Origin of the sequence: Mycobacterium riyadhense (genome assembly GCF_963853645.1) — a bacterium.
GTDB classification, from domain to species: domain Bacteria; phylum Actinomycetota; class Actinomycetes; order Mycobacteriales; family Mycobacteriaceae; genus Mycobacterium; species Mycobacterium riyadhense.
Genome location: NZ_OY970456.1, coordinates 5917843 through 5974263 on the forward strand (window position 1 = coordinate 5917843; position 56421 = coordinate 5974263).

At 64.4% G+C, this 56421-nt stretch carries 58 protein-coding genes, 3 tRNA genes and 1 pseudogene (1 of these 62 only partly in view); 28 read left to right on the forward strand and 34 right to left on the reverse strand.

Features of this window, described 5'->3' with window-relative positions; genetic code table 11:
• The 6 genes and pseudogenes from eccE to AADZ78_RS26085 form a co-directional block, all read right to left on the reverse strand.
• Positions 1–240: pseudogene (gene eccE / locus AADZ78_RS26060) on the reverse strand (type VII secretion protein EccE); its annotated part reaches 762 nt to the left of the window's first position; the annotation flags it as partial.
• A gap of 74 nt (positions 241–314) precedes the next feature.
• Positions 315–1589, reverse strand: a complete 1275-nt coding sequence (locus AADZ78_RS26065; RefSeq protein WP_139829008.1) for a PPE family protein — start codon at positions 1587–1589, stop codon at positions 315–317.
• Positions 1586–1900: a PE family protein gene (locus AADZ78_RS26070; protein ID WP_085252811.1), complete on the reverse strand. Its 315-nt coding sequence runs from the start codon at positions 1898–1900 to the stop codon at positions 1586–1588. Before AADZ78_RS26070 ends, AADZ78_RS26065 begins: the two co-directional genes overlap by 4 nt.
• A 265-nt stretch (positions 1901–2165) precedes the next feature.
• Positions 2166–3095 (reverse strand): HpcH/HpaI aldolase/citrate lyase family protein, encoded by a 930-nt coding sequence (locus tag AADZ78_RS26075; RefSeq protein WP_085252781.1) that lies wholly within the window; start codon positions 3093–3095, stop codon positions 2166–2168.
• Positions 3092–4276, reverse strand: coding sequence for a CaiB/BaiF CoA transferase family protein (locus AADZ78_RS26080; RefSeq protein ID WP_085252780.1), 1185 nt, complete (start codon positions 4274–4276; stop codon positions 3092–3094). The genes AADZ78_RS26075 and AADZ78_RS26080 overlap by 4 nt, the downstream gene beginning before the upstream one ends.
• Positions 4269–5642, reverse strand: coding sequence for an LLM class flavin-dependent oxidoreductase (locus AADZ78_RS26085; RefSeq protein WP_085252779.1), 1374 nt, complete (start codon positions 5640–5642; stop codon positions 4269–4271). The genes AADZ78_RS26080 and AADZ78_RS26085 overlap by 8 nt, the downstream gene beginning before the upstream one ends.
• A gap of 67 nt (positions 5643–5709) precedes the next feature.
• Between AADZ78_RS26085 and AADZ78_RS26090 the strand changes: the two genes are divergently transcribed.
• From AADZ78_RS26090 to AADZ78_RS26105, 4 genes are all read left to right on the forward strand, one after another.
• A complete protein-coding gene (locus tag AADZ78_RS26090; protein WP_085252778.1) occupies positions 5710–6363 on the forward strand; it encodes a GntR family transcriptional regulator in 654 nt (217 codons plus the stop codon).
• 219 nt (positions 6364–6582) lie between these two features.
• Positions 6583–10485 (forward strand): Pls/PosA family non-ribosomal peptide synthetase, encoded by a 3903-nt coding sequence (locus AADZ78_RS26095; protein WP_085252777.1) that lies wholly within the window; start codon positions 6583–6585, stop codon positions 10483–10485.
• Complete coding sequence (locus AADZ78_RS26100; protein ID WP_085252776.1) at positions 10482–11798, forward strand: M1 family metallopeptidase; 1317 nt, start codon at positions 10482–10484, stop codon at positions 11796–11798. Before AADZ78_RS26095 ends, AADZ78_RS26100 begins: the two co-directional genes overlap by 4 nt.
• A gap of 125 nt (positions 11799–11923) precedes the next feature.
• Complete coding sequence (locus AADZ78_RS26105; protein ID WP_239656174.1) at positions 11924–13720, forward strand: IS1634 family transposase; 1797 nt, start codon at positions 11924–11926, stop codon at positions 13718–13720.
• Between the two features lie 80 nt (positions 13721–13800).
• On the opposite strand, the gene AADZ78_RS26110 is transcribed toward AADZ78_RS26105, so the two are convergent.
• Together AADZ78_RS26110 and AADZ78_RS26115 are read right to left on the reverse strand one after the other, a co-directional pair.
• On the reverse strand, positions 13801–14196 hold the full coding sequence (locus AADZ78_RS26110) for a DUF2237 family protein (protein ID WP_085252823.1): 396 nt from the start codon (positions 14194–14196) through the stop codon (positions 13801–13803).
• Between the two features lie 37 nt (positions 14197–14233).
• Complete coding sequence (locus AADZ78_RS26115; RefSeq protein WP_085252822.1) at positions 14234–14545, reverse strand: PE family protein; 312 nt, start codon at positions 14543–14545, stop codon at positions 14234–14236.
• Between the two features lie 204 nt (positions 14546–14749).
• Here AADZ78_RS26115 and AADZ78_RS26120 point away from each other — a divergent pair, with 204 nt between their 5' ends.
• Positions 14750–15139: a hypothetical protein gene (locus AADZ78_RS26120; RefSeq protein WP_085252824.1), complete on the forward strand. Its 390-nt coding sequence runs from the start codon at positions 14750–14752 to the stop codon at positions 15137–15139.
• Between the two features lie 34 nt (positions 15140–15173).
• Here the strand turns inward: AADZ78_RS26120 and AADZ78_RS26125 are convergent, their stop codons facing one another.
• The 3 genes from AADZ78_RS26125 to AADZ78_RS26135 are packed head-to-tail and all read right to left on the reverse strand — an operon-like array spanning position 15174 to position 18465.
• The gene (locus AADZ78_RS26125; protein ID WP_085252821.1) at positions 15174–15923 is read right to left on the reverse strand and encodes an SDR family NAD(P)-dependent oxidoreductase; all 750 of its coding nucleotides are present in this window, start codon (positions 15921–15923) and stop codon (positions 15174–15176) included.
• The gene (locus AADZ78_RS26130) at positions 15920–17128 is read right to left on the reverse strand and encodes an MBL fold metallo-hydrolase (protein ID WP_085252820.1); all 1209 of its coding nucleotides are present in this window, start codon (positions 17126–17128) and stop codon (positions 15920–15922) included. The genes AADZ78_RS26125 and AADZ78_RS26130 overlap by 4 nt, the downstream gene beginning before the upstream one ends.
• Positions 17129–17148: 20 nt before the next feature.
• A complete protein-coding gene (locus AADZ78_RS26135) occupies positions 17149–18465 on the reverse strand; it encodes a sulfotransferase family protein (protein WP_085252819.1) in 1317 nt (438 codons plus the stop codon).
• A gap of 160 nt (positions 18466–18625) precedes the next feature.
• Between AADZ78_RS26135 and AADZ78_RS26140 the strand changes: the two genes are divergently transcribed.
• The 5 genes from AADZ78_RS26140 to AADZ78_RS26160 all read left to right on the forward strand — a co-directional run bounded on the left by AADZ78_RS26140 (position 18626) and on the right by AADZ78_RS26160 (position 23477).
• Positions 18626–19012: a YbjQ family protein gene (locus AADZ78_RS26140; protein WP_085252818.1), complete on the forward strand. Its 387-nt coding sequence runs from the start codon at positions 18626–18628 to the stop codon at positions 19010–19012.
• A gap of 61 nt (positions 19013–19073) precedes the next feature.
• Complete coding sequence (locus tag AADZ78_RS26145) at positions 19074–19433, forward strand: hypothetical protein (protein WP_085252817.1); 360 nt, start codon at positions 19074–19076, stop codon at positions 19431–19433.
• 321 nt (positions 19434–19754) lie between these two features.
• Positions 19755–21020: a bifunctional 3,4-dihydroxy-2-butanone-4-phosphate synthase/GTP cyclohydrolase II gene (locus AADZ78_RS26150; protein WP_204903292.1), complete on the forward strand. Its 1266-nt coding sequence runs from the start codon at positions 19755–19757 to the stop codon at positions 21018–21020.
• Positions 21021–21033: 13 nt separating this feature from the next.
• The gene (gene ribH, locus AADZ78_RS26155) at positions 21034–21516 is read left to right on the forward strand and encodes a 6,7-dimethyl-8-ribityllumazine synthase (RefSeq protein WP_085252512.1); all 483 of its coding nucleotides are present in this window, start codon (positions 21034–21036) and stop codon (positions 21514–21516) included.
• A gap of 524 nt (positions 21517–22040) precedes the next feature.
• On the forward strand, positions 22041–23477 hold the full coding sequence (locus AADZ78_RS26160; RefSeq protein ID WP_239656669.1) for an ATP-binding protein: 1437 nt from the start codon (positions 22041–22043) through the stop codon (positions 23475–23477).
• 685 nt (positions 23478–24162) lie between these two features.
• Here the strand turns inward: AADZ78_RS26160 and AADZ78_RS26165 are convergent.
• The 3 genes from AADZ78_RS26165 to AADZ78_RS26175 form a co-directional block, all read right to left on the reverse strand.
• Positions 24163–24252, reverse strand: a tRNA-Ser gene (locus AADZ78_RS26165).
• A gap of 29 nt (positions 24253–24281) precedes the next feature.
• Entirely contained in the window at positions 24282–24740 is a 459-nt protein-coding gene (locus tag AADZ78_RS26170; RefSeq protein WP_085252382.1) for a nucleoside deaminase, read from the reverse strand.
• Between the two features lie 15 nt (positions 24741–24755).
• A complete protein-coding gene (locus AADZ78_RS26175) occupies positions 24756–25277 on the reverse strand; it encodes a tRNA adenosine deaminase-associated protein (RefSeq protein WP_085252383.1) in 522 nt (173 codons plus the stop codon).
• A gap of 119 nt (positions 25278–25396) precedes the next feature.
• On the opposite strand from AADZ78_RS26175, the gene AADZ78_RS26180 reads away from it, so the two are divergent.
• Positions 25397–26341 (forward strand): prephenate dehydrogenase, encoded by a 945-nt coding sequence (locus AADZ78_RS26180; protein WP_239655305.1) that lies wholly within the window; start codon positions 25397–25399, stop codon positions 26339–26341.
• Here the strand turns inward: AADZ78_RS26180 and AADZ78_RS26185 are convergent.
• From AADZ78_RS26185 to AADZ78_RS26205, 5 genes are read right to left on the reverse strand one after another with little or no spacing between them, the layout of a single operon-like run.
• A complete protein-coding gene (locus AADZ78_RS26185) occupies positions 26304–26903 on the reverse strand; it encodes a putative glycolipid-binding domain-containing protein (RefSeq protein ID WP_085252385.1) in 600 nt (199 codons plus the stop codon). The two genes, AADZ78_RS26180 and AADZ78_RS26185, sit on opposite strands and share 38 nt — an antisense overlap.
• A gap of 57 nt (positions 26904–26960) precedes the next feature.
• Positions 26961–27719, reverse strand: coding sequence for an ABC transporter permease (locus AADZ78_RS26190; protein ID WP_085252386.1), 759 nt, complete (start codon positions 27717–27719; stop codon positions 26961–26963).
• Positions 27716–28405 (reverse strand): ABC transporter permease, encoded by a 690-nt coding sequence (locus tag AADZ78_RS26195; protein ID WP_085252387.1) that lies wholly within the window; start codon positions 28403–28405, stop codon positions 27716–27718. The genes AADZ78_RS26190 and AADZ78_RS26195 overlap by 4 nt, the downstream gene beginning before the upstream one ends.
• A gap of 3 nt (positions 28406–28408) precedes the next feature.
• On the reverse strand, positions 28409–29503 hold the full coding sequence (locus AADZ78_RS26200) for an ABC transporter ATP-binding protein (RefSeq protein WP_085252388.1): 1095 nt from the start codon (positions 29501–29503) through the stop codon (positions 28409–28411).
• Positions 29504–29511: 8 nt separating this feature from the next.
• The gene (locus tag AADZ78_RS26205) at positions 29512–30450 is read right to left on the reverse strand and encodes an ABC transporter substrate-binding protein (protein ID WP_085252389.1); all 939 of its coding nucleotides are present in this window, start codon (positions 30448–30450) and stop codon (positions 29512–29514) included.
• A 95-nt stretch (positions 30451–30545) separates the two neighbouring features.
• On the opposite strand from AADZ78_RS26205, the gene AADZ78_RS26210 reads away from it, so the two are divergent.
• Complete coding sequence (locus tag AADZ78_RS26210) at positions 30546–30893, forward strand: LapA family protein (protein WP_085252390.1); 348 nt, start codon at positions 30546–30548, stop codon at positions 30891–30893.
• Here AADZ78_RS26210 and AADZ78_RS26215 read toward each other — a convergent pair.
• Entirely contained in the window at positions 30877–31929 is a 1053-nt protein-coding gene (locus tag AADZ78_RS26215) for a phosphotransferase family protein (RefSeq protein ID WP_085252391.1), read from the reverse strand. The genes AADZ78_RS26210 and AADZ78_RS26215 overlap by 17 nt on opposite strands.
• A 9-nt stretch (positions 31930–31938) precedes the next feature.
• Positions 31939–32547, reverse strand: a complete 609-nt coding sequence (locus AADZ78_RS26220) for a histidine phosphatase family protein (protein WP_085252392.1) — start codon at positions 32545–32547, stop codon at positions 31939–31941.
• A gap of 88 nt (positions 32548–32635) precedes the next feature.
• Between AADZ78_RS26220 and AADZ78_RS26225 the strand changes: the two genes are divergently transcribed.
• The 6 genes from AADZ78_RS26225 (at position 32636) to AADZ78_RS26250 (ending at position 38599) form a co-directional block, all read left to right on the forward strand.
• Entirely contained in the window at positions 32636–33658 is a 1023-nt protein-coding gene (locus tag AADZ78_RS26225; protein WP_085252393.1) for a phosphotransferase family protein, read from the forward strand.
• An 11-nt stretch (positions 33659–33669) separates the two neighbouring features.
• Positions 33670–34434: an SDR family NAD(P)-dependent oxidoreductase gene (locus tag AADZ78_RS26230; protein WP_085252394.1), complete on the forward strand. Its 765-nt coding sequence runs from the start codon at positions 33670–33672 to the stop codon at positions 34432–34434.
• 120 nt (positions 34435–34554) lie between these two features.
• The gene (locus tag AADZ78_RS26235) at positions 34555–35838 is read left to right on the forward strand and encodes an acyl-CoA dehydrogenase family protein (protein ID WP_085252395.1); all 1284 of its coding nucleotides are present in this window, start codon (positions 34555–34557) and stop codon (positions 35836–35838) included.
• On the forward strand, positions 35819–36451 hold the full coding sequence (locus tag AADZ78_RS26240; protein ID WP_085252396.1) for a TetR/AcrR family transcriptional regulator: 633 nt from the start codon (positions 35819–35821) through the stop codon (positions 36449–36451). Before AADZ78_RS26235 ends, AADZ78_RS26240 begins: the two co-directional genes overlap by 20 nt.
• On the forward strand, positions 36451–37428 hold the full coding sequence (locus tag AADZ78_RS26245) for an NADPH:quinone oxidoreductase family protein (protein ID WP_085252397.1): 978 nt from the start codon (positions 36451–36453) through the stop codon (positions 37426–37428). Before AADZ78_RS26240 ends, AADZ78_RS26245 begins: the two co-directional genes overlap by 1 nt.
• Positions 37429–37468: 40 nt before the next feature.
• The gene (locus AADZ78_RS26250; protein ID WP_085252398.1) at positions 37469–38599 is read left to right on the forward strand and encodes a sodium-dependent bicarbonate transport family permease; all 1131 of its coding nucleotides are present in this window, start codon (positions 37469–37471) and stop codon (positions 38597–38599) included.
• Positions 38600–38671: 72 nt separating this feature from the next.
• Here AADZ78_RS26250 and AADZ78_RS26255 read toward each other — a convergent pair whose 3' ends face one another.
• Positions 38672–40546 (reverse strand): alkyl/aryl-sulfatase, encoded by a 1875-nt coding sequence (locus AADZ78_RS26255; RefSeq protein ID WP_085252513.1) that lies wholly within the window; start codon positions 40544–40546, stop codon positions 38672–38674.
• A gap of 194 nt (positions 40547–40740) precedes the next feature.
• Here AADZ78_RS26255 and AADZ78_RS26260 point away from each other — a divergent pair, with 194 nt between their 5' ends.
• Positions 40741–41223: a lipoprotein LpqH gene (locus tag AADZ78_RS26260; protein ID WP_085252399.1), complete on the forward strand. Its 483-nt coding sequence runs from the start codon at positions 40741–40743 to the stop codon at positions 41221–41223.
• A 20-nt stretch (positions 41224–41243) separates the two neighbouring features.
• On the opposite strand, the gene AADZ78_RS26265 is transcribed toward AADZ78_RS26260, so the two are convergent.
• From AADZ78_RS26265 to AADZ78_RS26285, 5 genes are all read right to left on the reverse strand, one after another.
• Positions 41244–42743, reverse strand: coding sequence for a sensor histidine kinase (locus AADZ78_RS26265; protein ID WP_085252400.1), 1500 nt, complete (start codon positions 42741–42743; stop codon positions 41244–41246).
• Positions 42721–43425: a two-component system response regulator TcrX gene (gene tcrX, locus AADZ78_RS26270; RefSeq protein ID WP_085252401.1), complete on the reverse strand. Its 705-nt coding sequence runs from the start codon at positions 43423–43425 to the stop codon at positions 42721–42723. The genes AADZ78_RS26265 and tcrX overlap by 23 nt, the downstream gene beginning before the upstream one ends.
• 109 nt (positions 43426–43534) lie before the next feature.
• On the reverse strand, positions 43535–43690 hold the full coding sequence (locus AADZ78_RS26275) for a DUF6131 family protein (RefSeq protein WP_169726378.1): 156 nt from the start codon (positions 43688–43690) through the stop codon (positions 43535–43537).
• An 11-nt stretch (positions 43691–43701) separates the two neighbouring features.
• Positions 43702–43950 carry a hypothetical protein gene (locus AADZ78_RS26280; RefSeq protein WP_085252402.1) on the reverse strand — a complete coding sequence of 83 codons (249 nt, stop codon included), beginning with the start codon at positions 43948–43950 and terminating at the stop codon, positions 43702–43704.
• 97 nt (positions 43951–44047) lie between these two features.
• Positions 44048–44461: an MmcQ/YjbR family DNA-binding protein gene (locus AADZ78_RS26285; RefSeq protein ID WP_085252403.1), complete on the reverse strand. Its 414-nt coding sequence runs from the start codon at positions 44459–44461 to the stop codon at positions 44048–44050.
• A gap of 57 nt (positions 44462–44518) precedes the next feature.
• Here AADZ78_RS26285 and AADZ78_RS26290 point away from each other — a divergent pair, with 57 nt between their 5' ends.
• Positions 44519–45346 (forward strand): hypothetical protein, encoded by an 828-nt coding sequence (locus AADZ78_RS26290; protein WP_085252404.1) that lies wholly within the window; start codon positions 44519–44521, stop codon positions 45344–45346.
• A 3-nt stretch (positions 45347–45349) separates the two neighbouring features.
• On the opposite strand, the gene AADZ78_RS26295 is transcribed toward AADZ78_RS26290, so the two are convergent.
• A complete protein-coding gene (locus AADZ78_RS26295; protein WP_085252405.1) occupies positions 45350–46294 on the reverse strand; it encodes a class I SAM-dependent methyltransferase in 945 nt (314 codons plus the stop codon).
• Between the two features lie 94 nt (positions 46295–46388).
• Here AADZ78_RS26295 and AADZ78_RS26300 point away from each other — a divergent pair, with 94 nt between their 5' ends.
• The gene (locus AADZ78_RS26300) at positions 46389–46748 is read left to right on the forward strand and encodes a nuclear transport factor 2 family protein (RefSeq protein ID WP_085252406.1); all 360 of its coding nucleotides are present in this window, start codon (positions 46389–46391) and stop codon (positions 46746–46748) included.
• Positions 46748–47779 carry a phosphotransferase family protein gene (locus tag AADZ78_RS26305; protein WP_239656668.1) on the forward strand — a complete coding sequence of 344 codons (1032 nt, stop codon included), beginning with the start codon at positions 46748–46750 and terminating at the stop codon, positions 47777–47779. Before AADZ78_RS26300 ends, AADZ78_RS26305 begins: the two co-directional genes overlap by 1 nt.
• A 15-nt stretch (positions 47780–47794) precedes the next feature.
• Here AADZ78_RS26305 and AADZ78_RS26310 read toward each other — a convergent pair whose 3' ends face one another.
• Positions 47795–48091, reverse strand: a complete 297-nt coding sequence (locus AADZ78_RS26310; protein WP_085252407.1) for a PE family protein — start codon at positions 48089–48091, stop codon at positions 47795–47797.
• Positions 48092–48622: 531 nt separating this feature from the next.
• On the opposite strand from AADZ78_RS26310, the gene AADZ78_RS26315 reads away from it, so the two are divergent.
• Positions 48623–49243 carry a hypothetical protein gene (locus AADZ78_RS26315; RefSeq protein WP_085252408.1) on the forward strand — a complete coding sequence of 207 codons (621 nt, stop codon included), beginning with the start codon at positions 48623–48625 and terminating at the stop codon, positions 49241–49243.
• Between the two features lie 32 nt (positions 49244–49275).
• Here the strand turns inward: AADZ78_RS26315 and AADZ78_RS26320 are convergent.
• Positions 49276–49348, reverse strand: a tRNA-Arg gene (locus AADZ78_RS26320).
• Positions 49349–49375: 27 nt separating this feature from the next.
• Positions 49376–49467 (reverse strand) — tRNA-Ser (locus AADZ78_RS26325).
• Between the two features lie 83 nt (positions 49468–49550).
• Between AADZ78_RS26325 and AADZ78_RS26330 the strand changes: the two genes are divergently transcribed.
• The gene (locus AADZ78_RS26330) at positions 49551–50609 is read left to right on the forward strand and encodes a pyridoxal phosphate-dependent aminotransferase (protein ID WP_085252409.1); all 1059 of its coding nucleotides are present in this window, start codon (positions 49551–49553) and stop codon (positions 50607–50609) included.
• Positions 50610–50689: 80 nt separating this feature from the next.
• Here the strand turns inward: AADZ78_RS26330 and AADZ78_RS26335 are convergent, their stop codons facing one another.
• Entirely contained in the window at positions 50690–51274 is a 585-nt protein-coding gene (locus AADZ78_RS26335) for a TIGR03086 family metal-binding protein (protein WP_085252410.1), read from the reverse strand.
• A 23-nt stretch (positions 51275–51297) separates the two neighbouring features.
• Between AADZ78_RS26335 and AADZ78_RS26340 the strand changes: the two genes are divergently transcribed.
• From AADZ78_RS26340 to AADZ78_RS26355, 4 genes are all read left to right on the forward strand, one after another.
• The gene (locus AADZ78_RS26340) at positions 51298–52122 is read left to right on the forward strand and encodes a crotonase/enoyl-CoA hydratase family protein (RefSeq protein ID WP_085252411.1); all 825 of its coding nucleotides are present in this window, start codon (positions 51298–51300) and stop codon (positions 52120–52122) included.
• 53 nt (positions 52123–52175) lie between these two features.
• The gene (gene lipE / locus AADZ78_RS26345) at positions 52176–53411 is read left to right on the forward strand and encodes a lipase LipE (protein ID WP_085252412.1); all 1236 of its coding nucleotides are present in this window, start codon (positions 52176–52178) and stop codon (positions 53409–53411) included.
• Positions 53412–53451: 40 nt separating this feature from the next.
• Positions 53452–54558, forward strand: a complete 1107-nt coding sequence (locus tag AADZ78_RS26350) for a hypothetical protein (protein WP_085252413.1) — start codon at positions 53452–53454, stop codon at positions 54556–54558.
• Between the two features lie 205 nt (positions 54559–54763).
• Positions 54764–55357, forward strand: coding sequence for a hypothetical protein (locus tag AADZ78_RS26355; RefSeq protein ID WP_139828952.1), 594 nt, complete (start codon positions 54764–54766; stop codon positions 55355–55357).
• Positions 55358–55378: 21 nt separating this feature from the next.
• Here the strand turns inward: AADZ78_RS26355 and AADZ78_RS26360 are convergent, their stop codons facing one another.
• Positions 55379–56107: a GIY-YIG nuclease family protein gene (locus AADZ78_RS26360; protein WP_085252415.1), complete on the reverse strand. Its 729-nt coding sequence runs from the start codon at positions 56105–56107 to the stop codon at positions 55379–55381.
• A gap of 17 nt (positions 56108–56124) precedes the next feature.
• A complete protein-coding gene (locus tag AADZ78_RS26365; protein ID WP_085252416.1) occupies positions 56125–56385 on the reverse strand; it encodes an AbrB/MazE/SpoVT family DNA-binding domain-containing protein in 261 nt (86 codons plus the stop codon).
• Positions 56386–56421 lie beyond the last annotated feature (36 nt).

The window sequence follows — 56421 nt, forward strand, 5'->3', positions numbered from 1 at the left end:
CCTCGGCCGGCGGCAAATCATCACCAATCGGCGCCGCGTGATCGTCGTGAGATGCAATCCACGCCACCAACCGAACAACATGACCACAACGCCCGCAGCCACAGCGAGGACGCACTGCTCGCGTGTCGATCGCCAGGGACACACCATCGCCGCGGGCAGCACCGCCAACAGCGTCAGCGTGGTCCGGCCCTTGCCCGGCCAGACAATGTTTCGGCGGCTGTAGCGCTTACCTAGCAACACGAAACCGACTCGACGCCAACAGCTTCCGCGAGCAAGGCTATCGTCCTCTCGCTGTGGTCTCTTGTCGCTTGCAATCAGGTGGTTAGTTGCGGTGTACCGATTGCGCTCGGCTCACACACCAGATTCGGGTCCCAGTTGGCGGGCAACATCGGCATGGACGGGCCACTGCCGTACTCGCCGCCATCCAGCACGGAAAGCCCGGCAGGTTGCGTGCCGGTCTGCTTGCCGCTGGTGCCGGCAAAGCCCAACGTGCCGGCACCCCGAGCGGAAGCAGTCACCGCCGACGCTTGCGCGCCACTCGACGCCGGCGTCACCGCCGAAACCAGAGTCGCCGCCGGCGCCACCGCGGCGGTGGCGGGTAGCGGGGTCACAGCGCTTGCGGCAGCCGCTCCCACAGCCGCCGGGGCAACCCCCACCGATACCCCGGCTGCCTGCAGCATCGAGGTGGCGAGCGGAGCAAGAGCGGGCGGCAGCGCGGCTACTAATGCGGTGCCGGCTCCCGTGGCCACACCGGCGGCCAGGGCCTCGGCCGGCGCTCCGCCCTCTGCAACCGTGTAACCCAACGCGAAAATCATTGGGCCCCATTGGAACAGCGCATTGATCGGATCGGTTGTGAAGGCATTGAACATCGCGATCAGATTGCCGATCGGGTTCTCCAGGAACAGGGCATCTTCCTTCAAGATCCAAAGGTTGAAGTCGATGTACATCTCCAATGCGAGCTTGATGAGCTCCCAGATCAGGTTCCACGGGATGTCGCCAAACCCAGACTGGATAGTCGTGGCCACGGCGTTGGCGGCGAGACCGACGCCTGGCTTGACTATCACCGGCGCCGGCGTGGTGGGCGGCGCCGAGACTATCGCCGCACCCGAGACCGCCTGATACACGCTCATCGTAGTGGCGGCCTGAATCCACATCCGCACGTAGTCTGCTTCATTGATCGCTATCGGAATCGTGTTGATGCCAAAGAAATTCGTCGCTAGCAGCACGCCGTGGGTCACATGGTTGGCCGACAGCTCCGCCAGCGTCGGCATTGTCGCCACGGCAGTGGTATAGGCCGCGGCCGCACCCTCATGCTGAGCGGCCACACCGGCACTGTCGGCGCTGGTCTTCGTCAGCCAGATCAGATACGGCAGGTGCGCGGCCACGTAGCTTTCGGCGCTCGGGCCTTGCCATGCGCCGCCCTGCACCGTGGCTAGCACCGCGGTGAGTTCCCCAGCCGCCGAGGCGAATTCGTCGCTTAGCGAGGTCCATGATGCCGCGGCCGCTAGTAGCGACTCAGGTCCGGGACCGTCGCTTAGCAACGCCGAATGCACCTCCGGCGGTAGGGCAATCCAGATCGGCGCCGTCACACCCAGCTGCCGAAGGCAAGATACGACGCAACCGCCGCGGCATCGCCGGCCGTGTAGCTGACGCCGGACTCGGCGATACCAGCCGCAGAGCGGCCGAGCTCTTCGATTCCTTCAGTCACCAGCGCAATGTGCTCGTCACCTCGGGCACTGAACTCGATCGCGGTATTCAACGACACCGGATCGGCCGCCGGCGGCACCACGGCCGTGATGAGGGGCGCGACAGCAGCTTGCGCGGCCGCCAGCCGCGCGGTCAGCGCTTCCACCGCAGCACTGGCGGCCAGCAATCCTTCAGGAACCACTCGCAGCGTCATTCCCGACACTCCTTTGAACGCGTTTCACCTGGCCGCAAGAACGAAGTTCTTCGGTCACGACCGGTCTGTTGCTTAGATGTCAGGAAATAAATCTCACAGATTCTAACCATTGTCAACTGTTGCCTAGGGCTACGGTTACGTAGGAAAAGGTGACGTCGGCGTAGGTTTTCGGCATCGCATGGCCCAAAAACCCCAGACGCATTCGAGATGCAGACATTGCACGGCGGCGGGGTCGGGGCCGGTTAGGCGGGGTCACCGACGGGGATTACTCCTGCGGTGAAGATGCTTGGGCTCGGTTGATCAAGGCCGCGCGGACCAGTACCTGCTGCGCCAGCTTCACGTGTGCGGCGTCGACGAGAACACCGTTGACGCCCACAGCGCCGCGGCCGCTGGCTTCGGCCTCCCGGTAGGCGGCGACATTGCGCTCCGCCAGCGCGATTTCGTCGGCGGTCGGCGAGTAGACCTCGTTGGCGACGGGGACCTGGTTGGGGTGAATCGCCCATTTGCCGGTGTAGCCCAGTAGTGACGCACGACGGGCGTCGCGCTCATACCCGGCTAGATCGCGATAGTCCGGATAGGGCGCGTCGATTGCGTCGATTCCCGCGATCCGTGCGGCCACGATCACCTTGTTCCGGGCGTAATGCCAGAAATCGCCGGGATATTCGCCGAGCGGGACGAAGTTCGTGTCCACCCGCGCGCCCTGGGACAGCGAAAAGTCACCCACGCCGAAAATCAGCGCATCCAGCCGGGGGCTGGTCACCGCGATCGCCTCGGCGTTGGCCAGGCCTTCGACCTCCTCGATGAGCACCTCAAGGCGAATCCGCTTGCCCAGGCCCAGTTTCGATTCCAATTGGGTAAGCAGTACATCCACCCACCAGACGTCGCGGGCGTTACGGGCCTTGGGGATGATGACCGTGTCGAGGTTCGCACCGGCCTTGGTCACCACCTCGATGAGATCGTCGTGACACCACTTGGTGTCCAGGCCATTGATCCGCACCGCGCGCGCCGTACGGCCCCAATCGATGTCGTTCAGCGCGGCAATGGCTTTGGACCGCGACGCCTGTTTGAGGGCCGCGGGGACGGCGTCCTCCAGGTCGAGGAAGACCAGATCCGCGCCACACCCCGCGGCCTTGTCGAACATGTTGTCGTTGCTGGCGGGCACGGCCAGTTCGGAGCGACGCAGCAGTTGGCTCACAGCACACCACGCGTGCTTAAGTCGTCGATAACCTCGGAGCTCAAACCGAGTAGCTCACCGTAGACCTCAGCGTTGTGCTCACCGAGGCGCGGACCCAGATGGTCAACCGTTCCGGACGCCGACGAAAAACGGGGCACCGGTGCCTGCACCGTCATCAGCCCCAGCTGCTCGTCGTCCACCGAGACGAATACCCCGCGATGCGCGAGCTGCTCGTCGGCGATCAGGTCGCTGATGTCGTACACCGGAGCGGCCGCAACCTCGTGAGCTTCAAAGACAGCCATCGCCTCCGAAAGCGTCTTGGTTGCAACCCAATCCGCGACTACGGTGTCGACTTCAAGGGCCTTGGCTAGGCGTCGCTGCGGGTCGGCGAAGTCGGCGTCGGCGAGCAGGTCAGGCCGGCCTATCGCCCGGAACACCCGCAGCGCCAGCGCCGGTGAACTGCCGGACATCGCCAGCCACCGGCCGTCGGCGGTGCGGTAGGTGTTACGCGGCGCCGAGATGTCCCACCGATTGCCGGCCCGCTCGGGCACCAGGCCCAATTGGTCGTAGCCCAACAACGTCTGCTCCAGCAGCCGGGCCAGCGGGTCGATGAGGTTGACGTCGATCAGCTGCCCCGTGGCACCGTGTACGTCGCGGTGATACAGCGCCATCATCACCGCGTACGTCGCATTCAGCGATGCGACACCGTCGGCCAACATGAACGGCGGCAGGGTGGGGGGCCCGCCGGCCGGTCCGGTGATGTGGGCGAACCCGCTCATCGCTTCTCCGAGCGTGCCGAACCCGGGTCGCTCACTCTTCGGCCCGGTCAGCCCGTAGCCGGTAATGTGCAACATCACGATCCGATCGTTGACCGCGCGCAGGCTCTCGTAGTCCAGACCCCACTTGCGCAATGTCTGTGGGCGCGTGTTGAAGATGGCGACGTCGGCCCGCCGGACTAGCCGGCGTGCCAGTTCCTGACCTTCCGCGCACCGCAGATCCAGCGTGACCGATCTCTTGTTGCGCGATATCGACTTCCACATCAAGCCGACGCCGTCACGCTGATTTCCCCACCCCCGGATTGGGTCGCCGAACCGGGGTTCTTCGACCTTGATCACGTCGGCGCCGAACTCGCCCAGATAAGTCGCCACCAGAGGGGCCGCGGCCAAGGTCGCGAGGTCGAGCACCCGAATGCCGTCAAGCATTGGCACTGGCACGCGCGCGGGTACTCGAAGGTCGTTGCAGGCCAAGGTGTCCCCGCAACGTCGACGACTGGTAGGCGGTGCGGAACAGCCCCCGGCGTTGCAGTTCCGGAACCACCATCCGCACCACGTCTTCGAACGCGCCGGGCAGATGCGTTGCGGCCAGAACGAACCCGTCACAAGCACCGACTTCAAACCAATCCGCCATCTGATCGGCCACCTGCTCGCCGGTGCCGACGAACCGCGGCCCTTGTAACAGGGTGGCACGGTGGCCGGCGAGATCGCGCACGGTCACTGTGTCCCCTCCGATATGGGCGCGCAGGTTCTGCACCAATCCCCGAATGCCGGAGACCGACGCGATGAGCTCGTCTGTCACCGGATCGTCGAGATCATGCTGGGCGAAGTCGTAGTTCATCAACTCCGACAACAGCGTCAGCGACGCCATGGGATGAACCAGGTCGTTGAGGAACATGGCCTCACGTTCCTTGGCGTGCGCCTCGGACTCCCCCACCACGGCATAGGCCATTGGGCAGATACGGACCGCAGCAGGATCACGCCCGGCGTCGGCGATGCGCTCCTTCTGGTCGGCGTAGTGGGTACGTGCAACATCGATCCCAGGGTCACCGGTAAAGATCAATTCCGCCCAGCGCGAGGCGAATTCGCGCCCACGCCCGGAAGATCCGGCTTGGATGATGACGGGTCGGCCCTGCGGGGTGCGGGGCACGGTCAGCGGCCCGCGCGCCGAGAAGTACTGGCCTTCGTGCCCTAGCTCGTGCACCTTGACGGGGTCGGCGTATTGACCAGACGCTCGGTGGTGCAGGATCGCGCCGTCTTCCCAGGTGTCCCACAGGCCGGTGACCACGTCCATGAACTCGTCGGCACGGTCGTAGCGTTCGTCGTGGCCCAAATGGGCTTTGACGCCGAAGTTCTGCGCCTCACTGTCATTGACCGAGGTGACGACGTTCCAGGCGGCGCGGCCACCGGATAGGTGGTCGAGGGTGGCGAACGTCCTGGCCACGTGGAATGGGGCGTAATAGGTGGTCGAATAGGTAGCGCCGAGGCCGATCTTCGACGTGGCCTGCGCCAAGACGCCAAGCACGACGCCCAGGTCGAGCTTGACCGGGCGGGCACCGTGGAGCACCGCCTCAGCCACTGATCCGCCGTAGACCCCCGGCATGGCCAGTCGATCATCGAAGAACATCAGGTCGAAGCAGCCTTCTTCGAGCTGCCGCCCGATCTTCGCGTAGTAGGACGCGTCCAGATATCGGTGTTCGGTCGCGGGGTGCCGCCACGAGCCCGCGTATACCGAGGTGCTCCCCGCCTGCATGAACGCCACCAGCGCCATCTTGTCGTGTCGTCGATCGGACATGAATCGAAACTAACATCTGATATTTCAGATTTCAAATGTGAGGTGTTCTGTCTGATACGATGCGCCGGTGGCGACAACATCGGGGCTCGACATCTCCGGGACGGTGCGGGAACGCGCCGCTCGTGAACTCCGGGACCGCATTCTCACCGGCGTCCTGCCCTCGGGATCACGCATAGACCTGGACGCCATCACCGAGGAGTTCGCAACCAGTCGAACCCCGGTTCGCGAGGCGCTGCTGGAACTGTCTTTCGAAGGCTTGGTCAGAGTCGCCCCGCGGAGCGGAATCACGGTGATCGGCATTAGCCCCGGCGACGTCCTGGACAGCTTCACCATTCTCGGTGTGCTCACCGGACAAGCGGCGGCGTGGGCCGCCCAACGCATTGAACCCGACGAGCTCGAGACGTTGCGCGAGCTCGCGGCCGACGTCGCCGCCCGATCCGGAGACGACAGCATCGGCGAGGCGAACTGGCACTTCCACCAAAAGATCCACCGCGCCGCACACTCGCCACGGCTGCTGACCCAGATCAAACAAGCGGCCCGAGTGGTGCCGACCAACTTCCTCACGGTTTTTCCCGACCACGAGAAGCACTCGCTCGACGAGCATGAGGAATTGCTCGATGCAGTCGGCGACAGGGACGCCGAGCGTGCCCGCGCCGTCGCCGAACGCCACGTCCTCGACGCCGGGCGCTTCCTGGCCGAGTGGCTGGAGCGGCGCAGCTAGCTGCCACCTAGTCACATCCGCCACTTTGGCCCCTGCCGGGAGTGATGCGCGTTTTGCCCACCTCGCAGCGACACCCCAGTAGTCGCTAGTCCTGTCGCTGCGAGGTGGGCAATTTGTGTACCTACCGGGGCAGATACCAATGTGGCAGCTGTGACAAACGGCCGTCGGCAAGGGCCTGTCGGCGTCCACGACAGCGGCAATCTCGCGTAGAAATATTGGGTGATTCCCGCGCAGTACCTGTTGTCGAGCAAGGCAGCCAGTCCGCGCACGCTCATCGACATCATCCATGACACCGCGTCGCGCTACCCGGATGCCGCCGCGATCGACGACGGCGAAGTTCAGCTCACCTACAGCGAGCTGATCGGCGACATCGAGGACAGCGTGGCCTGGCTGGCCGCGCGGGGCGTGGGGCGCGGGGACCGGATCGGAATCCGGATGGCCTCGGGCAGCTATTCGCTCTATGTGGCGATATTGGCCACGCTGGCCGCCGGTGCGGCATACGTGCCCGTCGACGCCGACGACCCCGACGAGCGGGCAGAGTTGGTCTTCGGCGAGGCCAACGTTGTTGCGGTCATCACCGACGCGGGAATCGAGCGGGGTCCCGGCTCGTCGCGCGGCTGGCGGGCCGGAAATCCGCAAACCCGCGACGATGCGTGGATCATCTTCACCTCCGGGTCGACCGGCACACCCAAGGGCGTGGCGGTCACGCACCGCAGCGCCGCCGCGTTCGTTGACGCCGAGGCGCAGATGTTCTCGCGGGACAACCCGATTGGGCCTGGCGACCGGGTGCTGGCTGGCCTGTCGGTCGCTTTCGACGCATCGTGTGAAGAGATGTGGCTGGCATGGCGGCATGGCGCCTGCCTGGTACCCGCGCCCCGATCGCTGGTGCGCAGCGGCATGGACCTCGGCCCTTGGCTAGTCACCCGCGACGTGACCGTGGTCTCGACCGTGCCATCGCTGGCCGCGCTGTGGCCCGCTGAGGCACTGGAAGCCGTGCGGCTGTTGATCTTTGGCGGCGAGGCGTGCCCTCCGGAGCTGGCCGAGCGCCTCGCCGTAGACGGACGCGAAGTGTGGAACACCTACGGCCCGACCGAGGCCACGGTGGTCGCCTGCGCCGCCAAGCTGGACGGCGCCGCGCCAATCAGCATCGGGCTGCCGCTGTCCGGTTGGGACCTGGCCGTCGTCGACTCCGACGGCCGACCGGTCAACCAAGGCGAAACCGGCGAGCTGGTGATCGGCGGCGTCGGGCTGGCCCGCTACCTGGACCAGGACAAGGACGCCGAGAAGTACGCCGCGATGCCGACGCTGGGCTGGGCACGCGCCTACCGCAGCGGTGATCTGGTCCGGCTGGAATGCGACGGGCTGTATTTCTGCGGGAGGGCCGATGACCAGGTCAAGGTCGGGGGCCGTCGCATAGAGCTGGGCGAGGTCGACGCCGCGCTGGTGCACCTGCCGGGAGTCAGCGGCGGCGCCGCCGCGGTTCGCCAAACCGCGACCGGCACAGCCGTTTTGGTCGGCTATGTGGTTAGCGCGGATCCGTCGTTCGACATCGCCTCGGCGCGCAACCAACTGGCCGCACACCTACCCGCCGCGATCGTCCCGCGGCTAGTGCAAATCGACGACCTGCCAACCCGAACATCGGGCAAGGTCGACCGGGACGCGCTGCCGTGGCCACCGCCGGGCAGCGCAGATATAGAGGAAACGGCCGACCTCGGCGGCACCGCGAGCCGGCTGGCCGAGATGTGGCGCGAGCTGCTCGGCGCTGCCATCAGCGGTCCGGAGTCGGACTTCTTCGCGCTCGGCGGCGGCTCGCTGGCCGCCGCACAGCTAGTCGCCACGTTGCGGCACCAATACCCGCAGCTCACCGTCGCCGACCTCTATGACCATCCGCGGCTCGGCTCACTCGCCGGATTCCTCGACGAACTCGAGCCGCCCCCGCAGGTCGCCGAGCGGGTGGTGCGACCCACGCCGCGGCTGGCTCAGCTGACCCAGACCGTCTTGGCGTTGCCGCTGGCCACCCTGGCCGCCTTGTCGTGGGTGACCTGGCTCGCGCTGGGCAATAATGTCGCCCGCGCCTTGCATGTGGTGCCGTGGACGGTGGCGGTGAATTGGTGGCTGGTGGCGGTCGCGTTCGTCCTCTTCGTAACACCGCTGGGCCGGATGGGCATCGCGGTGCTTTTCACACGCATCCTGCTCCGCACGGTGAAGCCGGGAAGCTACCCCCGGGGCGGTTCGGTGCACCTGCGGGTGTGGTTCGCCGAGCGACTGGCCGAAGCCAGCGGTGCGCAGAATCTGGCCGGGGCGCCCTGGCTCGTGTACTACGCCCGGGCGCTCGGCGCCGACATCGGCAAAGGCGTTGACCTGCACTCGATACCACCGGTCACCGGGTTCCTCACGGTCGGGCACCGCAGCGCGATCGAACCGGAAGTGGACCTCTGCGGACACTGGATCGACGGAGACGTGTTCCACCTCGGCACCATCACGATCGGCGATGACGCGACGATCGGTTCGCGAACCACGATGCTGCCGGGCTCGGTCGTCGGCAAGAACGCCGACGTAGCGCCCGGGTCGGGCGTGCTCGGCAAAGTCAAAAACGGCCAGTACTGGAAGGGTTCGCCGGCCGCGAAGTCGGGCCGGGTCAACCACCCCTGGCCCGACGAGCGGCCCGCGCGCGGTTCGCGTTGGGTTGCGGTGTACGGGCTGACGTCGCTGTTGCTTGCCGGTCTGCCGCTGCTCGCGGCAGCGTGCGGTCTCGCGATGATCGCAGTGGCCGTGCACCGCACCCGGAGTATGTCGCAGGCGGTGCTGCCGACGCTGCTGTGGACACCGGTAGCGACACTAGCCGCGCTCACGGTGTACGCGCTGCTCACGGCGGTGGCGGTGCGGATGCTGTCGATCAGGTTGCGCGAGGGCTACCACCCCGTGCGCAGCCGAGCCGGCTGGCAGCTATGGACCACCGAACGGCTGATGGACGCCGCACGCAATTACCTATTCCCGCTGTATGCCAGCCTGCTGACTCCGGTCTGGCTCCGAATCCTCGGCGCCAGGGTGGGTCGCGGCACCGAGATCTCCACGGTGTTGCTGACCCCCAGGTTCACCGTGGTCGAGGACGGCGCGTTTCTGGCCGACGACACGATGGTCGCCTCCTACGAGCTCGGTGGCGGCTGGATCTACGCCGCCGAGACGAAAGTGGGCAGGCGCGCGTTCCTCGGTAACTCGGGCATCGCCCAGCCGGGGCGCCGCGTCCCTGAGGACGGGCTGGTCGCGGTGTTGTCCGCGACGCCGCCGAAGGCTAAGCGCGGTTCCTCTTGGTTGGGCAGCCCACCGATGCGCCTGCGCCGCCGCCCGGCCGAGGCCGACACCGAAACCACCTATGACCCGCCGATCCGATTGCGGGTGATGCGGGCCGCGGTGGAGACCTGTCGGCTCGTGCCGGTCGTCGTCACGGTCGCGATCGGGCTCGCGGTGCTGGGCACGCTGCAGGCGCTGGCAATAACTTTCGGAATCTGGTGGGCGGCGCTGTGCGGCGGGCTGGTGCTGTTGGCCGCGGGTGCCGTCGCCGGCGGTATTACCGTCACGGCGAAATGGCTTTTGATTGGCCGGATCGAGGCGAGCGAGTTTCCACTGTGGTCGTCGTTCGTATGGCGCAACGAGCTGGCCGATACATTCGTGGAAACCGTTGCGGCACCGTGGTTTGCCCGCGCAGCCAGCGGTACGCCGGTAATGAACCTGTGGTTGCGCGGGCTGGGCGCGCGCGTCGGCCGGGGCGTGTGGTGTGAGACCTACTGGCTGCCCGAGGCCGACCTCGTCGAGCTCGGTGCCGGTTGCACCGTCAACCGCGGCTGCGTGGTGCAGACACATCTGTTTCACGACCGCATCATGCGGATGGACAGCGTCGTGCTCGAACCCGGCGCCACCCTGGGCCCCCATTGCGTCGCGCTGCCCGCGGCCCGGCTAGGTGCCGGCGCGGCCGTCGGTCCCGCATCATTGGTGGTGCGCGGCGACGAGGTGCCGCCGTCGACACGCTGGCAAGGCAATCCGATCCGGCCGTGGGACATCAAGCGCAAGAAGTCCCGCGACAAGAAGCCGGCCAACGGTGCCGTCGAGGACACTGCCGCGTGAAAACCTCGCCCAAGACGGTCACCCAGGTGATCGATCCCTACCTGCCCAAGAACGGAAACTTCGGTTACCGGGTTTCGCGCTACGAGCTGGATCTGGAGTACAAGGTCGCGAGCAACCGGCTGTCCGGATCGGCGACCATCACCGCGGTCACACTGACCGAGTTACAGCAATTCACACTGGACCTGTCCACCGCGTTGACGGTGTCGAAGGTTTCGGTGAATGGCAAACGCGCGGCCCAGTTCTCCTCTCGCGGAGGCAAATTGCGTGTCCGGTTGGAATCCAAGCTTCCAACCGGGGCGGCGTTGTCGATCGTCGTGCGCTATGGCGGTGCGCCGCGACCGCTGCGGTCGTTGTGGGGCGACATCGGCTTTGAGGAACTGACCGAGGGCGTGCTCGTTGCGGGGCAGCCCAACGGCGCCGCGTCCTGGTTTCCGTGTGATGACCACCCGAGCGCCAAGGCCGCCTTCCGGATCCAAATCAGCACCGAAAGCCCCTACCGGGTGGTGGCCAACGGGAAGTTGGTGTCGCGGCGGGTACGCGCTTCGCGGGCCGTCTGGACCTACGAGCAGTCCGAGCCGACGTCGACCTACCTGGTCACCCTGCAGATCGGCAGGTACGAGATGGCGCGGCTGGCCAAGGCACCGGTGCAGATGCGGGCCGCATTGCCGCAGCGGCTGCGGGACAACTTCGACCACGACTTTGCCCGCCAGCCACAAATGATGGAGTTCTTCGTCGAACGGTTCGGACCCTATCCGCTGGCCACCGGGTACACGGTCGTGGTCACCGACGATCCGTTGGACATACCGCTTGAGGCCCAAGGGATTTCGATCTTCGGCGCTAACCACTGCGACGGCACTCGGTCCAGTGAGCGGCTGATTGCCCACGAACTTGCGCACCAGTGGTTCGGCAACTCAGTGACCGCACGGCGGTGGCGCGACATCTGGCTGCACGAGGGCTTCGCGTGTTACGCGGAGTGGTTGTGGTCCGAGCACGCCGGTGGCCCGCGCGCCGACGAACTGGCCCGCTTCCACCACCAACAGCTGCGGGATAAGCCGCAAGACCTGCTGCTGGCCGATCCCGGACCGCACGACATGTTCGACGACCGCGTCTACAAGCGCGGCGCGCTGACCCTGCACACGTTGCGCGGGCACCTGGGCGACGACAAATTTTTCGCGCTGCTCGAGGAATGGACGTCGCGGTATCGTCACGGAACCGTGATCACCGAGGACTTCACCGGCCTGGCGGCCAACTATTGCGACGAGTCGCTGCGACCGTTGTGGGATGCCTGGCTGTACTCGACTCAAGTGCCCTAGGCCGAAGTTGCGATGGTTTTGACTGAGTATTGGTGGTCTGAACTGACAATATGGGCGTTGTTGTGTGCTCATATGTAGTCACGAATAGATGCGTGTCGTTTCTATCAATGCAGCGGAATCCAGCTATGATTCTTGGTGTGCCACGCAATACCGGCAAAGCTCACGTAGTCAGAGTTAAGAAGACTCACGTGGATAAGCAAGGCCACGAGCGCGTCTATGAGTCTGTACTGTTGCGCCGCACCTACCGAGACGGGGCCAAGGTGCGCAACGAGACCGTGGCCAACCTGTCGATGCTGCCGCCGCAGGCCGTCGATGCGATCGAGGCGACGCTGAAGGGCCACACGCTGGTGCCGGCCGGCTCCGAGTTCAGCAAGTCCCGGTCGCTGCCACACGGGGACGTGGCGGCGGTGGCCGCGATGGCGCGCAAGCTCGAGCTGGCCGCAGTGCTGGGCCCGCCGTGCCGAGCCCGCGATATCGTGCTCGCGTTGATCATCTCGCGGGTGGTGCGGCCCAAGTCGAAGCTGTCCACCCTGTCGTGGTGGCCCAACACCACCCTCGGCGTCGATTTGGGGGTGGCCGAGGCCTCCACCGACGAGATCTACGCCGGGATGGACTGGCTGGCCGACCGACAGGATAGGATCGAAAAGAAGCTGGCGGCAAAGCATTTAAACGAGTCGGTGAACCCGGGCCGGATGGCGTTGTTCGACCTGACTTCCTCGTGGGTGACCGGCCGATGCTGCGAGCTGGCCGCGCGCGGCTACTCCCGCGACGGCAAGAAGGGCTGCGAGCAGATCGAATACGGGGTGCTCACCGACCCTGAGGGCCGCCCGGTCGCGGTGCGCGTGTTTTCCGGTGCCACCGCCGACCCGACCGCGTTCACCCAGATCGTGCAGGTGATCAAGGACAAGCTCGCCATCCAGCGGCTGGTGCTGGTCGGCGATCGCGGCATGATCACCACCGCCCGCATCGACGCGCTGCGCGAACTCAACGACAACCCCGACACCCCAACCGCCTTCGATTGGATCACCGCGCTACGCGCACCCGCGATCGCCAAACTCGCCCGCGACGACGGGCCGCTGCAGATGAGCCTGTTCGATACCCAGGACCTCGCCGAGATCACCCACCCCGACTACCCCGGTGAACGGCTGATCGCCTGCCGCAACCCCGCCCTGGCCGCCGAACGTGCCCGCAAACGCCACGACCTGCTGGCTGCCACCGAGAAGGAACTGGCCCACATCGCCCAACGCGTCACCAAAGCCACCCTGTCCGGCGCCGACAAGATCGGCATCGCAGTCGGCAAGGTCAGCGGAAAATTCAAGGTGGGCAAGCTCTTCCACCTCACGATCACCGACACCGAGTTCACCTACCACCGCGACCAGGCCGCCATCGACGCCCAAGCCGCCCTCGACGGCATCTACGTGCTGCGCACCAGCGTCAACACCAAGGTCCTCGACCCCGCCGCCGTGGTGGAGGGTTACAAAAACCTCGCCAACATCGAACGCGACTTTCGCATCATCAAGACCGACGACCTCGACCTACGCCCCATCCACCACCGCCTCGAGGACCGCGTCAAAGCCCACGTGCTGATCTGCATGCTGGCCTGCTACCTCATCTGGCACCTGCGCAAGGCCTGGGCGCCACTGACATTCACCGACGAAACACCGCCGCATCGGGACAACCCCGTCGCCCCCGCGCAGCGCTCCCCAGCTGCACACGCCAAAGCCTCCACCAAACACGACGCGGCTGGCAACCCGGTACGAAGCTTCCGCGACCTGCTCAATCACCTGGCCACCCTCACCCGCGACCGGATCCGCTACCACCAGACCAACATCGAAATCGACAAACTCACCGAGCCCACCCCCACCCAGCGCCGCGCCTTCGACCTCATTGACGCTCCGATCCCCCTCACCATCGCCGCGTAGCCAGAACCACCACCCACCCAAACCAGCCAATCCCCAGGTCAACCAGGGAATTCACCTAGTTCAACAGCCTTAACTTCGGCCTAGGGCTGCTCCAGGTTCGCCAGATCGTCTGGCACGTCGACAGCGTGCTCCTGCAGTGCCTCAAGGGGCACCACCTCGAGGGTCCGCTCATGGGTGGATGCCAGCACCACCGGGGCGGCACAGCCATCGTGGTGGGCCCGCAGCCAGTTCACTGCGGTGACGCACCAGCGATCACCTGGTAGCAGGCCGGGAAAGCGGTATTCGGGCACCGGAGTCGACAGATCGTTGCCAATGGAACGCTGGTGCTCCAGGAACTCGGCGGTCACCACCGCACAGATCGTGTGCCACCCCAGATCTTCGGGCCCCGTTGAGCAACAGCCATCGCGATAGAAGCCGGTGAGTGGGTCGGTGCCACACGGTTCCAACGGGCCGCCCAGCACGTTGCGATCAGGCATAGCCTCAGTATCGCGCTTTCCGCGCGCCCCGGTAGCCCTATCGCAACGCGACACCCAGCAGGCTGCCGGCCGCATTGACGTCGGCATCGGCATACGTACGTGCGATGTCAGTGAACGCCGCACCCGCGCGCGCCAACTCTTCCTGCGCCGCCCGGTTCAGGGCGAGCAGCTGGGCACCCTCAGTCGCGAACGCCATCGCCGCCTGCACTGAGACCTCATCGGCACCTGCGGGCAGCAGCGACGTCAACGACGTCGACGCTGTCGCACCGTCCCGCAAGGCTTGGAATGCATTGTCCGAGATCTGTGAACCGATGTCGGCCGCAGCCGAATCGATCGTCATGGGCTGCATGTGCTTCTCCTGTATCAGTCTGCGGTGAGCCTTCTACAGTTACGCCTGCGATAGTAGCAATCGGCGACTATTTCCGGATGCAAAAATAATCTGGAGGCTGGAACCTTCTGGGTCGCAAGCCGCTCGAGGTGTACGGTGCAGCAACACCTGCGGTTCAGCGGTCGCCGGATGAAGGGCATGGGACGGTGCGGTAGGTTCAGCGGCGTGATACTTACGGGCGCCTTTCTGGCCGATGCAGCTGCCGCGGTAGACAACAAACTCAATGTGTCGGGCGGCGTGCTGTCCAGATTTGCACTTGGACCGGACCGATTGGCCCGCTTTGTGCTGGTGGTGCTGACCCAGTCGGAACCCGGTAGCTCAGACCGGCAAGTTGAGATTGAGATGCGGCCTCCGACGGATGACGATCCGATCCGCCTGCAATTCGAGGTCCCCGAATCGGCCGTCGCCGAGTTTCCCGGGTTCGCCTTCTTCGAGCTGCAGTTGCGCCTGCCTGTCAATGGTCGCTGGGTGCTTGTGGTGACCGGTGGCACCGGAGCGATATCGCTTCCGGTCCTGGTCAGCGAGATGCCGTCACAACCATCGTTCGGCCTCTGACTCGCGCCATCGGGTTAGCGCGGGCAGCGTGGCGTCACACGCAATCCGATGCGCCGTCGACGACGAAGACCGCGCCGGTGGTGTAGCTACTGTGCTCGGTGCACAAGAACGCCACCGTGGGCGCGATCTCCCCGACAGATCCGAAGCGGCGCAACGGGATATGCGCCAACTCGGCATCCACCAGTTCGGGCGCGACCTGCATAGGCGCGGTCATCGGGGTGTCGATCGCACCCGGCGCCACCGCGTTGACCCGGATTCCCATAGGCGCCCATTTGACGGCGAGGTTCCTTGTGACACAGACGACTCCGGCCTTCGCTGCCCCATATCCGGGCACCAGCGGAACGGCTCGTAGCGCAGACATGGACGCCAGGTTCACCACGCTGGCTCCTCCCGCCGCTTTCGATGCCTGCAATGCCCGGCGAAGTCCAACGGTCAACCGGTACGGACCGGTGAGATTGAGAGCGACCGAAGCCTCGAACCCATCTGGCTTGGACTCGTCGAGGCCCCCGGGGAAGTTGGCACCGGCGTTGTTCACCAGCACATCGAGTTGGGCGAAACGCTGCACCAGTTTGTCCACCGAATCAGGCTCGGTGATGTGTAGCTGTTGATATGTCATTCCGGACAGATCGGTGTCGTAGTCCGCCGCACTGGGTTTGGTTCCGGTGATGGCGACATCGGCGCCAGCATCCCGGAACAATGTCGCGATCGCATGCCCAATGCCGCTGGTTCCGCCAGTGATCAGCGCAGCGGTTCCCCTGAAGTCGAAACTCACCCGCGCCGTCATGAGTCGCTCGCCGTCTGTTGCTCCAAATAGTGCCTAAGCCAGGCGCTCTCCCAGAAGTTCTTACTTTCCGCCAAGAGATTCTCGTGGGCGTCGCGCAGCACTTGGCACACACCGGGATGGCCCTTGGATACCAGCTCGGCGAGGTGGATGGCGTGCAGTGGGCGGCCTGCTGAGAGGTGAGTCCGCGCCCGTTCCACGAGTGCGTCTGCGCCGGCCAGTTCCACCACGTCTGCGGCGACGGCATCGAATCCGATCGGATAGAGCTCGGTGGTCGAGCGGTGATGGAACCATCCGGAGTAGTTCTCCCAGATGGCTCGCACATCCCAGGAAACTTTTCCATAGCCTTGTCCCACTTCGTATTCCGCGGGCAAAGTGATCTCACGCATCAGGGTCCAGACGTCCTTACCGGCGTTCATGCCAACGACGGTCTGGTCGTGGATGTGCTGAATCGCGTTACGCAGCCGGGTCAGTTCGGCGTTGATGCGGTCTGCGCCCACAATCGGTGCGAAGTGACCGGTGACCAGGAGTTCGGGTTGCAACTCGCGCACCCGCTCAACCGACTCGATGGCCGTCAGGGCGTCGCGGTACCGGTCGCCGCGAATCGTGACCAGGTTTGGTATATGCCCGAATAGCGGGCCAAAAGTGTTCCCGCATAAGCAAATCCGCTCGTCGGGCAGCCATACGACCAGCGAGTCAGTGGTTTCTCCACCTGGCACCGAGATTAGCTGTAGCCGTCGCCCGCCGATGTCCAGCGTGAGGGTGTCCTCGAAGTCGAGATCGACGGTGGGGACACTCTGGCCCGCCAACTGGGTGGTGCCGAGCCGGCGTTGGATGGCCTGGATGCCCGCCGCCAGGGTGTCTGTGAAGGCGAAGGCACTGCGGCTGGCCCGATACGGGATGAGACGTTCGTTGTCGTCGCGCCACAAGGTCCAGTTCGCTTGCGCAACAACGATTGTGTCGGGATCCCGCATACTGTCCAGGCCGCCGACGTGATCCACGTGGCCTTGGGTAAAGATGATGTAGCGCACCGGCGCGGAATCCACAGCGTCGAAATTGGCGCGGTGCACCGGCCCCTCGAACCCCATGCCGGTGTTGATGATCACCCGACCCTGCGCCGTGGTCAGCAGGTAGGCGTTCGACAAGCCCGGCGAACACCACAGTCCTGGGGCGATCCGTTCGGCCTGTTCTGCGCACGCCGGGCGCATGGCGTCCGCGCCGGGCCGGCTTAGGTAGACCGGTTCCAACTGTTGTCTCCTTTATTCGGGTATTCGGGGCGGACGTCAAATGCATTGAAGTAGAAGTCGAACCGGTCGTGGAGTTCGTCCGCCGAGATGCCGAAGTGGCGTTGCAGGTCGTAGCGGATCCGGCCGTGCTTGCCACGCGGATTGCCGTCGAGGTATCGCTGGAAGCGCTGGCGCGCCTTCGGCGTCAGTTCGACTCCGCCACGCTGGTAAAGCTGTTCCAGGAGCGTCATTTCGTTCCCGTTGAGTTGGTGGAAGCTGATGTCGACGCTGCGTTCTGCCGGCACCAGATTGCGGTCGCGCACGCACGCGCTGAGCAGTCGACGCACCCGGTCGCTCCAGTAGTCCAGTAGCCAATCGGGGTCGATGCTGGTGCGGCGCAGTCGGTCGGAGTAGGCCATCATCGTGATCGCCGACTGGATCGCGGCGACTGGGTCGCGGTGCGTAAAGGCGACAGTCGCGTCAGGGAAGGTGGCCATCAGCGGGCCAAGCTGTTCACAGTGCTGGGGACTCTTGAGGACCCAGGTCCGCGGGCCGCGCAGGAAAGTCAAGGCCTGCAGCACCTTCTTCAGGTACGCGTAGTGCCGACTTTGGTCCAGCCCCAGGTAGAAGTCGCGCCAATCCGGTACGCGTGCATGCCATTCCAAGACGTAGGCGGCGAGATCCAGATCGAGCAACTCGACTTCTTCCTCGATGGCCTCCGGGAACCGATCGTGCATGGCGGCCACCACGGGGGCGCTGACCATCAATGCGTCGTGTTCTTGCTTGGTGCGTGTGTAGCGGGGGTCGACACCATAAATGTCGGGGCCTTGGCCGGGTGCGGGTATCGGCTCCTGACTCTCCCAGTACGGAAGCGCGCGCCGGCATGGATCGACGGCTATCAGGTTCACCAGATGTGTGGTGCCGGATCGCGGCATTCCCACGACGATGAAGGGCTTTTCGATTGGGATCGACTCGATCTCGGGATACCGCTTGACGAGTTCGGTCAACGACAATCGGTTTCGCAGCAGGCGAACCACCCGCTGACGCAGGGTTGAGCGAGTGAGCTGGGTCAGGCCTGTGTCCGCTTCGATCGCTGCGACGTGTGCGGTCAGGCGGTCGCCGAAACCGTCTGTGTGGTCCAAGTCGTCGACCCCGGCCTGGTCGGCGGCCTCGGCGAGCATCCGGTCGATGTCGAATTCGATGGGTTTGGCTTCGGTGAACTGCAGAATCTGACGCTGTACTTCGGTCAGCTTGGGCGAAGTCAGATCGTCGAAGTCGATGTCGTCGATGGCCTCCGTGCCGGGGCCCGCAGAACCCATGACACAGACCGTAGACGCGGCCGCGAACCCGTCGTCAACCCACCTCCCCGGCAACAGCGGCGAAGATTGCTTAATGGGCACCCGCCATTGACGGTGAAAATGGAGCGCTACCCTGCAGCGAGAGCGTATGCATTTTTCACCTCGACAGAAAGGGCGTCCGGTGCTCGTCGTCACTACCAATGACATTCCCGGCTGGGAGATCCAACGTGTGTGCGGCGAAGTCTTTGGGCTCACCGTCCGATCACGAAATGCCTTCTCTCAGATTGGCGCCGGATTCAAGTCAATGTTTGGCGGTGAACTGCAGGGTATGACCAAGAACTTGGCCGAGAGCCGCAACGAGGCGATGTTGCGGCTATTCAATGAAGCGCGCAACAAAGGCGGAAACGCGATCATTGGAATGCGCTTTGACACGACCGAGCTTGGCGATGTTTGGACCGAGATCTGCGCATACGGCACCGCGGTGCAAGCCGTGCCGGTCACCGACGCCGCTCGCTACACCGCGTCCCAACTGGGCTACGGAGCCGCTGCTCCACCGGGGCAGTCTTAACTTTCGCGACGAAGCCGGACCAACGTGATTCCGGCAACCTACGGAGCGGTAGGTTCAGCGCGTGATAGTCGGAGCCTTCCTGGCAGAAGCCGCGTCCGTGGTCGACAACAAACTCAATGTGTCCGGCGGCGTGCTGTACAGATTTGCCGTCGAGGCTGACCGTGCGGCCCAGTTTCTGCTCGTGGTGCTGACGCAAGCCGAGACTGGGAACCCGGATCGGCGCGTTGGCGTAGAGATCAGGCCACCCACGAATGACGAGCCGCTACTCATAGAGTTCGAGTTGCCGGAGGCGGCCGTCGCCGCGGAGGTTGGATTCGCAATCTTCAACCTCGACATCGTCCTGCCTGTCGACGGCCGTTGGGTGATTGTGGTGACGGGCGGCGCCGGAGTGATCTCGCTGCCATTGCTGGTGAGTGGTTGAGCGTGCGGTTAGCTCTGGTTTAGCTCGAATTGTTCAGCAAATTCCCAGGACCTATGGACACAATTGCTAGTAACAATTGTCGTCATTGGCGCTTATAGTGTTCCTATCACAAGCCAAAACCCGCGATGTGCATCACCATCGGCGGTTCCTGGCCGGACCAAATTTCAGGCATGAGCTATGGGGGTAAGCGGTTCCGCGCCATAGGGACGCTTCCCAGTGGCGGCTTTGCTGATTTACGCTGCAGCGGTCGGGCTGACCTGCCTATCCGCCTTAACACCCCCCGGCTTCTCAAGTGAGCCGGCCTGACAACAAGGTGGCACGATGACCAAGTTTGACTCCGTCGAGCGGGCGGTTGCTGACATAGCGGCCGGCAAAGCCGTCGTCGTCGTCGATGACGAGGACCGCGAAAACGAGGGCGATCTGATTTTCGCCGCAGAGAAGGCGACACCGGAGTTGGTGGCGTTCATGGTCCGCTATACGTCGGGGTATTTGTGTGTGCCGTTGGATGGCGCGGTCTGTGACCGGTTGGGTCTGTTGCCGATGTATGCGGTCAATCAGGACAAGCACGGCACCGCTTATACGGTGACCGTGGACGCTAGAAATGGTGTGGGGACTGGGATTTCGGCTTCGGATCGGGCTACCACGATGCGGTTGTTGGCCGATCCGGCCAGTGTGGCCGATGATTTCAGCCGGCCGGGTCATGTGGTTCCGTTGCGGGCCAAGGATGGTGGGGTGTTGCGCCGGCCGGGTCATACCGAGGCGGCGGTGGATTTGGCGCGGATGGCCGGGCTGCAGCCGGCGGGGGCGATCTGTGAGATCGTCAGTCAAAAAGATGAGGGTTCGATGGCCCAGACCGATGAGTTGCGGGTCTTTGCCGATGAGCATGGTCTGGCGTTGATCACCATCGCCGATTTGATTTCGTGGCGGCGCAAGCACGAAAAGCACGTCGTGCGAGTCGCCGAGGCGCGCATCCCGACCCTTCATGGCGACTTTCGCGCGATCGGCTATGCCAGCATCTACGAGGACGTCGAGCACGTGGCGCTGGTGCGCGGCGACATCTCCGACGGCGATGACGTGTTGGTGCGGGTGCATTCGGAGTGTTTGACCGGTGATGTGTTCGGGTCGCGGCGTTGCGATTGTGGGCCGCAGTTGGATGCGGCGTTGGCGATGGTGGCCCGCGAGGGCCGCGGGGTGGTGCTGTATATGCGCGGTCATGAGGGCCGCGGCATTGGGTTGTTGCATAAGTTGCAGGCCTATCAGCTGCAGGACGCCGGAGATGACACCGTTGATGCCAACCTCAAGCTCGGGTTGCCCGCCGATGCCCGTGATTACGGGATCGGTGCCCAGATCCTGGTCGACCTTGGCGTCCATTCGATGCGACTGTTGACCAATAACCCGGCCAAGCGGGTGGGGCTGGACGGGTACGGCTTGCACATCAGCGAGCGGGTGCCGCTACCGGTGCGGGCCAACGCCGACAACATCCGTTATCTGATGACCAAACGTGACCGGATGGGCCATGACCTGACGGGCCTGGACGAGTTCCACGACTCGGTGGCGCTGCCGGGTGAACTCGGTGGTGCTTTGTGAGTGGTGGTGTTTTGTGAGCGGTGGCGCGGGTGTGCCGGATTTTCCGGTGCTGGATGCCGCGGATCTGCGGGTGGCGATCGTCGCCAGCACCTGGCACACCAAGATCTGCGACGCCCTACTCGACGGTGCCCTCAAGGTGGCCGCCGAGTCGGGTGTGGGCAGCCCGACGGTGGTGCGGGTGCTGGGCGCGATCGAGATTCCGGTGGTGGTGCAGGAGGTGGCCCGCAAACATGACGCCGTGGTGGCGTTGGGCGTGGTGATCCGTGGTGAGACACCGCATTTCGACTATGTTTGTGATGCGGTGACTCAGGGGTTGACCCGGGTGTCGTTGGACACGTCCACCCCGGTGGGCAATGGGGTGTTGACCACCAACACCGAGGAGCAGGCGCTGGATCGGGCAGGGCTTTCCACGTCGGCCGAAGACAAGGGCGCCCAAGCCACCGCGGCGGCGCTGGCCACCGCACTTACCCTGCGCGATCTGCGCGCACGGTCTTAACTCGCCGAAGTGCCGAGTGGGATGTGCTTGGGCCGCCAACCACAACCATGGCGGCAATCTCAGCGCCCTGCCAGCTGCGCCTCCAACGCTCGTTGTAGGCACAGACCCGGCCTAAAACTTAGCCGCCGTTTTGTTATAGGCACGGCGAGTGGACCCCACGAGATTTGTAGCTCCCGATTGGGGTCGAGCGGTATCGAGTGGTGGCCCAGTCGCGTATCCCGGCGGCGGCGGAGGGATTTGAACCCTATTCAGCTACGTGGTCAGCGCTTCAAAAATAGCTCTAGCTGCATAAACAGGTTACTGCACACAACCTCAGTTAACTGCAACTAAGGGGATGTTGTGGGCGAAACGTGGGCACGGCAGCGCCGAGATCGCGGCCGGTCGGGGTCCGTGACCCGGCTCGCACAGAAAAGCCCAGTTGGGCATCACACTGAGGGGCCACTAACGCCGCCCTCCTTGACTCAAGCTTCGGACACGCGGCACCCCATTGTCCCTGCCTACTGTAAAAGTTTTATAGTATGAGCGTGACCGCGATTCAGATTGATTCGATCCTCAGCGCGCCTACTGCTGACGTCGGTCCCCGGCTCGTCAAAGCTGTGGAAGACCAATGGTTTGACCGAAAGAGCGCCATGGTCAAGTCGTACACGCTGGCGCAAGCGCTGGTAGCGTTCGCGAACGCCGAGGGCGGGACCATAGTCGTAGGGATCCATAACGGTGTCATCCAGGGAATGAACGCACTTGGCGCCAGCCGGATCAACGAATTGCGGCAGGCATCAATCGACCACACCACTCCCCCCGTGAGGACCACATGCAAGGAGATTGCCTGCATCAACGCGAAGGGCATCCCGGACGTGCTGCTGGTGTTCCGCGTCGATCCTGGCGAACGCGTACACGAGATGAAGAACGGCGATACCTACCTGCGCGTGGGCGACGAGTCCAGGAAGCTCAACTACAGCCAGCGCCAAGAACTCGAGTTCGATAAGGGACAGGCGCAATACGACGGTATGCCTGTGGCGGGTGGCTACACCATCGCTGACCTCAAAACCACTCTTCTGGAGAACTACCGCGAGCAAACCGGTGCCGAGACTACAAAGGGAATCCTGCACGCGCGGAGCTTGCTTACACGAGACGGTGCGTTGACCAACGCTGGATACCTACTGTTTGCGCCGCATCCGCAGGCGCAATTCCCCGAGGCTTACATCCGGGTGTTGAGGTTTATCTCGACCGAGCGCGGGACAGGCGCCCAGCTCAACCTCGACGAGGGCGGCGATATCAAGATCGAGGGTCCGATCCCTACGGCGATCATGCAAGCTGCGGCGGTGATCCAGCGGTTCGCACCGAAGCGAAGGTCGCTGGACTCGACCGGTCGCTTCACTCCAACAGACCTCGTCCCGAGAGATGCGTGGCTGGAAGGCCTCGTAAACGCTGTGATCCATCGGTCCTACAGCCTTGCAGGCGATCACATCCGGGTAGAGGTTTTTCCTGATCGGATCGAGATCGAAAGCCCTGGACGGTTTCCTGGGCTAATCGATCCATCGAAGCCGTTGGAGATCAGCCGATTCGCTCGAAACCCGCGTATCGCGCGTGTGTGCGCCGATCTACGGATCGGACAAGAGCTTGGCGAAGGCATCAAGCGGATGTTCGAAGAGATGCGCAAGGTCGGCCTTACGGACCCGGTGTACCGGCAAGGTACTGGAAGCGTACGACTCCGGCTAGAAGCCATCCCGCGACTCGACCCTCAAGTGGCCCAACGACTTCCCAAGGGAAGCCAAGCTGTTCTTGACCTGTTGAGGGGAGCAGGAGCGCCGATGGGGACCGGTGAAGTCGCCGATGCACTCAAACTGAGCCGGCCGAGTGCCACTTCACGGCTTCAAGCGCTGCGCGACGAAGGTCTCATCCAGTGGACAGGCAAGTCACCAAAAGATCCCCGAGCAGCATGGACACTCGCCAAGCTTGTCTAGCCGAGTAGAGCCCCGCGTGTCGCGAAGCGATTTTTCTTTTTAGAGTAGACGCCAAGCACGGTTCGCTTTTGGATGATTTTAGCTGGTAGAGGCCCTAACGGGCCGAAAACCAAAACACCGACTTTTTATAGCGTTTTTATAGTTGTCCGGTCCGGGCTGGACCGGCAAAGAGACTTTAGAGCGTCCGGGCCAGCCACCTGGTGTGGCCCCTTCTAACATCCGGCCTGCTCAAGGGCGTCGAGCTCTGTCCGCACGCCGTCGCGCAACCGCTCTATCGTCGGCAGCACGTGACCCCTCCCAGCATTGGGTATATCGATCCTCTCGATGTGACTTAGCTCACACGCAACGGGGATTTCCTCCGTCAGCACTGTCCCCTCAGTTGGCTGAAGCCGCGCATCGCAGATCAACGCGCCGGTCGTCATTGGGGTATCCCGGTACACGTTCAAACCCACGACATTCTTGCTTGTCCGAACGTCGGCTTGTCCGTCTGCCGCCGGTCCGGTGTTCGCTACCGGACGCGGTAGCGCTTGCCGTGCGCGGTCTGATACGGAACGACCTGAGCCATGGACAGAACTTAGATTTGCGCGACGACAGGTGTGGGCAAAATGTGGGCAGCCCAGAGGCACCGAGGTCACTACCTGTTTTCAGAAATGTGCCACCACCTGCGTCAGCAGGCGAATGCAATTGGCGGTGGCGGAGGGATTTGAACCCTCGGACGGTGTTAGCCGTCACACGCTTTCGAGGCGTGCTCCTTAGGCCGCTCGGACACGCCACCGCCGAGCAGCTTACCCAAAGAGCGCGCCCTCACCCCAATCGCTGCCGCGCGAAGAACTCCTCCAGGGGTGCCGCACACTCGGCGGCGAGCACGCCGCCGCGCACCTCAGGCCGATGGTTGAGCCGACGATCGCGAACCACGTCCCACAGCGAGCCGACGGCGCCGGTCTTGGGTTCGAAGGCCCCGAACACCAGCCGCGCCACCCGCGCCAACACCAGCGCACCCGCGCACATCGTGCAGGGCTCGACGGTCACGGCGAGGGTGGCCCCCTCCAGCCGCCACCCGTCGCCCAGCACACCGGCCGCCGCCCGCAACGCCAAGATCTCAGCGTGCGCGGTGGGGTCGCCAAGTGCCTCGCGGGCGTTCACCGCCCGGGCGAGTTCGGTGCCGTCGGCGCCAACGACCACCGCACCGATCGGCACGTCGCGGGGCCCGGCCGTCGCAGCAACCGCCAATGCCGCCCGGATCAAATCTTCGTCAGTGGTCACTGACCGCGCTTGCGATCACCGACCGAGGCGGTCGATCACCGCCGACAGTTGGTCGGCGAAGCCCATCTCCCGGGCGATGCGGCCGAGCTGCTCGTCGGCGTAGAGGTCGGTCTCATCGAGGATGACCCCCAATACGGCCTCGGACAGCCCGATGTCGGACAGCAAGCCGAGATCGCCCTCTTCGAACGGTTCGGCATCCTCGAGGTCGTCGGGATCGATTTCGGCGTCCAGATTGTCCAGGACTTCCGCGGCAATGTCATAGTCCAGTGCGGCGGTGGCGTCCGATAGCAACAGCCGCGTCCCCGAGGGCGCCGGCCGTACGATGACGAAGAACTCGTCATCGACGTCGAGGAGCCCAAAAACGGCTCCCGCGCTGCGCAGTTCACGTAGTTCGGTCTCGGCGGCCGACAAGCTGGTCAGTGCTTTGGGGCCCATGGCAGTACAGCGCCACCGGCCCTCCTCGCGCACGACCGCGACGCCGAAGCCGTCCGGCGTCTCCGCAGACGGGCCGTGCATCGAGGCCCGTTGTGCTCCCATGGGCGCCTACGCTAGTCGCTGACCAGGCCTCTGGCCAGCGGCGAGCGCATCCGAAAGCACCGCGACCGCCGAACTGTGCCAACCTTAGGACTGTGACTAGGGCGGTCGTAGCACCACCGGTGTGTGTGCTCGGGCTAGGACTCATCGGCGGTTCGATCATGCGGGCCACAGCGGCAGCCGGTCGCGAGGTTTTCGGCTACAACCGATCGGTGGAGGGCGCCCACGGCGCCCAAGCCGAAGGATTCGACGCCAGCACCGATCTCAACAAAACGCTGGCCCGGGCCGCCGATACCGAAGCGTTGATCGTGCTCGCCGTTCCGATGCCTGCCTTGCCGACCATGCTCGCCCATATCAGCGAATCGGCCCGCAACTGTCCGCTGACCGACGTCACCAGCGTGAAAAGCGCGGTACTCGACGAAGTCAACGCGGCCGGCCTGCTGGCCCGGTTTGTGGGTGGGCACCCGATGACGGGCACCGCGCACTCGGGTTGGGCCGCCGGGCACGGCGGCTTGTTCAACAGGGCTCCCTGGGTGATCAGCGTGGACGACCACGTGGATGCCACAGTGTGGTCGATGGTGATGGCCTTGGCGCTCGAATGCGGGGCGGTAGTGGTGCCGGCCAAATCCGACGAGCACGATGCCGCCGCGGCGGCCATCTCACACCTGCCGCATCTGCTCGCCGAGGCGTTAGCGGTCACCGCCGCGGAGGTGCCGCTGGCCTTCGCGCTGGCCGCGGGGTCGTTCCGGGACGCCACCCGAGTCGCTGGCACTGGCCCGGATCTGGTCCGGGCGATGTGCGAAGCCAACGCCGGTCAACTGCTGCCGGCAGCCGATCGAGTAATCGATCTGCTGAGCCACGCCCGCGATTCACTTGCGAACCACGGCTCGGTGGCCGATCTGGTCGACGAGGGCCACGCTGCGCGGACGCGCTATGAGAGCTTCCCGCGCTCCGACATCGTCACTGTCGTCATCGGCGCGCCCGACTGGCGCGATCAACTGGCCGCAGCGGGCCGGGCGGGCGGGGTGATCAGATCCGCTCTGCCAAGCCTGGATAGTCCACGATGAACCCGTCGGCGTCGACGGTCACGATCGTGTCTGCGACCGGAGAACGTAGCTTGATCCCGTCGAGACGTCCTTCGCTGGCATAGCTGACGGTGGCGGCGGTAACGGACATCTCCGGCACGTTCACATACACCATCGGCAGCGCGATCGACTCCCCTCGTTCGTGTAACCCGAGGCGACGGATCGGCAATGCGTTGAAGAACGGGCTGAACACCACGTCGATGTCCAGCGCACCGTTGTACCCGGCACGCCTTTCACCCTGGTGATCGGTTACCAACCACATGTTCTCCTCGTCGCGGGCGATCGCAAGCTGGCGTTCCCGCTCGGCCAGCGTCACAGTCAACCCGAACCGCTTGGTGGCACCGGACTCATCGGTCTGAACTTCGTAGAACGCTCCAAACGCCGGGTTGGTTGCGGTGGCCGCGGCCACAATGCGGCCAGTAGCCCTGATTCGCTTGCCGGACAACTGGATTCGTACCGATTCCATGCGCGATATGTCCTGTGCGCGCCATGTCAACATCGCCGGCCACTTGCGCGGAGTTGGATCAGGGGAGGCTGAGTTCATGTGCGCCACTCCTCTTCATCGCTTCGCTCTGCATCGTCGCCGGCGCGGTTCACACATCTACCGTAGGACGTGTCCATTAACCGCGGCACGTTTGGCGCTAACTGTGCCGTCGATTCTTGATCTGGTCTGCGAGTTGGCCCGGCCTGCGGGCCTGCTGAGCCGCCCGGTCCCCGGCACCGACGCCCACACCGCCAACGCCAGCAGGCCGTCGAGAATCAGCGCCAGTGCCGCCACCATCAGCGCGCCCACCAGGGCGATGTGGAATTGACGCTCCTTGATCCCGTCGATCAGGTAGCGGCCCAGCCCACCAAGGCTGGCGTAGGCGGCCACCGTCGCAGTGGCAACCACCTGCAGCGTCGCGCTGCGCAGTCCGCCCAGCAGCAACGGCAACGCATTCGGTATCTCGACCCGCCGCAGCACCTGGAACTCGGTCATGCCCATCGCGCGGGCGGCATCGAGGACGGTGGAATCGACATTGGCAACGCCGGCATAGGCGCCCGCCAGCAGCGGTGGGATTCCCAGCAGCATCAGTGCCACGGTCGGTGGTCCCATGCCCAGCCCGTACATCAGCACACCCAGCAGCAACACGCCCAGCGTCGGCAGCGCGCGCAATCCGTTGACGGCACTCACCACCACCAGCTGGCCCCGGCCGGTGTGGCCGATGAGCAGCCCGATCGGCACGGCGATCAGCGCCGACGCGATCACTGCCAACGCGGTGTATTCCAGGTGCTCCAAGGTGCGGGCCGCCAGGCCGGCCGGGCCGGTCCAGTTGCTCGCCGTGAAGAGGTAGGACAGCGCATGTTCGATGAAGGTCATCGCGCACCGCCCGCTATCGGAGCCGGGACCTGGCGGCGCCGACGGACCGGACGTGCGGCGCGCTCCCACGGCGTGACCAGCCAACCGCCCAGGACGATCAGCGCGTCGATGACGACCGCCAACAGGAACATGACCATGATGCCCGCCACGATCTGCTCGCTCTTGTTCGTCTGGTAGCCCGCGGTGAACCAAGTGCCCAGGCCGCCGATGCCGATCACCGAACCCACTGAAACCATCGCGATATTGGTCACCACCACCACGCGCAATCCCGCCACCAGGACCGGGATCGCCAGTGGCAGTTCGACTTTCAACATCCGCGAGATCGACCCATAGCCGACCGCAATGGCCGCGTCACGCAGCTGCTGCGGCACCGCATCCAGCGCCTCCAGCACCGCCCGCACCAACAGCGCGGTGGTGTAGGCCGTCAGCGCGATCATGACGTTGGCCTCGTCGAGGATACGGGTCCTAATGATTAACGGCAGTACCACGAACAGCGCCAGCGACGGGATGGTGAACACGATGCTGGCGGCGGCCGTCGTGAACCGACGAAGCATCGGCTCGCGCCGCACCAGCAGTCCCAGCGGCACCGAGATCGCCAGCCCGACCAGCACCGGGACCAGGGCCAACCGTAGATGGACCACCGTCAGCTCCCATGCGGAGCCGAGGTGCGTCATCAGATAGTGCACGCGTCACTCCCGCCGTCGGGATTCCACGGCGGCCAGCACGTCGGCCGCCAGTATTCCACCGATGACCTTGCCGCCACCATCGACGGCAACGCCAACCGCCGACGGGGAGGCCAGTGTCGCATCCAATGCCTGGCTGAGGTTTCCGTTCGGGCGGAACACCGATCCGACCACGGTGATGCTCTCCGACAGTGCCGCGCCCCCGCGATGGCTCCGCAGACCTTTGGCGTCAATCCAGCCCAGGGGCGCACCCTCGTCGTCGACCACCAGCGCCCAACCGTCGCGAAGTTGAGTGTCCCCGAGGCTCTTTAAGGAAATCCGCTCGATGTCGTGCACCGGCAACCCGGCCGCGTCAACGAGTTGCAGCCATCTATAGCCGCGGCCGAGACCGATGAACTTGGACACGAACTCATTGGCCGGACGCCTCAGCAGCCGGGCGGGTTCATCGCATTGTTGTAGGCGACCGCCCGGGGCGAACACGGCCACCCGATCGGCCAGCATGAACGCTTCGTCGATGTCGTGCGTGACGAAAACGATGGTCTTGTGCAATTCGCTTTGCAGCCGCAGGATTTCGTGTTGCAGCTCATGGCGAACCACCGGGTCGACCGCCGAGAACGGCTCGTCCATCAACAGGATCGGCGGATCGGCAGCGAGCGCGCGGGCCACGCCCACGCGTTGTTGTTCACCGCCGGAAAGCTGCGACGGGTAGCGAGTGGCGACCTTGGGATCCAGCCCGACGCGTTCGAGCACCTCGTAGGCGGCCTTGCGGGCGGCCCGGCGAGATTGGCCTCGTAGCACCGGCACCGTCGCGACGTTGTCGATGGCCCGTTGGTGGGGCATCAGCCCCGCGTTCTGGATAACGTAACCGATTCCTCGGCGCAGCTTCACCGGGTTGACGGTCGATACGTCGGTTCCGTCGACAGTGACTGTGCCGGAGGTGGGTTCGACCATCCGGTTGATCATCCGCAGCGCGGTCGTCTTGCCGCAGCCGGAGGGGCCGACAAAGACCGTCAGCACGCCGTTGGGGATCGCCAGACTCAACCGGTCCACGGCGGTGGTGCCGTCGACGTACACCTTGGTGGCTTTGTCGAAGCTGATCAACCTGGTTCCTATTGCAGGATCGGGTGATCGAAACCGTTGTCCCGCACCCATTTCCGTGCCGCCTGGTCGGGATCGACGCCTGAGTTGCCCTGGACGGCGGCGTTGAGTTCGGCCAGTCCGGCGGTGGTGAGCTTCGCTGATACCGCATCCAACACGTCTTTGAGACGATCCGACTTCTTCTGCGAGTTCACTAGCGGCACAATGTTACCCGCTAGGAAATTGTGCTCTGGATCCTCGAGCACCACCAAGCGGTTCTGTGGGATAGCCGCTGAGGTGCTGAAGATGTTGGCGGCAGCGACCGTTCCGTCCACCAGCGCCCGCACGGTAACGGCGCCGCCGCCGTCGTTGATGGTGACGAAGTTGCCCGGGCGGATATCAAGTCCGTACTTCTGTCGCAGCCCGGGCAAGCCGGACGGCCGGGTCTGGAACGCCGACGGCGCCGCGAACCGCACATCCGCAGAATGGGCCGCCAGGTCGGCGATCGTCTTGAGATTCCACATCGTGGCGGTCGCGCTGGTGACGGTGACGGTGTCGGTGTCCGAAGCCGGTGACGGCGTCAGGATCGACAGGTCGCCGGGCAGGCGCTTGTAAAGCTCCAGCTCGACCGCGTCCAGCAAGGTCACCTTGGAGTCGGGTTGGAAGTACAGCAGCAGGTTGCCGATGTACTCCGGAACCAGGTCGATGGAATGGTCCTTGAGCGCTGGGATATACGTCTCGCGGCTGCCGATGCCCATCCGCCGCCCGACGTCGAAACCGTTGACCTGCAAGGCTTGTGCGTAAATCTCGGCAACGATCTGCGATTCGGGGAAGTCACCGGATCCGACCACGATCGATTTCAGGTTGCCCGTCGCCGAGCCAAGCGGATCGGAGCTGCCACAGGCCGCGACCAAGCCCATCGCCGCGAGCCACACAGCTGCGGCGAGTGCCGCGCGCCGCAGCATCCCCATGCCGTCGACAGTATCGCCAGGAAGGTCGAGCCGCCGCGGCGGCTTCCCCGCGTGGTTAGGTTTCATTCCGTGCAGGAAGGGGCCAAGATGGCACTATGACCAGCAGTACGCCCTCCGGCTCGCCTGATCGGCCGAGCCCGGCGCCGCGACCGCGTCCGCCGGCCAAGGACCCCGCATCCAAGTTCACCCGCGCCGGCGCCTTGTGGTCGGCCTTGATCGCCGGCTTCCTGATCCTCATCCTGCTGCTGATCTTTATCGCGCAGAACACCGCGTCTACACCGTTCGCCTTCTTCGGCTGGCGCTGGAGCCTGCCGCTGGGCGTGGCCATCCTGCTGGCGGCGGTTGGCGGCGGATTGTTGACGGTGGCGGTCGGCACCGCACGAATTGTCCAACTGCGGCGCGCGGCCAAGAAGAGCCACGCGGCGTCTAGGAACCTGGCTTAGCAATCTCGGCCAGCCCGCGCGAGATCAGCGGCGCCACAACTTCGGGCGACGTGTCATACGCGTCGTCTCGCCCGTCGGCCCGCAGCGACATGCGGCGACGGAAATCGATACCGGCGGCGATGATGGCGAGCTTGAAGTACGCCAGCGCCATGTAGAACTCCCAGTGTCCCAATGGCTGCCCGGAGACCAGCGAGTAGCGATCGGCCAGTTCGTCGGCGTTGGGCAACAGCGGCGACGTCCAGGCGGCCTGCGCGTTGACAATGAGATCCAGCGCGGGGTCGCGGTAGACGCACATCAGGGCCGCATCGCTGAGTGGGTCCCCCAGTGTCGAGAGCTCCCAGTCCACGACGGCACGTACCCGCGTGGGATCGTCGGTGTCCAGGATGGTGTTGTCGATGCGGTAGTCGCCGTGCACGATCGAGGTGCGGCTCTGTTGCGGAATGGCTTGTTGCAGAGCCGAATGCAGTCGCGCAACGTCGGCGTCGCGGCGATCGTCGGGTAGCCGCACCAGCTCCCATTGCGAGCCCCATCGGCGCACCTGACGTTCCAGATAGCCGCTGGGTTTGCCGAAGTCGCTCAGCCCGACGGCATTCGGGTCGATGCTGTGCAAGTCGACGAGGACCCGGATTAACGCGTTCACGCAGCCGTCGATGGCCGAACGGCTGAACGCGTCGAGTTGGGCACGCCGGCGCACCACCTGCCCGACAACGAATTCGACGATCTGGAACGGCGCGCCCAGCACCGAGTCGTCGTCACACAGGGCGATTGTGCGGGCGACGGGGACCGGGGTGTCCTGCAGGGCGGCGACCACCTTGTACTCGCGGGCCATATCGTGCGCCGACGGTGTCAGCCCATGCAGGGGCGGACGACGCACCAGCCAACTGGCCACGTCGTCGTAGACCCGGAAGGTCAGATTCGAACGGCCGCCGGAGATCAGCTCGCCGCGTAACTCGCCGTCGCGCCCGATGCCAAGGGAACGCAGATACCGGTCCAGCGCGGGCAGGTCGAGCCCGTTGAGTCGGTCAGTCGAAGTCACGAGACTTGTTTACCATCGTTGGTTTCTTGGCAGCAGGTCCCACACGTGTTCCGTCGAATTGACCGACGCCACCGTCGCCTGGCCGGTCCGCGAGAACAACAATCGGGTCACCGAGGCGTAGTCGATGGGAAACGACAACAGCCGCGCGGTTCCGAGAATCTCGTGTAGCACCACGTTGATCACCCCGCCGTGACCGAAGACCGCGACCGTGTCCTCGGGATCAGCGGCGGCAACCACGTCGTCGACCGCCGCACGCACCCGCGCCCGAAACGCATCTTCATCGACCGCACTGGGCAGATGCCCCTGGGCCATGCGGGCCCACTCCTCGGGGAATTCGTTACGGATCTGCTCGACAGGAATGTAGGCCGGAAGGTCACGGTCGTATTCGGCGAACCGCTCATCGAGGTCGACTGCCAACCCGCGTGCCGCCGCGACCGGTTCGGCAGTTTGGATGGCGCGGCGCTGCGGGCTGCTTACCACCCGGGAGATGGGAAACCGGGCAAGCGCCTGCGGCAGCCGCGCGACCTGCGCGTAGCCGGCGTCCGATAGGTCTGGGTCGGAGCCCTCGCCGTGGTCGCTGCGCAGCGGCAACGCATGCCGGACCAGAAGCAGTTGCATGGAGCCAAGCCTCGCATGTGGCTTGCACGGCCTCCCCGATCGAGGCGGAGAATGTTATTCTCCACACAGAGAGCGGGGTGGGCGGCGAATGGACGCGGTTGTTCTTGGGCGTTGGCTCGACAGCACAGCCGCGCCCGGCAACGGCGAAGAACCGGTGCTCGAGCGGCTGAGCGGCGGCTCGCAGAACACCCTTTACCTGATTCAGCGCGGCTGCGAGCGCATGGTGCTACGGATGCCCGGCCCACGCGCCGATGCGGCCCGGATCGACGGGCTATTGCGGGAGATCCGGCTGGTACGCGCCTTGTCGGGCACCGATGTACCCCATGCGGAGCTGATCGCGGCCGACGAGACTGGCGCGGTGCTCGGCATGCCCTGCTACGTGATGCGGGCGATCGACGGGTGGAGTCCGATGGACGGCGGGTGGCAAGCGCCTTTCGACACCGACCTGGCGGCCCGGCGCGGCCTGGCGTTCGAACTGGTTGACGGCGCCGCCAAACTCGGCCGCGTGGACTGGCGCACCCGAGGCCTCGATGGGTTCGGCCGTCCGGATGGATTTCACGAACGGCAGGTCGATCGCTGGCTGAAGTTTCTGGACGCTTATAAGGTGCGCGAGCTGCCCGGGCTGGATGATGCCGCAGACTGGCTGCGCCGCAACCGGCCGGCGCATTACCGGCCGGGCATCATGCACGGCGACTACCAGTTCGCCAATGTGATGTTCGCGCACGGGAAGCCGGCCCGGCTGGCCGCGATCGTGGACTGGGAGATGACCACGGTGGGTGATCCGCTGCTGGATCTGGCGTGGGCGCTGCTGGGCTACGACGGTGAGGAGCCGCGCACCGACGGGTTCTATCTGGACCTGCGCGGGATGCCTACGCGCAGCGAATTGTTGTGGCACTACGAGAAGGTCAGCGGTCTTTCCACCGAGGGCATCGATTACTACCTGGTGCTGGCGAATTGGAAGCTCGGCATCGTGCTGGAAAAGACCTATGCAGCCGGGGTTAGGACCGGCGAGGTTGACCCCAAGATCACCGAAGCCTTCGGACCGATGATCCTGCAGCTCATCGCCACCGCGGCCGAGCTGGCGCGCTCGCGGGCGGCAAGGATCCGGTAGGGACTGTTGAAATGGGTTATGCGGACCAGCTTTTCGACCTCACCGACCGGGTAGTGCTGATCACCGGCGGCGGCCGCGGGCTGGGGCGCGAAATGGCGTTCGCGGCGGCCCGTTGCGGTGCCGACGTGGTGATCGCCAGCCGCAACCTGGACAACTGCGTGGCCACCGCCAAGGAGATCGAGGCCCAGACCGGCCGTTGCGCTATGGCTTATCAGGTGCACGTGGGACGCTGGGATCAGCTCGACGGATTGGTTGCGGCGACCTACGACCGGTATGGCAAGGTCGACACGTTGATCAACAACGCGGGCATGTCACCGCTGTACGACAAGCTGACCAACGTCACCGAGAAGCTGTTCGACGCGGTGATCAACCTCAATCTCAAGGGCCCATTCCGGCTCTCGGCGTTGGTCGGCGAGCGGATGGTGGCCGCCGGCCGCGGATCCATCATCAACGTAAGCTCGACCGGGTCGCTGCGTCCTGGCGCCGACATCATCCCCTATGCGGCGGCCAAAGCCGGCCTCAACGCCATGACCGAAGGGTTGGCGCGGGCGTTCGGACCCGTTGTTCGGGTCAATACGTTGATGGCCGGTCCGTATCTGACCGACGTGAGCAAAGCCTGGAACCTCGACCAGGACAAGACCAACAGATTCGCCCACCTGTCGTTACAGCGTGCCGGAGATCCGCCCGAAATCGTCGGCGCCGCACTGTTTTTAGCTTCCGACGCATCCAGTTTCACCACCGGCTCGATCCTGCGGGCCGACGGCGGGATCCCCTGACGTGGCGATCGCAAGCGCGGCGCAGCCGGGCGCTGGGGGCACGCCCCCACAAGTGGGAGGTACCCCCACCCGCTTGCCGGGGGACGGGTCATCACGAACGAACAAAGTAGGAGCATTCGAATGTCTTGGGACTTTTCCACCGAACCGGAGTTCGAGAAGAAGCTCGATTGGATCCGCGAGTTCGTGCGCGAGGAGGTGGAACCGCTCGAGGTGCTATTCCCGGGCTGTGAGTTCTTGCCGTTGAACGACGAGCGCCGACGGATCGTCGATCCACTCAAACAACAGGTTCGCGACCAGGGCTTGTGGGCCCCGCATTTGGGCCCCGAACTTGGCGGGCAGGGCTTCGGTGCGGTCAAGCTGACGTTGATCAACGAGATCTTAGGCCGCAGCTCATGGGCGCCGATCGTGTTCGGAACACAGGCACCCGACACCGGCAATGCGGAGATCCTTGCTCGCTTCGGCACCCAGGAGCAGAAGGATCGCTATCTGGCCGGACTGCTGTCCGGGGAGATCTTCTCCTGCTTCTCGATGACGGAACCCCAGGGCGGCGCCGACCCGAGAGTCTTCACAACGCGTGCCGTCCGCGACGGCGACGACTGGGTAATTACCGGCCGAAAGTTTTTCTCTTCCAACGCTTCTGTCGCTTCGTTCTTTATCGTCGTCGCGATCACCGATCCGGACGTGCCCGTTCATCTGGGCGCCTCTACGTTCCTGATTCCGGCCGGAGCCAACGGCTTGACCGTCGCAGCCAACTACCACCTGGTCGGCGCCCAGCCGCACGAGCCGGGACATTCCCTGGTGTGCTACGACGAGGTCCGGGTGGGCCCGGACGCGCTGCTGGGCGAACCCGGCCAGGGTTTCTTAATCCTGCAGACACGGCTGGCCGGCGGACGACTGCATCATGCGATGCGGTCGATCGGAGTAGCCCAGCGCGCGGTCGAGATGATGTCGCGCCGCGCGAAAAGCCGTTTCACGCAAGGAAGCTCGCTGGCAGACAAACAGCTAGTGCAGCAGTTTATCGCGGACTCCTACACCGAGCTAATGCCGTTCCGGCTGGCCGTGCTGCACGCCGCCTGGTTGATCGACAACGGCGACGAGCGCGCCGCGCGCACCGAAATCGCCGCCTGTAAGATCCTGGCATCGCAAGTGCTCAAATCAATTGGGCTGCGGGCTATCCAGGTGCACGGCGCGCTGGGAACAACCGACCAACTTCCGCTGGTCAACGTCTTACTCGGCGGTGTGGCGCTCGGCCTGGCAGACGGACCCACCGAAGCGCACAAGGTCAACCTGGCCCGGATGCTGCTCAAGGATTACGAGGCTGAAGACCCGGAGTGGCCCAGCGAAATGCTGGACGTCCGGCGTGCGGCGGCCCGTGCCAAGTACGGTGAGGTCCTTGACCGTTAGCAGAGTCGCCGCCGCCGTCGAGCGGGCGCTGGATGACCGCCAGCGCGAAGCCACCGAGGAAGTGGAACGCATCCTGGCCGCTGCGGTACGAGTAATGGAGCGGGTGGCACCCGAGGCCCCCCGGGTCAGCGACATCGTTGCCGAGGCCGGCTCGTCGAACAAGGCGTTCTACCGGTATTTCGCCGGCAAGGACGATCTCATCCTTGCCGTCATGGAGCGCGGAGTGGCGATCGTCGTGTCGTACCTTCAGCATCAGATGGCAAAGGAATCCAGGCCGGAGGTTAGAGTCGCGCGCTGGATCGAGGGCACTCTTGCCCAGGTCGCCGATCCGCATTTGAGCAGCATGAGCCGCGCGGCCGCCGGGCAGCTGACGGTCTCCAAATGGGGGACGAATTGGCGTGCCGCGGACCAGGAAATGATGCGGCCGCTGCGTGATCTGCTGGCCGAGCCGATCACCGAGTTGGGCAGCACCGACGTCGGTCGCGACGTCGAGGCGGTCTTCGGTTGCACGGTGGCGGCCATGCGCCGGTATGTGGGTTCCTCGGAGCAGCCCGCCCCGGCCGACATCGAGCATGTGGTGCGGTTCTGTCTGCGCGGGCTCGGGGTCCGCTGATGCGAGCGATCGTCTGCCGCGCCTACGGTCCGCCGGAAGAGCTGGTTCTCGACGACGTCCCCGAACCCGTCCCCGGTCCGGGCCAAATCCTGGTGCGGGTACGTGCAGCGGCGGTCAACTTCCCCGACGTGCTCTTTATCGCCGGCAAATACCAGGTCCGAATTCCGCCGCCATTCATACCGGGTAACGAGATCGCCGGCGAAGTGCTGGCCGCCGGCCCCAACCCGAAGGGCGCGGGATTTAGCCCGGGGCAACGGGTCTCCGGAACCACCTTCGGAGCGTTCGCGGAGCAGGCGCTGCTCGAAGCGGACCAAGCAATGCTCATGCCCGACGACGCCGACTTCGGGTCCGCCGCGGCTTTCGGCGTCACCTACCGCACCGCGTATCACGCGCTGCGCTCGACCGCTCAAGTCGCGGAAGGCCAATGGGTGGTGGTTCTCGGCGCTGCCGGCGGTGTGGGTCTGGCCGCCGTCGATCTGGCGGCGGCCATGAAGGCACGGGTACTAGCGGCCGCGTCGAGCGCAGAGAAACTTGAGCTATGCCGGCAGCGGGGCGCGGAGGCCACCGTCGACTACGACCGGGAAGACCTGAAGACCCGCATCCGCGAACTCACCGGCGACCGCGCCCGGGTTGTCATCGACCCCGTCGGCGGATCCTATTCGGAGCCGGCGCTGCGCGGTCTCGCTCGCGGTGGAACGTTCATCACACTCGGCTACGCCACGGGCACCATCCCGGCGATTCCGCTCAATCTGGTTCTGCTCAAGGACGTCACCATCCGCGGCATGGAGATTCGCACCTTCATGGGCGATTATCCCGACGAAGCCGCCCGCGACACGGCAGAACTTGCGCAAATGTTCGCCGGCGGGCTGATCCGGCCCTATGTCGGCGCGCGATTCCCGTTAGCCCAAACCCCGGCGGCGCTACGGCAGGTAGCCGAACGCAAAGTGCTAGGCAAAGTCGTCATCGACGTGTCCTAACGTCGCAGGTACTCTCCCTCAAAGTCCAAGGAGAGGGTCGATGCTGCACGAATTCTGGCAGAACTTCGCCCACAACCTCTTCAAGCCGCTGTTGCTGTTCTTCTACCTCGGGTTCCTGCTGGCGGTCCTGAAGGTCCGGTTCGAGATTCCGTACGTCATCTACCAGGGCCTGACCATGTACTTACTGGTGGCCATCGGCTGGCGCGGAGGCGAGGCACTAGCACATATCGATCCATGGCAGATCGACAACATCGCCGGATTCGTCGTCCTGGGTTTCGTCTGGAACTTTGCCAATGGCATGATCGCCTACTTCCTGCTCAACTACATGACGACCATGCGGCGCGTCGACAAGGCCACGGTCGCCGGCTATTACGCGTCGGATGGAGCGGGCAGCTTTGCGACCCTGATGGGCGTCCTCACCAGTATCGGTATGGCCTATGACGCCTACATGCCGGTCATGTTGGCCGTCATGGAGATTCCGGGCTGCCTACTGGCGCTGTACCTGGTGGGCCGCCTCCGCCGCAAGGGGATGGACGCGGCGGGAGTGATGCCCGACGAGCCTGGGTACACCGAACCGGTCGGGGCGGGGCCCGGCGCGGCGGCGCAGCGGGCGTATGACGCGCGACCAACCCGCCAGCGTCGTGGCAGGCCGCGAATAGTCTCCCGACAGCTCTTGGGCGAAGTGTTCCTAAACCCTGGGCTTGCACTGCTTCTCGGCGGCGTCGTTATTGGCGTGATCAGTGGACTGCAAGGTACTCAGGTGGTTCGCGACGATGACGCGTTTTTTGTGTCGGCATTCCATGGCGCGCTGTGCTTGTTCCTGCTCGACATGGGAATGACGGCCGCCCGCAAGTTGCGCGACCTCAAGTCGGCAGGCCGCGGCTTTATCGTCTTCGGCCTGCTGGCGCCGAATCTGTTTGCAACGCTTGGGATCGCCGTCACCCACGCCTATGCCCTGATCAGCGACACGGATTTCAAGCCTGGTACATACGCCCTGTTCGCAATACTGTGCGCCGCGGCGTCCTACATCGCCGTCCCGGCGGTGCAACGGCTTGCAATTCCCGAGGCGAGTCCCACCCTGCCGTTGGCCGCATCATTGGGCCTGACGTTTTCCTATAACGTCACCATCGGGATCCCGGTCTACATCGAAATCGCCCGGCTCTTTGGTTGAGTGGTACCGCGAGCAGACGCAAAATCACCCGAAAATCGTTGATTTCGGGTGATTTTGCGTCTGCTCGCGGTACTAAGGTGTGACAATATTGAAATTCGGGTTGCCGTCGTCGAGAGCACCCAGCAGCGACGCCAAGGCCGTGGCGTCACCGGACAGTTCGAGCCCGGGCGAGGAGAAGTCACCGCTCGCGGCCAGCAGTAACCGAAACTTACTGTCCAGCTTGATCGTAACCTTCGCGGTAGCCGGGTCAGCGGCAATCTTGCGGTGAATCAACACACCGTTGCGCAGCGTGAGCCGATAGTTGGTAGCCAAGTCAGCGAACGTGATGTCGATGGCGAGATCGAGGTCCCAGCTGCGCGGGCCGTTGACCCGAATGGCGATGCTGTCGAAGATCTGCTCCGGTGTCAGCTGGGAGAGCAAAGTTGGTGAGGTTGTTTGGGTCGCGGTGCCGACGTTGCCGACGCGCAATTCAGTGGCCCCAGTCATGAAGAAGTTGCGCCACGTTGCGTTTTCGGCGCCGTATGCCAGCTGCTCCAATGTGTCGGCATACAGCCCGCGGGCGCCCGTGTGGTCGCTGTCGGTGAAGATCGCGTGATCGAGCAGCGTGGCCGCCCAGCGGAAGTCGCCGGAATCGAAGGCCGTCTGGGCGAGTTCGACGACCCGGTCGATGCCGCCCAGGGCCTCGACGTAGCGGGCCGCCAGCGCCTCTGGCGGATGGGGCCACAGCCGGGCGGGGTTGCCGTCGAACCATCCCATATAGCGTTGGTAGACCGCCTTGACATTGTGGTTGACCGACCCATAGTAGCCGCGGGTATGCCAGGCCTGCTCCAACGCCGGTGGCATCTGGAACATTTCGGCGATTTCGACGCCGGTGTAACCCTGGTTGAGCAGCCGCAGGGTCTGGTCATGCAGGTACGCGTACAGATCTCGTTGCAACGAAAGAAATTCGACGATTCGCGCTCTCCCCCACGTCGGCCAGTGGTGGGAAGCGAACACCACGTCACTGCGATCGGCGAAGGTGTCGATCGCTTCGGTGAGATAACCCGACCAGGCACGCGGGTCGCGCACCAGTGCACCGCGCAGAGTGAGCAGGTTGTGCAGGTTGTGGGTGGCGTTCTCGGCCATGCATAGCGCGCGGAATTGCGGGAAGTAGAAGTGCATTTCGGCGGGAGCCTCGGTGCCCGGCGCCATCTGAAACTCGATCCGCACGCCGTCGATGGTGTGCGTCTCCCCGGTTGTCCGGATGTCGACGGTCGGGACAATGATGGCCACCTCACCGGTCGACGGGGTCTGGCCGAGGCCGCAGCCCACCTGCTCCAGCGGTCCGCGCGCCAACAGCGTGCCATACATGTATGTGGCGCGGCGCGTCATCGCCGGACCCGCGTAGACGTTCTCCTGGACGGCATGCGCCGTAAAGCCGTCCGGCGCCAGCACCGCAACCTTTCCGGCGTCCACGTCTGCCTGGCTGGTGACGCCCAGCACGCCGCCGAAGTGATCGACGTGGCTGTGGGTGTAGATCACGGCGACGACGGGACGATCACCCCCGCGGTGAGTGCGATACAACGTCAGCGCCGCGGCGGCCACCTCGGTGGACACCAATGGGTCAATGACGATGACTCCGGTGTCGCCCTCGACGAAGCTGATGTTGGAAAGGTCGAATCCGCGGACCTGATAAATGCCCGGCACCACTTCATACAGGCCCTGTTTGGCCGCCAGCGTCGACTGCCGCCACAAGCTGGGATGCACCGAAGTCGGCGCGGGTCCGCGCAGAAATGCATATGCGTCGTTGTCCCACACCACGCGGCCGTCGGCAGCCTTAATGACGCACGGGGACAGGGCCGCAATAAATCCGCGATCGGCGTCGTCGAAATCCGTTGTGTCATGCAACGGTAGCGAGTGTTCGCGATGTGCTGACTCGATTACCGCTGTAGCAGGTTTGTGGTCCACCAGTAACACATTGCCATGACCGCGGCGCCCTTCGAAAGCTCCCGGTAGGTCCGGTTACCCGGCAAGACGACCTCGAAAGACCTGACAAACTGGAAAATAATTCTTCGCTGCACCTAGACCTTCGGTCTAGTTAACCCGCATACTGCGGACGGTCCTCATGCCGATGGACCGCTACAACGGGCAAAGGAGCACAGGTGAAGCGTGGACTAACGGTCACGGTAGCCGCGGCAGCAATCTTGGCTGCGGGTCTTTCCGGTTGTTCGAGCAACAAGTCGAGTACGGGCAGTGGCGGTACCACGACTCCGGGCACATCGGCGCCGGGCGGAGGAGGCGGCGCCTCGGGAACCAAGGTCATCATCGACGGCAAGGACCAGAACGTCAGCGGCTCAGTCGTGTGCACCACGGCGGCCGGCAACGTCAACATCGCGATCGGTGGTGCAGCGACCGGCATCGCCGCCGTGCTTACCGACGCCAACCCCCCCGAGGTGAAGTCTGTTGGGCTTGGCAACGTCAACGGGGTAACGCTCGGATACACCTCCGGTACCGGTCAGGGCAATGCCTCGGCGACCAAGAATGGCAACAGCTACAAGATCACCGGGACCGCTACCGGGGTTGACATGGCTAACCCGACATCGCCGGTGAACAAGCCGTTCGAAATCGACGTGACCTGTTCCTAGCCTGACCGCGACGCGACGACCTAGAACGGGCGAGCGCGCGGTTGCCACCCATTGAGTGGCAGCCGCACCGCGAACTCGGTATGACCGGGCGAGCTGTTCACCGTGATCGTCCCGTTGTGGGCCTTGACCACCGCTGAGACGATCGCCAGACCCAGCCCGGTACTGCCGCCTTTGCGGGAACGTGAGGTGTCGCCGCGTGCGAACCGCTCGAATATCTCCGACTGCACCGCTTTCGGAATGCCGGGGCCGTTATCGATAACCTGCAGCACTGAGTGCGCCGGCTCGGTAGTCAGCCGCATGGTCACGACGGTGCCCGCGCCGGTGTGGATGCGCGCGTTCGCAAGCAGGTTGGTCACCACCTGGTGCAATCGCGCTGCATCACCGGGGACCACCACCGGTTCGGCGGGCAGGTCGAGCTCCCACTGGTGATCCGGACCTGCGACATGCGCGTCGCTGACCGCGTCGACCGCCAGGCGAGACAGGTCGACCGGTTCGCGTTCCAGCGGCCGTCCGGAATCCAGGCGAGCCAGCAGCAGCAGATCCTCGACCAGGCGCGTGATCCGCTCGGTCTCGGATGCCACCCGGCTCATCGCGTGGGCCACCGCCTCCGGGTCGTCGCCCATGCGTTGCGTCAGTTCGGTGTAGCCGCGGATCGCGGCGAGCGGGGTACGCAGTTCGTGGCTGGCATCGGCAACGAACTGGCGCACTCGGGTCTCGCTGGCCTGCCGCGTCGACAAAGCGGCCGCAATGTGGTCGAGCATCCGGTTGAGCGCCGACCCAAGTTGGCCCACCTCGGTGTAGGGGTTGGCATCGGGTTCGGGCACCCGCACCGGCAGTTGCACCTCGCCCCGGTCCAACGGCAGGTCGACAACCTCACTGGCGGTTTGCGCGACGCGCCGTAGCGGCGCCAGCGCGCGCCTGATGATGACAATTCCGGCGGTGGTCGCCGCAACCACCGCGACCAAGGTGACGATCCCGAAGATGATCAGCATCCGGAACATCGTGGCGTCAACGTTCGCCATCGACAGGCCGGTGACAATGACGTCGCCGCCGTTGCGGCTCGGCGCGGCCACCACGCGGTATCTGCCCAACCCGTCGAGGTTCAACGTCACCGGGGTGCGGCTGCCGGCGATCTGTTCCAGTTGAGCTTGGGCGGTTGGGGTCAACGCCGCCCGGGCGCCGCTGCTGGTCAGATAGCCGGCGTCCACCGTCTCGCCCTTATTGACCACGGCACCGACCATGCCGGCCGGCTGGCCCGGGGCATCGAGGAATCTCGGGCCCGGGCCCGGCCTGAAGAATATGTGCGCGTCGCGTCGCCGTTCGGGATACATCAACGCCGAGCGGTAGGACGTCCCGGCGAGCTGGCTATCGAGCTGTGCCAACAGGTGGTGGTGCAGCGCCAGTTCCGTCGCCCCGATGATTCCGACACAGACGATGACGAGCACGACGACTTGGCCGACCAAGAGCCGGAGTCGAAGCGACCAGACCCGTGGCGCCCTAGCGGGCCGGCTTGAGGACATAGCCCGCGCCGCGCAGCGTATGGATCATGGGTTCACGACCATTGTCGATCTTCTTGCGCAGGTAGGAGATGTACAGCTCGACGATGTTGGACCGCCCGCCGAAGTCGTAGCTCCACACGCGGTCCAGGATCTGAGCCTTGCTCAGCACGCGCTTGGAGTTTCGCATCATGAACCGCAGTAGTTCGAACTCGGTGGAGGTCAACGAGATCGGTTCGCCGGCGCGCGTCACCTCGTGACTGTCTTCGTCCAACACCAGATCTCCGACCACCAGTTGGGCGCCGCTGTCGACCGTTGCAATGCCCGTGCGCCGCAACAGCGCCCGCAGCCGTAGCACGACCTCCTCGATGCTGAACGGCTTGGTGACATAGTCGTCACCCCCTGCGGTCAACCCGGCGATGCGATCTTCCACGGCATCCTTGGCGGTGAGTAGCAGCACCGGCAGGCCCGGATTCTCGGTGCGCAACTTGTGCAGCACGTCGAGGCCGCTCATGTCGGGCAACATCACGTCGAGTACCACTACGTCGGGTCGCTCGGCGCGGGCCGCTGCGATGGCCGACAAACCATCACCGGCGGTGGCGATATTCCAGCCCTCGTAGCGCAACGCCATCGACACCATCTCGGCGAGAACGGGCTCGTCGTCGACGACCAGGACATTGACCGGTTTGCCGTCAGCGCGGCACATCACGACCCGCTCAACAGCGGTTCGAGGGGCGGTCACGGATTCCAGTATGCGCCACCGTCTTGGGCGAGGCTATGCCATTGCTATGCGCGAGCTGTGAAACGCTGCGTGTCTAGTACCAGTAGCGTCGGCCGGCAACGGGGCGGCCGATAGCGCCCAGGGCCCACATGACCGCACCAATCACCAGCAAAACGACGCCCAGGACGGTCAACAGATGAATCCCAAACACAAATCCGAGGATTAGCAAGATCGCACCGACGACAATCATGGCGAATTCCTTTACATAGACGACTTAAACACAATTTGCATTGCGCTGGGCTGCGGCAACCGGCAATCCTTTACTTTCGGATTGACACCGAAGTAGTTCAACGGACCGGCGATTACCGTCACGGCAACGGTTCCCGCTGAGGCGCAAGTTGTTTCATTACCCTTGAAGTAGTTGCGCTGCCACGCAGCGACAACGCCGATGAGCAGCCACACCAGCACAACCGCCCCGAGAATTCCGCGACCGCGCATCGTGACCTCCATTGAGTCCGAGAAAATTCCCGTATGCTGGCCAGATACCCCTCGCATCTATGTCTAAACATGCGCGGGCGAGTAATTAACCGCAGTCGAAACAGCCGCGTTACGGATGTTGCGCTGCCAGCCAGGCCGTGGCCCGCCTCTTTGACGCACGGGACAGCCATGCGTCCTGAATGAGTTCGGTCAATTCCGTGACGCTGATTTCCGCCAACCGACTGGCCCGCACGAGCACCGAAGGATGCCCGTCGAAGTGGGCGGTGGTAAAAAACGGCGACGCGGGATCTTGGGTCAGTGCCAGCTTGTCACCTTCCGACTCCACCCACAGCATGATCACGTCGGTATAGCGGTCGCCGGTCACCGGATCGATCGCGTCCGGCTGCGGGGTCCGGAAGAACACGAACGACTTGCCACCCACCTGATAGATGCTGTTGCCCTTCGGCCCTTCCAGGCGCTGCACGTGCGGCATCGACGCGGCGATCTGATGCACATCGCCGACCTGCGCGGGTCGATCAGCCATAGCGACGACAATACCGAGTACTCTTCCAGGCGTTGCGGCAAAGGGGGATTGGATTCAGTGACGGACACTCTGTTCGCTGACGTCTCCGAATACCAAGTGCCAGTGGATAATTCATACCCATACCAGGTGCTCTCGATCCGTGTTTGCGACGGTACCTATCGAGACCACAACTTCGCGCGCAACTATGCGTGGATGCGTGCCGCATTGGACAGCAGGCGTTTGACGTTCGGAATCGTCTACACCTATGTCCGCCCGAACTGGCTGGCTAACGCCAACACGGTGCGTTCGATGATCGACGCCGAAGGCGGCTTGCACCCACGGGTGGCATTAATGCTCGACGTCGAATCGGGCGGCAACCCGCCGGGCGACGGGTCCAGCTGGATCAACCAGCTCTATTGGAACCTCGCCGGATATGCGGGATCCGCCGCGCGAATCATCGGATACGCCAACGCCTATGACTTTTTCAACATGTGGCGGGTGCGCCCACCGGGCCTGCGCGTCATAGGAGCCGGCTACGGGTCGAATCCGAACCTTCCCGGCCAGGTTGCGCACCAGTACACCGACGGCCAGGGTTACAGCCCGAATTTGCCGCAGGGCGCTCCACCGTTCGGCCGGTGCGACATGAACTCTGCCGACGGGCTGACGCCGCAACAGTTTGCCGCCGCCTGCGGCATCACAACGAACGGAGGACCGCTGATGGCGCTCACCGATGAGGAACAAGCCGAATTGCTGACGAAGGTCCGCGAGATCTGGGACCAACTGCGCGGACCCGACGGCGGCGGCTGGCCACAACTCGGACAAAACAGTCAAGGCCAGGACCTCACGCCCGTCGACGCGATCGCGGCGATTAAAGATACCGTGGAAGGCCTGCAGTCATCGACCTGACGATCAGGCGGCGGTACGCTGTGCTGATACGAAAAGTGTTGGTGGTATTAGATCTTCGAGATCCTCGGGGAAGCTGCGGCCATAGCGGCTCATCAGGTCTGCGAACGTTGTCGCTGACACACTCCAGCCATGGTCACCCAGCCAATCGGCGACCGGCGTGCGCTCCTCCGCGTACCAGAGGTCTTCGTAGTCCGTTATCTCGGTATTGACGAGCCGGGCGGCCGCGGCACGCATACGCTGCATGTCCTCGCGTTGGCGCTGCAACCGGTCGGGGTCAAGGAAACCCTCGGCAGGAACGTTGGAAGCCAACCAGCTGCCGGCCGGGCTGAGTGCATTCACGCGTTCGAACAACAGATCCTGGGCCCGCGCGGGCAGATAACGCACCAGCCCCTCGGCCGACCACACGCTGGGCCGTGACGCGTCGAACCCCGCTTCCTGCAAGGCTTTTGGCCAGTCCTGCCGCAGGTCGATCGGGATGCTCACCAGTGTCGAGGTCGGGTGCGCGCCGTGTTGGCGCAACGTGGCGGTCTTGAATTCGAGGACCCTGGGCTGGTCAAGTTCGTAGACGACGGTTCCGTGGGGCCAGGGTAACCGCCACGCGCGCGAGTCCAGCCCCGACGCGAGGATCACCACCTGCCGCACGCCGGCGTCGGCGGCGTGCAGGAAGAACTCGTCGAAAAAGGCTGTGCGCGTGGCCATGAAGTCGATCATCAGCTGTACCCGAGCCCGCACTTCCGGTTCGATGTCGGTCGCGCCGGCCAGCAACTCGGGGTTGGCGAACATGCTCCACATCCCGTCGCCCGCCGCGTCGACGAACACGCGCGCAAACGGGTCGCTGATGAGTGGGTTGTCGCTCTCGGTCTCCGCGGCTCGAGCGGCCGCCACACCCAGCGCTGTGGCTCCCACGCTCTGGGTGATGTCCCAGGAGTCGTTGTCGGTACGCGGCATCCACCTATTCTTCCAGTCGCCGAGGGCTCGGACCGGACGTCAAGAGTGCCCTACGCTTTTTCCCAGACGGTCGACAGGTTTGCAGGAGAGTCCGATGACAAATGGCCCGCCACGTACTCCGCAGGAAGTATTCGCCCACCACGGCAAGGCACTCGCCACGGGCGATCTCGACGCGATCGTCGCCGACTACGCCGACGACTCCGTGGTGATCACCTCGGCAGGGATCGCACGTGGCAAGGATGGCGTGCGGAAGGTGTTCGTCAAGCTACTCGACGATCTGCCGAATGCGGTGTGGGACTTGAAATCCCAGATCTTCGAGGGCGATGTGCTCTTTCTCGAGTGGGCCGCCAACTCGGTGCTCAACCGGGTAGACGACGGTGTCGACACCTTCATCTTCCGGGACGGCGCGATCTGGGTTCAGACGATCCGATACACCCCGCGCGCCACCGGCTGATGCCCGTGGACCTGGACGCCGTTGCCGCATGGATGTCCGAGCAGGGACTGGGCGAGGGTCCCCTGGACGACGTCGCCGCGGTGACCGGCGGAACGCAGAACGTCATGCTGCGATTCACCAGATCCGGCAGATCCTACGTGCTGCGCCGGGGCCCGCAGCACCTGCGGGCACGCAGCAACACGGTGATCTTGCGGGAGACCCGGGTGCTGGCGGCGCTTGCCGGTTCGGACGTGCCGCATCCGCACCTGATTGCCACCTGCGCCGACCCCAGCGTGCTCGGTGATGCCGTGTTCTACCTAATGGAGCCCGTCGACGGATTCAACGCCGGCGAAGGCCTACCACCCCTGCACGCGGGCAACCCCAGCGTGCGATTCCAGATGGGGCTGTCCATGGCCGACGCCCTGGCCAAGCTCGGTGCCGTCGACTATGTCGCCGTCGGTCTCGCCGACTTTGGCAAACCGGAAGGCTTCCTGGAACGCCAGGTGCCGCGCTGGCTTTCCGAACTGGAGTCCTATCAGGAGTACGACGGCTACCCGGGGCCCGAGATCCCGGGCATCGCGCAGGTGTCCGAGTGGCTAGAGCGTCATCGACCAACCGCCTGGACGCCAGGCATCATGCACGGCGATTACCACGCCGCCAACGTGATGTTCTCGCGCACCGGGCCGGAAGTGGTCGCCATTGTCGACTGGGAAATGTGCACGATCGGCGACCCGCTGCTGGATCTGGGCTGGCTGCTGGCCACCTGGCGCCAGCCCGACGGCTCCAGTGTGTTCAGCCACGCCCTTGGTGGACAGGATGGCTTGGCCAGCACCGACGACCTGCTGCAGCGGTACTCGCAAAACACCACCCGCGACTTGTCGCACATCACCTGGTACACCGTGCTGGCATGTTTCAAGCTCGGCATCGTGATCGAGGGCACGTTGGCCCGGGCCTGCGCGGGCAAAGCCGAGAAGGAAGTCGGTGACCAACTCCACGCGGCCACGGTGCACTTGTTCGAAAGAGCGCTGAACCTTATCGAGAACCAGCCCTAACCCGGCCTTGCTGCTTTACAGCGGCAGTGCGTTGGCGGCTTCAGCGCTGGCATACGCTGCCCCAGCCGCATTCAGCGCTTGCACGAACTGACTGTGTAGCGCGGCCGCCTGAGCGCTCATCGCTTGATACCGCTGACCGTGCGCCCCGAAGATGGCCGCTATGGTGGCCGAGATCTCGTCTGCGCCCGCGGCCAGCATTCCCGTCGTGGGCGTTGCCGCGGCCACGGTGGCTGCGTTGATGGTCGACCCAATACCGGCCAAATCCGCCGCCGCGGCTACCAGCACCTGCGGCTGTGTAAACAAAAACGACATGGCACTACCTCTGCTCTTTGCGGGATTTGATGGAAGATAACGGATCGTATTCGACAGCACTAATAATCGGTCGCGCGTTATTAAAACGAGATTTTATAGTTATATATTTGTTATCAGTGATCTCGGCTATGTAAATTTATTTGACAAAGAGTGTTCACGCCAGCGTAAATGCCGTTGACAACGTCGGCATCGCACGGTTGCCGGCACTGACCAGCTGGTATGTAGTGCCAGCAAGGCACCAGCGCGTGCTGCGGACGTCCATTCGCTCAATTTCACCCGCCGTCGGCCGCATCGGCCTAAAGTCGCTCGGAAACGCTCCATTATGGACGTCGTGGCGGCGTCGGCGCCGTCTGAAAATAACGGAACGCGAGGCTTCCCAATCGCTGCAAAGAGGTTTCACTCCGTCCGAGTGCGTAAAGCTGGAATTTGGCGTGCCGCCGCATGTGCCCATGCCTTGAGGTCGCGACACACTGCGTGGTCTTGGTGCACCGCTCGGGACGGTTCTCGCCCCGCATCGCTAGCCTCTGCTGTGTGACCGTGGGGAATTCCGTCAGACAAGCGCTCGACCACTGGGCGAGGCAGGACTGGGACACCGCTGTGTTTCACGCCTGCGATGCCGTCAACGGGACCGCGAAGAAGCGCTATCCGCAGCAGGGAATCGCAACGCGGTTCAGGCGCACGATCCGCGATGGGCTTGACATGTTCCACGTGATGGCGGCGCCAGGTGTCGACTTCGAGAAGACCCGCTTCCCGATAGCGGTGAAGTCGGATCTGCCCGATAGCCGTCCCGACATCGCCGACGTGTTGTGGGGCATCCATCGCCGCAGCCACGGCCATGACGATGAGCTGCCCAACGGCTTCGAACTGACCCGCCATGGATCTCGTGACGCAAAGCTGAGCATCTGGCGGGACGGAAAGATCCAGCTGCCTGCGGCGACCGGGCTCGGCCTATTGGCAATCGCAGTGTTTGCGCCGGAAAACAAGGGCGAACCCATACCCATCAACTACAAGCTCAGCTGGTACCAGCACGACTTTCAGATCAGCGGTTGGTGGGGCTGGCAAGATCACTTCCGCGAGATCATCAGCAGCGCCCAGTTCTCACAGGTGGTTGTCGACTTCGACAAGCGATGGGACAGCTGGACGCCGTTGTGACGGCGGGACGGACGCCAGAAGCTGGTAACGAGCGCGCCCGAAGAGATTCGAACTCCCAACCTTCTGATCCGTAGTCAGATGCTCTATCCGTTGAGCTACGGGCGCCGATGTTCAGTTGTCACAGTTGTCGCGTGGCGGAGGCGAGAGGATTTGAACCTCCGGTCCCCTTGAAGGGGGACAACTCATTAGCAGTGAGCCCCATTCGGCCGCTCTGGCACGCCTCCATGGACTTCCTGAGGTTACCCGACTCCGGAATCCCGCAGCCGCCGGAGGCATAGCGTACACAGCGGCAACATATGCTGTCGACGTGACTGCCCGCCTTCGGCCCGAGCTGGCCGGGCTGCCAGTCTACGTTCCCGGCAAGACCGTGCCCGGCGCCATCAAACTGGCCAGCAACGAGACGGTTTTCGGCCCGCTGCCCAGTGTCCGCGCTGCTATCGAACACGCGACCGACGCGATCAACCGCTACCCCGACAACGGCTGCGCGCAGCTCAAGACGGCGCTGGCCGCGCATGTGGGCCCAGATTTCACATCCGAAAACATCGCCGTCGGTTGCGGTTCAGTGAGCTTGTGCCAGCAGCTCGTTCAGATCACCGCCTCGGTAGACGACGAGGTGATCTTCGGGTGGCGCAGCTTTGAGCTCTATCCGCCCCAGGTCCTGGTCGCCGGCGCCACGCCCATCCAGGTGCCGTTGACCGACCACACCTTCGACCTGTACGCAATGTTGGCCGCGGTCACCGACCGCACCCGGCTGATCTTCGTCTGCAACCCCAACAACCCAACGTCCACCGTCGTCGAGCCGGAAGCGCTGACCCGCTTCGTCGACGCGGTGCCGCCGCACATCCTGATCGCCATCGACGAGGCCTACGTCGAGTACATCCGCGACGGCATGGCACCCGACAGCCTCGGCCTGGTCCGCGCCCACGGCAACGTCGTCGTGCTGCGGACCTTCTCGAAGGCCTACGGACTGGCCGGCTTGCGCGTCGGCTACGCGGTCGGCCGACCCGACGTGATCACCGCGCTGGACAAGGTCTACGTGCCGTTCACCGCGACGAGCGTGTCGCAGGCCGCCGCCATAGCCTCGCTGGACGCCGCCGACGAACTGCTGGCCCGCACCGACGCCGTCGTCGCCGAGCGCACCCGCGTCAGCGCCGAGCTGCGAGCCGCCGGGTTCACGCTGCCCCGGTCGCAGGCAAACTTCGTCTGGCTGCCCCTGGGACCACGCACCCAGGACTTCGCGGAGCAGGCCGCCAACGCGCGCATCGTGGTCCGCCCGTACGGCACCGACGGTGTCCGGGTCACCATCGGTGCGCCCGAGGAAAACGACGCCTTCCTGCGGTTCGCCCGAAGCTGGATTTACCGATGATGGGCATCATGAACGGCAAAGGCGTCGTCGATAACGGCCGGTACATCTACTTGGAGCGGGTGTAGGAGCTTTGGCCGTCACTAGCGCACCGGGTGGCGGCCGGTGAACCCGAGCAACCGGTCCAGCCCGCTGGCACTATCCGGCACGTCGATCGGGGCATTGAAACCGGCTGCAATGCGTTCGTGCGGCTTGATGAGCTTTTGCGCTAGCCCCAGCACGTATTCGGCCAACGAATCCGGGGCCTTGAAGTCCTGTCCCACGGCCACGGCGTAATCCCAGGCGTGGACCAGAAATTCGATCGAAAACACCGAGACGGCGACCTGGGCGGGCATCGAGCCGGGGCCCAGCGACACCTCGCCTTCCATGCCGTGGCGGTGCCACGCGTCCAAAGCTGGCCGGGCGGCGCCGACGATCTGACGCTCCACGGAGTCGGTGTTTTCTCGCATGGAGAAGTCGGCGCCCGCCATGCCGCCGAGGACCATGATCGAGTTCAGCAGATGCCCGGTTAGGTCCGACACGTCGTACTCCGAGCACGGCGTCTGCTTGGACATGTCGTCGCTGGCGATGGTGTGCAGGACTTGTTGCAGCACGCCCAGGCAGGCTTCGGCGCTGGCCAGCTCGTCGGCGGGTGGGGAATCTGGTCCGGGTCGCAAATCTGAGGGCATATTCGCCACGCTACGGTCTGGGCATGGGTGAAACATACGAATCCGTCACCGTCGAAACCAAAGACCAGGTCGCTCAGGTGACACTGATCGGGCCGGGCAAGGGCAATGCGATGGGTCCCGCCTTCTGGTCGGAAATGCCGGAGGTGTTCGCAACGCTGGACGCCGACCGTGAGGTGCGGGCCATCGTCATCACCGGGTCGGGCAATAACTTCAGCTACGGTCTCGACGTGCCGGCGATGGGCGGGACGTTCGCCCCGCTGATGGCCGAAGGCGCTCTGGCCCGACCCCGCGCCGACTTCCACGCCGAGGTGCTGCGGATGCAGAAGGCGATCAACGCCGTCGCCGACTGCCGCACCCCCACCATCGCCGCGGTGCAGGGCTGGTGCATCGGTGGCGCCGTCGACCTGATCTCCGCGGTAGACATCCGCTACGCCAGTGCCGATGCCAAGTTCTCGGTACGCGAGGTCAAGCTGGCCATCGTCGCCGATATGGGTAGCTTGGCCCGTCTACCGCTGATCTTGAGTGACGGACACCTGCGGGAACTGGCGTTGACGGGCAAGAACATCGACGCGGCCCGTGCCGAGAAAATCGGCCTGGTCAACGACGTCTATGCAGACGCCGAAGCTACGTTGGCCGCCGCGCACGCCACCGCCGCCGAGATCGCAGCCAATCCACCACTGGCCGTCTACGGCATCAAGGACGTGCTTGACCAGCAACGCACTTCCGCGGTCTCGGAGAACTTGCGCTATGTCGCCGCATGGAACGCGGCGTTTCTGCCGTCCAAGGATCTGACCGAAGGCATCTCGGCAACCTTCGCCAAGCGGCCGCCGCAGTTCACTGGCGAATAAGGCTCGCTCGGCGTTGCGGGACATCGGCACGTAGTCTCGCGGACGTGGCGCCAATGACACCAGACGGCAAGATCCGGGTCCCGGCCGATCTGGACGCCGTCACCGCGATCGGTGCAGAAGACCACTCCGAGATCGACGTCGCGGCCGTCGAACGGATCTGGCGGGCCGCGCGGCATTGGTATCAGGCCGGCATGCATCCCGCGATCCAGTTGTGCATCCGGCATAACGGACGCGTGGTGCTCAACCGCGCGATCGGACACGGGTGGGGCAACGCCCCGACCGACGAACCCGACGCCGAGAAAATCCCGGTCACGACCGACACACCGTTCTGCGCGTACTCGGCGGCAAAAGCCATCACCGCGACGGTGATGCACATGCTGGCCGAACGGGGCGTCTTCGCACTCGATGACCGGGTCTGCGAATACCTGCCGAGCTACACCAGTCACGGCAAGCACCGCACCACGATCCGGCACGTACTGACGCACAGCGCGGGCGTCCCGTTCCCGACCGGACCGCTGCCGGACGTCACCCGCGCGGACGATCACGAGTACGCTCGTCAGAAACTCGGCGAATTGCGACCGCTCTACCGGCCGGGATTGGTGCACATCTACCACGCCCTGACCTGGGGGCCATTGGTGCGTGAAATCGTCTACGCGGCCACCGGTAAAGAGATTCGAGAAATACTGGCCACCGAGATCCTGGACCCGCTGGGCTTCCGATGGACCAACTACGGCGTCGCCCCGAAAGATCTACCACTGGTTGCGCCCAGCCATGCCACCGGACGGCCGCTACCGCCGGTGATCGCCGCGATCTTTCGCAGGGCCATCACCGGGACCATGCACGAGATCATCCCCTACACGAACAGACGGCTTTATCTGACGACCGTGATCCCGTCGTCAAACACGGTGTCGACCGCAAACGAACTGTCGCGGTTCATGGAGATCCTGCGCCGCGGCGGCGAACTCGACGGTGTTCGGGTCATTAGCCCGGAAACGCTGCGGGGTGCCGTGCAGGAATGCCGGCGCCTGCGGCCGGATTTCGCCACCGGGCTGATGCCGCTTCGGTGGGGTACCGGATTCATGCTGGGATCAACGCGATACGGGCCGTTCGGGCGTAACGCGCCGGCCGCGTTCGGTCATCTCGGCCTGGTCAACATCGCGGTCTGGGCAGACCCCGAGCGCGGCCTGGCGGCCGGATTGATCAGCAGCGGCAAGCCGGGCCGCGATCCCGACGCGGGGCGCTACGGCGCCCTGATGAACACCATCACCGCGGCGATCCCGCGGCGTTAGGGGCGTTTGTCGGCCCACCGGGCGGGCAACCCGAAGTGGTATGGACTCCGGACGATTCCGCGATTTGTTAGAAACGCCAGGGCCGTTCGCGTCGGTGTATTTCGAGGACTCACACAACACCCACGACGCCGCTGACCAGCTTGAGCTCAAGTGGCGCGCACTGCGCGAACAGCTGGAGCGCCACGGTGCCGCCCGATCGGTCACCGCCGACATCGAGCGCGCCGTGATGGGGCTGCGTCCGCCGATTGGCCGCAGCGGGCGCGCGGTAATCGCTGGCGCTACCGGTGTCGTGGTCAACGAGCATCTGCTGCGACCGACCGCCACGACCGTGGTCCGCGTGTCCGAGCTGCCCTATATCGTCCCGATCCTCGAGAACGCCTTCGACCCTCCGAACTACATCCTGGTCGAGGTCGACCACGCCGGCGCCGACATCACGGTCCGCAACGACGGCACACTGGGCTCCGAAGTCGTCGATGGCGGCGGCTACCCGATCCACAAGGCCTCCGGAGCCGAATCCGCGTGGTACGGCGACCCGCAGGTTCGCGCTGAGGAAGCTGCGCGCAAGAACGTGCGCGCTGTCGCAGACCGCGTCAGCGAGCTGGTCGACACCATGGCGATCGACGCGTTCTTCGTGGTTGGCGAGGTGCGATCGCGCTCAGACCTGCTGGCAGCACTGCCGGAACGGGTGCTCGCTCGTGCGGTGCCGCTGCAGATTGGTGCGCGCCATAGCGGGCACGACTTCATTGAGGTGCAAGAGGCTATCGAGGCCTGGTTCCTCAAGAGGCAGCTAAGCGAGATCGGCGACGCCGCGGAAAGATTTTGCGCAGAGATCGGCCGTCGTTCCGGGCGGGCCGCCGAGGGTCTGGGGGCCGTCTGTTTTGCGCTGCGACAGGGAGCGGTCGACACCCTGATCGTGGGCGATATGGGTGACGCCAGCGTGGTTGCCGACGAATGCCTGACCACCGTCGCGCCCAACGCTGATGTGCTCTCCGAGCATGGCGCCGCACCCGCCAAGACGCTACGCGCCGACGAGGCGTTGCCAATGTTCGCGATATCGGTCGGGGCGTCACTGGTCCGCACGGACGAGCGGATGGCTCCGGCCGACGGCGTCGGCGCGGTGCTGCGGTACGCACCTACGTTGCACTGAGCCGGTCGTCCGCGAGCGTGCGCAGAATGACAGCCGTAGCGGCGTGCCGGCGTACAAACACGCACGCTCGCGGGGAAAAGGACCGCGGTGGCGGTGGCGGCCCTGTTGCTACATCGTTGGAACACTGACGTGTGGGGTGCGGTGGCCAAAGTCCTTGGCGAATGCATTAGGCAAGCGTGTCCGTCCGACGTGCCACCATCGCATGATGATCCTTAATCTGATCCAAACGGTGGCCGCGGTGTCAGTGCCTATCGTGGTAGCCATCATTGGCTACAAGCTGAACCACCGACTCAAACTCTTCGAAGCCAGCCAGTGGCGCAACCAAGAGCTGATCAAGGCGCGGTTGGAGTACTTCGGGCAACTCGCGCCGATGTTGAACGATCTGATGTGTTACTTGACTTTCATCGGCCGATGGAAAGAGCTGACGCCGCCGGACGTGATCGCGATCAAGCGGGACGCCGACCGCTTGTTTTACTCTGTCGCTCCGCTGTTCAGCCAGGCCGCCGTCACCGCGTATCAGGACTTCCTTGGAGTCTGCTTCACCACGCACAACCGCTGGGGTGCAGACGCACGCATATGCAGCGGATTTGTGCGACGCCGCGAAGCCTCGCGACAGCCCTGGCGTGCCGAGTGGGAACAACTATTTACCCTCCAAGAAGGCGACGCCATCCAAGAGAGCAGCATGACCGCGGTACGCGCGGCCTACGACAAGCTGCTGGCAACTCTCGTGGACGACATCGAACTCTTGGAGCCACGTGATCGGTATGCCGACAGCAACGTCGTCGTCAACGCTCGCTAGCCGCTTGGCGCCCGGCACTGGTTACATGAACTTGCGCCGACGCTTGAAGGCTGCGATGTCGGCAGCGCTGAGCAGGAACCACTCTCCATTTCGTCGCCGGTCACGGAAGCGCTGGTGCCAGTAGCGCTCGATGCCCGCAGGGTCATCGGTGGCAAACGAATGGATCAACTCGACTCTTTCCGGGAGTTGCAGGCCAATTTCATATTCCCGTCGGCCGACGTGGCTCGCAAAGCCAACCTTGTAGTACTTGCCCGACCTGATCATGTACACGTAGCCGTGCGTATCGTCTGAGGTTGTGTCGGACAACTTTTGATCGGCGACTTGCTCGTGGACAAGGATCTCGAGGACATCGGCGAAGCCGTCAATCGACTGCGTGAACGCTCGGAGGCGCGCAACCTGATTCGCCTTCTTGCCCAGCCGATTCGCAAAGACCTTCTCGCTGGGAAAGTCTGGGTTGTTGCGCCGTTCCATCCTGAGATGTGCGTCGGTTGGGAACCGGCCGAGTCTGCGTGTTACAAGGGCCAATTCCCGGAGCAAGCTATCGTCGTCGAGCTTCTGGATGTTCATGACATTCGGAGCAAAGCCCGCCTCGGCTACTGCCTCGCTCCACGTGATCCAGTACCGGCCACGCCATGTGCTGTCCGAGATACCGGTCTCGGTAGCGAAACGTTCACGGCCAGGGGGCTTACCGCCGTTGGCTGCCGCAAGTTCCTGAATCCGGACGAGGATCAGGTCTTTGTCGATGGCCACCTCGATGATTCTAGGGATCAGCTGCGACCTGATGATGCCTCGTCCACATCTGTTTCCGTCCGCGTTGTCATGCGCATCATGCGCTCCGCGTCCTCGCCGTGACGTAGTTGACGGAGGACGACCGATTCGAGCACAACTTTCATGACCTCGGGGTCGTCATCTGAGAGGCGGAACATCACGTAGTCGCCCTTATCCCATCCAAGGCTGTCCATCAGACGCTTTGGCAAGGCCACCTGGCGACTGTCGCTGATCTTCGACGGCCCTTCCAGCGCGTCCACCTTACAAATAATACAAATACTTGTAGTATCGGTATA

What these genes read in the sequence shown, in the direction of transcription:
- AADZ78_RS26070 (WP_085252811.1), bottom strand. Translation starts at nt 1,900, where the DNA reads ATGACGCTGCGAGTGGTTCCTGAAGGATTGCTGGCCGCCAGTGCTGCG.
- AADZ78_RS26340 (WP_085252411.1), top strand. Translation starts at nt 51,298, where the DNA reads ATGGGTGAAACATACGAATCCGTCACCGTCGAAACCAAAGACCAGGTC.
- AADZ78_RS26335 (WP_085252410.1), bottom strand. Translation starts at nt 51,274, where the DNA reads ATGCCCTCAGATTTGCGACCCGGACCAGATTCCCCACCCGCCGACGAG.
- AADZ78_RS26105 (WP_239656174.1), top strand. Translation starts at nt 11,924, where the DNA reads ATGATTCTTGGTGTGCCACGCAATACCGGCAAAGCTCACGTAGTCAGA.
- AADZ78_RS26300 (WP_085252406.1), top strand. Translation starts at nt 46,389, where the DNA reads ATGACAAATGGCCCGCCACGTACTCCGCAGGAAGTATTCGCCCACCAC.
- AADZ78_RS26265 (WP_085252400.1), bottom strand. Translation starts at nt 42,743, where the DNA reads ATGTCCTCAAGCCGGCCCGCTAGGGCGCCACGGGTCTGGTCGCTTCGA.
- AADZ78_RS26150 (WP_204903292.1), top strand. Translation starts at nt 19,755, where the DNA reads ATGACCAAGTTTGACTCCGTCGAGCGGGCGGTTGCTGACATAGCGGCC.
- AADZ78_RS26230 (WP_085252394.1), top strand. Translation starts at nt 33,670, where the DNA reads ATGGGTTATGCGGACCAGCTTTTCGACCTCACCGACCGGGTAGTGCTG.
- AADZ78_RS26080 (WP_085252780.1), bottom strand. Translation starts at nt 4,276, where the DNA reads ATGCTTGACGGCATTCGGGTGCTCGACCTCGCGACCTTGGCCGCGGCC.
- AADZ78_RS26245 (WP_085252397.1), top strand. Translation starts at nt 36,451, where the DNA reads ATGCGAGCGATCGTCTGCCGCGCCTACGGTCCGCCGGAAGAGCTGGTT.
- AADZ78_RS26125 (WP_085252821.1), bottom strand. Translation starts at nt 15,923, where the DNA reads ATGACGGCGCGGGTGAGTTTCGACTTCAGGGGAACCGCTGCGCTGATC.
- AADZ78_RS26175 (WP_085252383.1), bottom strand. Translation starts at nt 25,277, where the DNA reads ATGGGAGCACAACGGGCCTCGATGCACGGCCCGTCTGCGGAGACGCCG.
- AADZ78_RS26305 (WP_239656668.1), top strand. Translation starts at nt 46,748, where the DNA reads ATGCCCGTGGACCTGGACGCCGTTGCCGCATGGATGTCCGAGCAGGGA.
- AADZ78_RS26210 (WP_085252390.1), top strand. Translation starts at nt 30,546, where the DNA reads ATGACCAGCAGTACGCCCTCCGGCTCGCCTGATCGGCCGAGCCCGGCG.
- AADZ78_RS26295 (WP_085252405.1), bottom strand. Translation starts at nt 46,294, where the DNA reads ATGCCGCGTACCGACAACGACTCCTGGGACATCACCCAGAGCGTGGGA.
- AADZ78_RS26220 (WP_085252392.1), bottom strand. Translation starts at nt 32,547, where the DNA reads ATGCAACTGCTTCTGGTCCGGCATGCGTTGCCGCTGCGCAGCGACCAC.
- AADZ78_RS26130 (WP_085252820.1), bottom strand. Translation starts at nt 17,128, where the DNA reads ATGCGCCCGGCGTGCGCAGAACAGGCCGAACGGATCGCCCCAGGACTG.
- AADZ78_RS26235 (WP_085252395.1), top strand. Translation starts at nt 34,555, where the DNA reads ATGTCTTGGGACTTTTCCACCGAACCGGAGTTCGAGAAGAAGCTCGAT.
- AADZ78_RS26115 (WP_085252822.1), bottom strand. Translation starts at nt 14,545, where the DNA reads ATGCAGCCCATGACGATCGATTCGGCTGCGGCCGACATCGGTTCACAG.
- AADZ78_RS26285 (WP_085252403.1), bottom strand. Translation starts at nt 44,461, where the DNA reads ATGGCTGATCGACCCGCGCAGGTCGGCGATGTGCATCAGATCGCCGCG.
- AADZ78_RS26190 (WP_085252386.1), bottom strand. Translation starts at nt 27,719, where the DNA reads ATGACCTTCATCGAACATGCGCTGTCCTACCTCTTCACGGCGAGCAAC.
- lipE (WP_085252412.1), top strand. Translation starts at nt 52,176, where the DNA reads ATGACACCAGACGGCAAGATCCGGGTCCCGGCCGATCTGGACGCCGTC.
- AADZ78_RS26275 (WP_169726378.1), bottom strand. Translation starts at nt 43,690, where the DNA reads ATGATTGTCGTCGGTGCGATCTTGCTAATCCTCGGATTTGTGTTTGGG.
- AADZ78_RS26280 (WP_085252402.1), bottom strand. Translation starts at nt 43,950, where the DNA reads ATGGAGGTCACGATGCGCGGTCGCGGAATTCTCGGGGCGGTTGTGCTG.
- AADZ78_RS26110 (WP_085252823.1), bottom strand. Translation starts at nt 14,196, where the DNA reads ATGCCTGATCGCAACGTGCTGGGCGGCCCGTTGGAACCGTGTGGCACC.
- AADZ78_RS26350 (WP_085252413.1), top strand. Translation starts at nt 53,452, where the DNA reads ATGGACTCCGGACGATTCCGCGATTTGTTAGAAACGCCAGGGCCGTTC.
- AADZ78_RS26310 (WP_085252407.1), bottom strand. Translation starts at nt 48,091, where the DNA reads ATGTCGTTTTTGTTTACACAGCCGCAGGTGCTGGTAGCCGCGGCGGCG.
- AADZ78_RS26205 (WP_085252389.1), bottom strand. Translation starts at nt 30,450, where the DNA reads ATGGGGATGCTGCGGCGCGCGGCACTCGCCGCAGCTGTGTGGCTCGCG.
- AADZ78_RS26225 (WP_085252393.1), top strand. Translation starts at nt 32,636, where the DNA reads ATGGACGCGGTTGTTCTTGGGCGTTGGCTCGACAGCACAGCCGCGCCC.
- AADZ78_RS26085 (WP_085252779.1), bottom strand. Translation starts at nt 5,642, where the DNA reads ATGTCCGATCGACGACACGACAAGATGGCGCTGGTGGCGTTCATGCAG.
- tcrX (WP_085252401.1), bottom strand. Translation starts at nt 43,425, where the DNA reads ATGTGCCGCGCTGACGGCAAACCGGTCAATGTCCTGGTCGTCGACGAC.
- AADZ78_RS26135 (WP_085252819.1), bottom strand. Translation starts at nt 18,465, where the DNA reads ATGGGTTCTGCGGGCCCCGGCACGGAGGCCATCGACGACATCGACTTC.
- AADZ78_RS26355 (WP_139828952.1), top strand. Translation starts at nt 54,764, where the DNA reads ATGATCCTTAATCTGATCCAAACGGTGGCCGCGGTGTCAGTGCCTATC.
- AADZ78_RS26185 (WP_085252385.1), bottom strand. Translation starts at nt 26,903, where the DNA reads ATGAACTCAGCCTCCCCTGATCCAACTCCGCGCAAGTGGCCGGCGATG.
- AADZ78_RS26250 (WP_085252398.1), top strand. Translation starts at nt 37,469, where the DNA reads ATGCTGCACGAATTCTGGCAGAACTTCGCCCACAACCTCTTCAAGCCG.